This window comes from Pseudomonas sp. URIL14HWK12:I5 (assembly GCF_900176445.1).
GTDB lineage: Bacteria > Pseudomonadota > Gammaproteobacteria > Pseudomonadales > Pseudomonadaceae > Aquipseudomonas > Aquipseudomonas monteilii.
The window spans coordinates 1-56,555 of record NZ_FWXQ01000015.1; the positions used below are offsets into that span (position 1 = coordinate 1).

At 63.7% G+C, this 56,555-nt stretch carries 56 protein-coding genes (1 of these 56 running past the window's edge); 20 read left to right on the plus strand and 36 right to left on the minus strand.

Translation table 11 applies throughout. The features are described from left to right. From B9A31_RS26005 to B9A31_RS26025, 5 genes are all read right to left on the minus strand, one after another. On the minus strand, positions 1–816 hold an 816-nt coding region (locus B9A31_RS26005), incomplete at its 3' end, for a type VI secretion system Vgr family protein (RefSeq protein WP_143512102.1). A 12-nt stretch (positions 817–828) separates the two neighbouring features. Continuing rightward, positions 829–1,710: a type IVB secretion system protein IcmH/DotU gene (gene icmH, locus B9A31_RS26010; protein ID WP_027614764.1), complete on the minus strand. Its 882-nt coding sequence runs from the start codon at positions 1,708–1,710 to the stop codon at positions 829–831. A gap of 114 nt (positions 1,711–1,824) precedes the next feature. Beyond that, on the minus strand, positions 1,825–2,802 hold the full coding sequence (locus B9A31_RS26015; RefSeq protein ID WP_019097135.1) for a 5-oxoprolinase subunit C family protein: 978 nt from the start codon (positions 2,800–2,802) through the stop codon (positions 1,825–1,827). Then, entirely contained in the window at positions 2,799–3,686 is an 888-nt protein-coding gene (locus tag B9A31_RS26020; protein ID WP_019097134.1) for a 5-oxoprolinase subunit B family protein, read from the minus strand. The genes B9A31_RS26015 and B9A31_RS26020 overlap by 4 nt, the downstream gene beginning before the upstream one ends. An 89-nt stretch (positions 3,687–3,775) precedes the next feature. After that, on the minus strand, positions 3,776–4,534 hold the full coding sequence (locus B9A31_RS26025; protein WP_025754845.1) for a 5-oxoprolinase subunit PxpA: 759 nt from the start codon (positions 4,532–4,534) through the stop codon (positions 3,776–3,778). Between the two features lie 120 nt (positions 4,535–4,654). Between B9A31_RS26025 and B9A31_RS26030 the strand changes: the two genes are divergently transcribed. The 4 genes from B9A31_RS26030 (at position 4,655) to B9A31_RS26045 (ending at position 9,163) form a co-directional block, all read left to right on the plus strand. Beyond that, a complete protein-coding gene (locus B9A31_RS26030) occupies positions 4,655–5,572 on the plus strand; it encodes a LysR family transcriptional regulator (RefSeq protein ID WP_016714094.1) in 918 nt (305 codons plus the stop codon). A 100-nt stretch (positions 5,573–5,672) separates the two neighbouring features. Next, positions 5,673–7,739: a maltose alpha-D-glucosyltransferase gene (treS, locus tag B9A31_RS26035; protein WP_084297529.1), complete on the plus strand. Its 2,067-nt coding sequence runs from the start codon at positions 5,673–5,675 to the stop codon at positions 7,737–7,739. An 83-nt stretch (positions 7,740–7,822) separates the two neighbouring features. Continuing rightward, positions 7,823–8,452 (plus strand): riboflavin synthase, encoded by a 630-nt coding sequence (locus tag B9A31_RS26040; protein ID WP_019097130.1) that lies wholly within the window; start codon positions 7,823–7,825, stop codon positions 8,450–8,452. Positions 8,453–8,461: 9 nt separating this feature from the next. Next, positions 8,462–9,163 (plus strand): YoaK family protein, encoded by a 702-nt coding sequence (locus tag B9A31_RS26045; RefSeq protein WP_016714097.1) that lies wholly within the window; start codon positions 8,462–8,464, stop codon positions 9,161–9,163. Here B9A31_RS26045 and proP read toward each other — a convergent pair whose 3' ends face one another. The 6 genes from proP to glaH form a co-directional block, all read right to left on the minus strand. After that, positions 9,164–10,666 (minus strand): glycine betaine/L-proline transporter ProP, encoded by a 1,503-nt coding sequence (gene proP / locus B9A31_RS26050; protein WP_019097039.1) that lies wholly within the window; start codon positions 10,664–10,666, stop codon positions 9,164–9,166. 186 nt (positions 10,667–10,852) lie between these two features. Beyond that, complete coding sequence (gene hemB / locus B9A31_RS26055) at positions 10,853–11,827, minus strand: porphobilinogen synthase (protein WP_013972900.1); 975 nt, start codon at positions 11,825–11,827, stop codon at positions 10,853–10,855. Between the two features lie 174 nt (positions 11,828–12,001). Beyond that, positions 12,002–12,895 carry a PA4780 family RIO1-like protein kinase gene (locus B9A31_RS26060; RefSeq protein ID WP_025754847.1) on the minus strand — a complete coding sequence of 298 codons (894 nt, stop codon included), beginning with the start codon at positions 12,893–12,895 and terminating at the stop codon, positions 12,002–12,004. Positions 12,896–12,982: 87 nt separating this feature from the next. Next, on the minus strand, positions 12,983–14,374 hold the full coding sequence (gabP, locus tag B9A31_RS26065) for a GABA permease (protein ID WP_019097041.1): 1,392 nt from the start codon (positions 14,372–14,374) through the stop codon (positions 12,983–12,985). Positions 14,375–14,526: 152 nt separating this feature from the next. Continuing rightward, positions 14,527–15,777, minus strand: coding sequence for an L-2-hydroxyglutarate oxidase (gene lhgO / locus B9A31_RS26070; RefSeq protein ID WP_016714101.1), 1,251 nt, complete (start codon positions 15,775–15,777; stop codon positions 14,527–14,529). A gap of 114 nt (positions 15,778–15,891) precedes the next feature. Beyond that, positions 15,892–16,869: a glutarate dioxygenase GlaH gene (glaH, locus tag B9A31_RS26075; RefSeq protein WP_016714102.1), complete on the minus strand. Its 978-nt coding sequence runs from the start codon at positions 16,867–16,869 to the stop codon at positions 15,892–15,894. 194 nt (positions 16,870–17,063) lie between these two features. On the opposite strand from glaH, the gene csiR reads away from it, so the two are divergent. The 3 genes from csiR (at position 17,064) to B9A31_RS26090 (ending at position 19,883) form a co-directional block, all read left to right on the plus strand. Then, positions 17,064–17,759 carry a DNA-binding transcriptional regulator CsiR gene (gene csiR / locus B9A31_RS26080; RefSeq protein WP_012272506.1) on the plus strand — a complete coding sequence of 232 codons (696 nt, stop codon included), beginning with the start codon at positions 17,064–17,066 and terminating at the stop codon, positions 17,757–17,759. 74 nt (positions 17,760–17,833) lie between these two features. Beyond that, a complete protein-coding gene (locus B9A31_RS26085) occupies positions 17,834–18,514 on the plus strand; it encodes a response regulator transcription factor (protein WP_016714103.1) in 681 nt (226 codons plus the stop codon). Further along, the gene (locus B9A31_RS26090; RefSeq protein WP_019097042.1) at positions 18,492–19,883 is read left to right on the plus strand and encodes a sensor histidine kinase; all 1,392 of its coding nucleotides are present in this window, start codon (positions 18,492–18,494) and stop codon (positions 19,881–19,883) included. Before B9A31_RS26085 ends, B9A31_RS26090 begins: the two co-directional genes overlap by 23 nt. A 34-nt stretch (positions 19,884–19,917) precedes the next feature. On the opposite strand, the gene cysS is transcribed toward B9A31_RS26090, so the two are convergent. Both cysS and B9A31_RS26100 read right to left on the minus strand, forming a co-directional pair. Beyond that, on the minus strand, positions 19,918–21,300 hold the full coding sequence (gene cysS / locus B9A31_RS26095) for a cysteine--tRNA ligase (RefSeq protein ID WP_027609890.1): 1,383 nt from the start codon (positions 21,298–21,300) through the stop codon (positions 19,918–19,920). A gap of 9 nt (positions 21,301–21,309) precedes the next feature. Next, a complete protein-coding gene (locus B9A31_RS26100; RefSeq protein WP_084297530.1) occupies positions 21,310–23,013 on the minus strand; it encodes a glutamine--tRNA ligase/YqeY domain fusion protein in 1,704 nt (567 codons plus the stop codon). A 248-nt stretch (positions 23,014–23,261) separates the two neighbouring features. Between B9A31_RS26100 and B9A31_RS26105 the strand changes: the two genes are divergently transcribed. Both B9A31_RS26105 and B9A31_RS26110 read left to right on the plus strand, forming a co-directional pair. Next, on the plus strand, positions 23,262–23,762 hold the full coding sequence (locus tag B9A31_RS26105) for a peptidylprolyl isomerase (RefSeq protein WP_016714107.1): 501 nt from the start codon (positions 23,262–23,264) through the stop codon (positions 23,760–23,762). Next, positions 23,759–24,481, plus strand: coding sequence for a UDP-2,3-diacylglucosamine diphosphatase (locus tag B9A31_RS26110; protein ID WP_016714108.1), 723 nt, complete (start codon positions 23,759–23,761; stop codon positions 24,479–24,481). The genes B9A31_RS26105 and B9A31_RS26110 overlap by 4 nt, the downstream gene beginning before the upstream one ends. A gap of 104 nt (positions 24,482–24,585) precedes the next feature. Here the strand turns inward: B9A31_RS26110 and B9A31_RS26115 are convergent, their stop codons facing one another. Continuing rightward, positions 24,586–26,892: a bifunctional acylase PvdQ gene (locus tag B9A31_RS26115; RefSeq protein WP_084297531.1), complete on the minus strand. Its 2,307-nt coding sequence runs from the start codon at positions 26,890–26,892 to the stop codon at positions 24,586–24,588. 196 nt (positions 26,893–27,088) lie between these two features. Between B9A31_RS26115 and B9A31_RS26120 the strand changes: the two genes are divergently transcribed. Next, complete coding sequence (locus tag B9A31_RS26120) at positions 27,089–27,463, plus strand: fe2+ zn2+ uptake regulation protein (RefSeq protein ID WP_016714110.1); 375 nt, start codon at positions 27,089–27,091, stop codon at positions 27,461–27,463. Positions 27,464–27,499: 36 nt separating this feature from the next. Here the strand turns inward: B9A31_RS26120 and B9A31_RS26125 are convergent, their stop codons facing one another. Continuing rightward, on the minus strand, positions 27,500–27,688 hold the full coding sequence (locus B9A31_RS26125; protein ID WP_003248064.1) for a hypothetical protein: 189 nt from the start codon (positions 27,686–27,688) through the stop codon (positions 27,500–27,502). Positions 27,689–27,839: 151 nt separating this feature from the next. On the opposite strand from B9A31_RS26125, the gene B9A31_RS26130 reads away from it, so the two are divergent. The 4 genes from B9A31_RS26130 to B9A31_RS26145 all read left to right on the plus strand — a co-directional run bounded on the left by B9A31_RS26130 (position 27,840) and on the right by B9A31_RS26145 (position 30,264). Beyond that, positions 27,840–28,298 (plus strand): hypothetical protein, encoded by a 459-nt coding sequence (locus tag B9A31_RS26130; protein ID WP_027615820.1) that lies wholly within the window; start codon positions 27,840–27,842, stop codon positions 28,296–28,298. 251 nt (positions 28,299–28,549) lie between these two features. After that, positions 28,550–28,930: a Mor transcription activator family protein gene (locus B9A31_RS26135; protein WP_019097046.1), complete on the plus strand. Its 381-nt coding sequence runs from the start codon at positions 28,550–28,552 to the stop codon at positions 28,928–28,930. A gap of 61 nt (positions 28,931–28,991) precedes the next feature. Next, complete coding sequence (locus tag B9A31_RS26140; protein WP_019097047.1) at positions 28,992–29,636, plus strand: DUF2589 domain-containing protein; 645 nt, start codon at positions 28,992–28,994, stop codon at positions 29,634–29,636. 73 nt (positions 29,637–29,709) lie between these two features. Then, complete coding sequence (locus B9A31_RS26145) at positions 29,710–30,264, plus strand: DUF2589 domain-containing protein (protein ID WP_025754854.1); 555 nt, start codon at positions 29,710–29,712, stop codon at positions 30,262–30,264. An 18-nt stretch (positions 30,265–30,282) separates the two neighbouring features. Here the strand turns inward: B9A31_RS26145 and B9A31_RS26150 are convergent, their stop codons facing one another. The 3 genes from B9A31_RS26150 to B9A31_RS26160 are packed head-to-tail and all read right to left on the minus strand — an operon-like array spanning position 30,283 to position 36,399. Further along, the gene (locus tag B9A31_RS26150; RefSeq protein WP_084297532.1) at positions 30,283–33,957 is read right to left on the minus strand and encodes a translocation/assembly module TamB domain-containing protein; all 3,675 of its coding nucleotides are present in this window, start codon (positions 33,955–33,957) and stop codon (positions 30,283–30,285) included. Then, entirely contained in the window at positions 33,954–35,696 is a 1,743-nt protein-coding gene (locus tag B9A31_RS26155; RefSeq protein ID WP_025754856.1) for an autotransporter assembly complex protein TamA, read from the minus strand. Before B9A31_RS26155 ends, B9A31_RS26150 begins: the two co-directional genes overlap by 4 nt. 52 nt (positions 35,697–35,748) lie before the next feature. After that, positions 35,749–36,399 (minus strand): GNAT family N-acetyltransferase, encoded by a 651-nt coding sequence (locus tag B9A31_RS26160; protein ID WP_019097051.1) that lies wholly within the window; start codon positions 36,397–36,399, stop codon positions 35,749–35,751. A 162-nt stretch (positions 36,400–36,561) separates the two neighbouring features. On the opposite strand from B9A31_RS26160, the gene xthA reads away from it, so the two are divergent. Further along, the gene (xthA, locus tag B9A31_RS26165) at positions 36,562–37,374 is read left to right on the plus strand and encodes an exodeoxyribonuclease III (RefSeq protein WP_019097052.1); all 813 of its coding nucleotides are present in this window, start codon (positions 36,562–36,564) and stop codon (positions 37,372–37,374) included. A gap of 109 nt (positions 37,375–37,483) precedes the next feature. On the opposite strand, the gene B9A31_RS26170 is transcribed toward xthA, so the two are convergent. Beyond that, the gene (locus B9A31_RS26170) at positions 37,484–38,236 is read right to left on the minus strand and encodes an anti-sigma factor family protein (RefSeq protein ID WP_025754857.1); all 753 of its coding nucleotides are present in this window, start codon (positions 38,234–38,236) and stop codon (positions 37,484–37,486) included. Further along, positions 38,233–38,754, minus strand: coding sequence for a sigma-70 family RNA polymerase sigma factor (locus B9A31_RS26175; protein ID WP_084297533.1), 522 nt, complete (start codon positions 38,752–38,754; stop codon positions 38,233–38,235). Before B9A31_RS26175 ends, B9A31_RS26170 begins: the two co-directional genes overlap by 4 nt. 124 nt (positions 38,755–38,878) lie before the next feature. On the opposite strand from B9A31_RS26175, the gene B9A31_RS26180 reads away from it, so the two are divergent. From B9A31_RS26180 to B9A31_RS26200, 5 genes are all read left to right on the plus strand, one after another. Beyond that, positions 38,879–39,931, plus strand: a complete 1,053-nt coding sequence (locus B9A31_RS26180) for a catalase family peroxidase (RefSeq protein ID WP_084297534.1) — start codon at positions 38,879–38,881, stop codon at positions 39,929–39,931. Continuing rightward, entirely contained in the window at positions 39,928–40,461 is a 534-nt protein-coding gene (locus B9A31_RS26185) for a cytochrome b (RefSeq protein ID WP_019097055.1), read from the plus strand. Before B9A31_RS26180 ends, B9A31_RS26185 begins: the two co-directional genes overlap by 4 nt. Positions 40,462–40,543: 82 nt before the next feature. Continuing rightward, positions 40,544–41,749 (plus strand): MFS transporter, encoded by a 1,206-nt coding sequence (locus B9A31_RS26190; protein ID WP_084297535.1) that lies wholly within the window; start codon positions 40,544–40,546, stop codon positions 41,747–41,749. A gap of 81 nt (positions 41,750–41,830) precedes the next feature. Next, positions 41,831–42,376 (plus strand): cupin domain-containing protein, encoded by a 546-nt coding sequence (locus B9A31_RS26195; RefSeq protein ID WP_003248033.1) that lies wholly within the window; start codon positions 41,831–41,833, stop codon positions 42,374–42,376. 2 nt (positions 42,377–42,378) lie between these two features. Continuing rightward, positions 42,379–42,663 (plus strand): DUF7693 family protein, encoded by a 285-nt coding sequence (locus tag B9A31_RS26200; protein ID WP_088537556.1) that lies wholly within the window; start codon positions 42,379–42,381, stop codon positions 42,661–42,663. Between the two features lie 11 nt (positions 42,664–42,674). Here the strand turns inward: B9A31_RS26200 and B9A31_RS26205 are convergent, their stop codons facing one another. The 16 genes from B9A31_RS26205 to B9A31_RS26280 form a co-directional block, all read right to left on the minus strand. Beyond that, the gene (locus B9A31_RS26205) at positions 42,675–43,967 is read right to left on the minus strand and encodes a flavin-dependent monooxygenase QhpG (RefSeq protein WP_025754862.1); all 1,293 of its coding nucleotides are present in this window, start codon (positions 43,965–43,967) and stop codon (positions 42,675–42,677) included. Beyond that, a complete protein-coding gene (locus B9A31_RS26210; RefSeq protein ID WP_084297536.1) occupies positions 43,960–44,637 on the minus strand; it encodes a subtilisin-like serine protease QhpE in 678 nt (225 codons plus the stop codon). Before B9A31_RS26210 ends, B9A31_RS26205 begins: the two co-directional genes overlap by 8 nt. Continuing rightward, on the minus strand, positions 44,627–46,360 hold the full coding sequence (locus B9A31_RS26215) for an ABC transporter ATP-binding protein (RefSeq protein ID WP_019097060.1): 1,734 nt from the start codon (positions 46,358–46,360) through the stop codon (positions 44,627–44,629). The genes B9A31_RS26210 and B9A31_RS26215 overlap by 11 nt, the downstream gene beginning before the upstream one ends. A 3-nt stretch (positions 46,361–46,363) precedes the next feature. After that, positions 46,364–48,274, minus strand: coding sequence for a sigma-54-dependent Fis family transcriptional regulator (locus B9A31_RS26220; protein WP_084297537.1), 1,911 nt, complete (start codon positions 48,272–48,274; stop codon positions 46,364–46,366). A gap of 232 nt (positions 48,275–48,506) precedes the next feature. Continuing rightward, positions 48,507–49,358 (minus strand): CsgG/HfaB family protein, encoded by an 852-nt coding sequence (locus tag B9A31_RS26225; protein WP_025754865.1) that lies wholly within the window; start codon positions 49,356–49,358, stop codon positions 48,507–48,509. Positions 49,359–49,392: 34 nt separating this feature from the next. Continuing rightward, positions 49,393–49,806 carry a curli assembly protein CsgF gene (locus tag B9A31_RS26230; protein ID WP_016487339.1) on the minus strand — a complete coding sequence of 138 codons (414 nt, stop codon included), beginning with the start codon at positions 49,804–49,806 and terminating at the stop codon, positions 49,393–49,395. Further along, complete coding sequence (gene csgE, locus B9A31_RS26235; protein WP_019097062.1) at positions 49,803–50,198, minus strand: curli production assembly/transport protein CsgE; 396 nt, start codon at positions 50,196–50,198, stop codon at positions 49,803–49,805. Before csgE ends, B9A31_RS26230 begins: the two co-directional genes overlap by 4 nt. After that, positions 50,195–50,722: a type II secretion system protein gene (locus B9A31_RS26240; RefSeq protein ID WP_019097063.1), complete on the minus strand. Its 528-nt coding sequence runs from the start codon at positions 50,720–50,722 to the stop codon at positions 50,195–50,197. Before B9A31_RS26240 ends, csgE begins: the two co-directional genes overlap by 4 nt. Further along, the gene (locus B9A31_RS26245) at positions 50,697–51,071 is read right to left on the minus strand and encodes a type II secretion system protein (protein ID WP_019097064.1); all 375 of its coding nucleotides are present in this window, start codon (positions 51,069–51,071) and stop codon (positions 50,697–50,699) included. Before B9A31_RS26245 ends, B9A31_RS26240 begins: the two co-directional genes overlap by 26 nt. Positions 51,072–51,076: 5 nt before the next feature. Continuing rightward, entirely contained in the window at positions 51,077–51,556 is a 480-nt protein-coding gene (locus tag B9A31_RS26250) for a type II secretion system protein (RefSeq protein WP_016713966.1), read from the minus strand. Next, a complete protein-coding gene (locus B9A31_RS26255) occupies positions 51,553–53,418 on the minus strand; it encodes a secretin N-terminal domain-containing protein (RefSeq protein WP_084297538.1) in 1,866 nt (621 codons plus the stop codon). The genes B9A31_RS26250 and B9A31_RS26255 overlap by 4 nt, the downstream gene beginning before the upstream one ends. Next, positions 53,415–53,924, minus strand: coding sequence for a hypothetical protein (locus tag B9A31_RS26260; protein ID WP_084297539.1), 510 nt, complete (start codon positions 53,922–53,924; stop codon positions 53,415–53,417). The genes B9A31_RS26255 and B9A31_RS26260 overlap by 4 nt, the downstream gene beginning before the upstream one ends. Then, positions 53,924–54,484 carry a type 4a pilus biogenesis protein PilO gene (gene pilO / locus B9A31_RS26265; protein WP_019097067.1) on the minus strand — a complete coding sequence of 187 codons (561 nt, stop codon included), beginning with the start codon at positions 54,482–54,484 and terminating at the stop codon, positions 53,924–53,926. The genes B9A31_RS26260 and pilO overlap by 1 nt, the downstream gene beginning before the upstream one ends. Then, positions 54,471–55,013, minus strand: coding sequence for a pilus protein (locus B9A31_RS26270; RefSeq protein ID WP_019097068.1), 543 nt, complete (start codon positions 55,011–55,013; stop codon positions 54,471–54,473). Before B9A31_RS26270 ends, pilO begins: the two co-directional genes overlap by 14 nt. Before the next feature lies 1 nt (position 55,014). Beyond that, entirely contained in the window at positions 55,015–55,794 is a 780-nt protein-coding gene (locus B9A31_RS26275) for a hypothetical protein (protein WP_019097069.1), read from the minus strand. After that, positions 55,778–56,555: the end of a GspE/PulE family protein gene (locus tag B9A31_RS26280; RefSeq protein WP_027609880.1), read on the minus strand. The gene runs 896 nt beyond the window's last position; 778 of the gene's 1,674 nt are visible here — the last part of the coding sequence; its start codon lies off the right edge, out of view; its stop codon occupies positions 55,778–55,780. The genes B9A31_RS26275 and B9A31_RS26280 overlap by 17 nt, the downstream gene beginning before the upstream one ends.

Below are 56,555 nucleotides of genomic sequence, written 5' to 3' on the forward strand. Positions count from 1 at the left end.
GGACTGGTGTGTCAGGTCGTTGCCCTGGGCACGCTGCTCCAGGCGGTACGCCGGGTGGATGAAGGTGTAGTCGCGCTGCACCTGGCGGGCGGTTCGCACTTGTTCGCTGTAGCGCAGGCGGCGCAGGCAAGGCCCGGCCTGATTGCCGCCGCTGGTGGCGTGGTAAAGCACCTGGTTGGGGTCGATGTCGTCCGGCTCGAAGAAACCTTCGTCATCATCGTCGGCCTGAATGGCGCCTCGGCTGATCTGCCCCAGCGCCAGCAACCGGTCGGTGATGATCAGCGTGTGGCCTTTTACCGTGTGTTCGAAGCGGTAGACGAAGCCCTCTTCAGCGGCCAGGCGGGCAATGAAGTCGAGGTCGGTTTCACCGGCTTGCACGCAGAACTCGCGCACCTCGTGTTTGTCGATGCTCTTCAGCGTGTAGCCGGTGATGCCCTGGCGCTCGAGCATGATCTGCAGAATCTGTGGCACGGTTTTCTGCTGGAAGATGCGCCAGTTCGAACGCAGCCCCGCGCGGGCCAGCACGGGCTCGACCAGAGCGCGGTAACGGGTGCGGTGGAACCCCGTTTCGCCCTGGCTGAAGGTGCTGACCAGCCCGTGCACGTAGCGCAACGGGCGCTCACCACGCCAGATCGTGAACAGCACCGGCTTGTCGAGCAGCTGGCCGAAGTCGACATCGTCTTCGAAGCTGATCAGTTCCAGGTGCAACTGGAACGGCGTGCTGATGGCCTCGTCCAGCTCGAACGACACCACCTCGAACTCGCTGCGGCCAACCAGCGGCTGGAAGGTAAAATGCAAATCGGTTTGGCTAGGCATGTGGCGTCCCCGCTACTGCTGCAAGATGGCGTCGAGCGATTGCAGGACTTCGGCGGTGATCAGGTCGAGGCGGTAGCTGTAGTAGCTGTAGGCGCAGACCATGGCGATGGCCGAGAGCACCAGTGGGCTCCACCAGGGCCACTCCCAACGCCGCCCGCGGTAGGGGCGATGGACGACGTTGGTGTAGGGGTCGCATACGTCTTCGGGGATGGGGCCGCGCAGTTCGCGGATGACCTTGTGCATGCGCGAGATCAGGGCCTTGATGATGTCGTCGCACCTGGGGTCGAGGGCGTGCTTGCCGCGCAGGCCCAGGCAAATGCTGAAGTACAGGAACTCCAGTACATCCTGGAATTCCTTGGGCGACTGCATGACGCGCTCGAGCAGCACGAAGATTTTTTCACCGCCCTGGGATTCGTCATGGAAGATGCTGAGCAGCGGTTCGTGGCTCCAGCACGAATTGTTGCCCCACGGGCGGCTCATGACGGCCTCGTCCAGGAACAGGCACAGGGCGTAGGAGTAGGCTTCCTGCTGGGCAACGGGGTAGCCGTGCTGCCGGATTTCTTCGCGGATGTTACTGACCTGGTTTTGCACGGCCTTGTGCACGTAGGCGATGTTGGGCAGGTCATCCAGCGTACGCAGGCGAATGACCAGGCCGAACAGCGGGGTTGCCGCATCGAGCATCAGGTTTTTGAAGCCGCCACGTAGCTGGAACTGCGGGTCGGCGGGGTAACCTTCGTAATCCGGGTGATCGGCTCGCCTTCCCTCGTCGGCCGGGTAAGGCGAACCGCTTTCCTGCGGGCCATCGAGCATCCCGTGCAGGGTGTTTTCGGTTACATCACGGGCATCGGCAGCGCCCCCAGGTTGTACCGGAGGAATATCGAGTGGGCCGGGCATGAAGTGGTCCTTGTCTTCCAGCAGGCTGAAGACAGGCACACTATCGGGGAATCAATTCTTCAAGGAGTCTGGGGCTTCCTAAACGGTTGTAGGATCCTTCTCTGCGTCTAGTTTCTAAACATTTCCGAAGAGCCTGGCCAGGCAAGCCAGCTTCTTCTTGTACGAACGCCGCGCCTCCAGCGCCTGGTCCAAGGTCACCGCCAAGAACCGTGCCTGCTGGTTGGGCTGCATCTGGCCGATCAGGTCCAGGTCGGCGCTGATCACTGTTCCGATCATGGCGTAGCCGCCACCCGACACGGCATCGCGGTGCAGGATGATCGGTTCCAACCCTGCCGGCACCTGGATCGAGCCGATCGGGTAGCAGCTGTCGACGATGTTCGACGGATCCGACCCCGCACCGAACGGTTGTTCCCGTGGCTGAAAGCTCAAGGCACTGCCGCCTTTGTAGCGATAGCCGATACGGTCCGCTTCGGAGCCGACGGTCCAGGCTTCAGTGAAGAAGCTCTGCGCTGCTGCTTCGGTAAGGCGGTGAAAGTACAGCCCCGGCACCACACGCAACACCACTTCGCCGCCCAAGGCCTGGCGCAGGGCCATGGGCAGGCTTGCACCCGCGCGGGTCTTGCCGCTGGGCATGCCGACCGGCAGCAGGTCGCCCGCCATCAGTTTGCGCCCCTGGAAGCCGCCCAACGCTCCCAACGCGTAGGTGGAACGGCTACCCAGTACCTCGGGCACATCGATGCCACCGGCCACCGCCAGGTAAGCCCGCGCGCCTGCGGTGGGAAAGCCGAAACGCAACACTTGCCCGGCACGTACGGCAAACGCCGTGTCCGGGCGCTGCTCGCGGCCATCAAGCAACGCTGGCATCTGCGCACCGCATACGGCCACCAGTGCGTCCTGCTGGAACGCCAGTTCCGGCCCCACCAGCGCGCACTCCAGGCCTGCGGCGCCGGCCGGGTTGCCCACCAGGTGGTTGGCCGCACTCAGGGCGTACTGGTCGAGGGCGCCTGACGGCGGGATACCCAAGTGGTAGTAGCCTTCGCGCCCCAAGTCCTGCACAGACGTCGCCAAGCCCGGTTTGAGGACCTTGATCATGCCAATACCTCCTGCAGCGATTTGGGGTAGCCGACCGGGTCGGCGAGGAAGGCGTCCAGGGAAAACGCCACAGGGCGAATGCGCAGGTCGAAGCGGCCTTCTTCAACATCCGCCACGGCCTGGTCATAGGCACGGCGGTCGATGGGTTTGAATTGCACGATGTCACCCGGACGGAAGAACACCATGTGCGCTTTCAGGTAGTTCAAGGTCTGCTGCGGGTCGTAGATCGGTGCCGGGGTAACGCCGAACATCTGGTAGCCCCCTGCTCCGCGCACCGAGTAGATGCAGCCGAAACAGCCGCCATGGCCCAGGGTGAGCTTGGGTGTGTCGGTACGCGGGCGCAGGTACTTGGGCACCTGCAACTGCCGGTCGCGCTCGACCATCTGGAACATGAAAGGCAAGCCGGCAACGAAGCCGACCATCGACACGAACCACGGCGCGCCGCTGTGCGCGGCGATGAATGCCTCGACATCGGCCAGGCCGTTGATACGTGCCGCGTACTCCAGGTCGGTGCTGGCCGGGTCTTGATGACGGTCACGAAAGCGCATCAGGGTTTCGTGGGTCCAGGGGTCGTTGTACAGCACCGGGATCTCGATGATTCGCGTCTGCAACGAACGCTCGGCCACGGCCTGCGCTTCGGCACCGCGCACGGCTTCAAGCAGTGCATCGGGGGCGATACGGTCCGGGTCGAAGCGGATCTGGAACGAGGCGTTGGCCAGGCACACGTCCAGCACGCCCTCCAGGGCCAGGCGCTCTACGGCGCGGGTGACGGCCATGCCCTTGAAGAAGGCTTCCAGCGACATGCTGTCGCTGACTTCGGCAAACAGGTGCTCGTCGGCGCCGAAACTGTAGCGGATCGGGGTTGTAGCAAGCGATTCGGCCATGACTGTTCCTTTTTTGGAATCTTTATAGAAAGGCAGGCGAAAACAACCTATACGGGCTCCGGCTTGTGCCTGCCGGATGCCTCATGGGCTCAACGTGGCGCACGCACCACGATACCGGCTGCGTCCAGCGCCTTGCGCGTGGCTTCTACCAGGTCGAGCGCGCCGGGGGTATCGCTGTGCAGGCAGATGGAGTCGAACGCGATGGCCAGGTCCTGGCCTTCTACCGTACGTACCACGCCTTGCTGGCAAGCACGCAGTACCCGCTCTGCAACCGCCGTGGGGTCGTAGCCACGCACATTGCGGGTAAAGACGATAGAGCCGCTCAGGTCGTACTCGCGGTCGGCGTAGAACTCGCGGACCACCGGTTGGCCAAGGTCCTGGGCAATACGGCAGATCACCGAGTCCGGCATGCAGTACAGCAACAGCTCCGGCTCGATCACCCGCAGGTTTTCCACCAACAGGCGGGCGGCTTCTTCGTCACGCGCCAGGTGCATGTACAGCGCACCGTGCGGCTTGATGTGCTGCAGGCGCACACCTTGTGCACGGGCAATTTCTCGCAGTGCACCCAGTTGGTAAAGCATGTCGTCGACCAGCTCCTGGGCCGGGGCATTGATATGCCGGCGGCCAAAGCCCACCAGGTCTCGGAAACCCGGGTGGGCGCCCACTGCAACGCCCAACGCCTTGGCCCGCTCTACGGTGCGGCGCATGGTGCCAGGGTCGCCGGCATGGAAACCCGTGGCGACGTTCGCCGTGCTGATATGGCCCATCAGCTCGTTGTCGACGCCATCGCCAATGGTCCACGGGCCAAACCCCTCACCCATGTCCGAGTTGAAATCCACCACCTGCATGACTGTTTCTCCTGGCGCTTGTGACTGCATGCAAGCCACGTTAGATTCTCCACACCCCCTTGGGAAGATCTATAAACAGATAGGGTGTCTTCTGAAAATCAGATACCACAGGAGCCAACCGTGTCACTGACCCTGCGCCAGGTCCGCTATTTTGTCGCAACCGCCGAAATCGGCCAGATTTCCCAGGCAGCGATCCACCTGAATATCTCCCAGTCGGCGGTAACCACGGCCATCAAGGAACTGGAAGCCATGCTTGGCGTGCTGCTGTTCCAGCGCTCGGCTCAGGGCATGAACCTGACCGAGGCTGGCCGGCACTTTCTGAACCGCGCCTATGTGATTCTGCGCAGTGTCGATGACGCGTTGAACAGCCCGCTGCCGAACGTGCGTGCAAGCGGCCTGCTGCGCCTGGCGGCAAGCTACACCGTGATTGGCTACTTCCTGCCTCACCACCTGCAGCGCCTTGAACACTGGCACCCGGACGTTACCCTGGAGCTGTACGAGCAAGAGCGCAGTGCCATCGAGCAAGGCTTGCTGGAGGGGCGTTTCGACATGGCGGTAGTGCTCACCGCCAACCTCACCCACCCCGATATCGTCTCCGAGACGCTGTTCAACTCCGAGCGCCGGCTATGGCTGCCCGGCCACCATCCGCTGTGCGAGCGCTCGTCGGTAAGCCTGGCCGACGTGGCCTGTGAGCCGTTCATTCTGCTGACCGTGGACGAAGCCGAGCAAAGCGCCATGCGCTACTGGGAACACGCCGGGCAGCGCCCAAGCGTGCGTGTGCGGACCAGTTCGGTGGAAGCTGTGCGCAGCATGGTTGCCAATGGCAGTGGCGTGGCGATCCTGTCAGACCTGGTACACCGGCCCTGGTCGCTGGAGGGCAAACGCATCGAGACAGTGACCATCAGCGACCCGGTTACACCGATGAGCGTGGGGTTGGCCTGGCACCGGGAGCGGGCGTTCAGCCCGGCGATGCAGGCCGTGCGTAACTACTTTCATGATGCATTTCTGGCGCCGCAGCAGTTGTCGGCGCGGCGTTGATCGTCAGCTGCAGCGGCACCTGAAACAGCTCCCAGCCGAACGATCAGGCAACGATGCCGTCATAACCTGAGCCGGTGCCGACACGCAAAGAGGACGCGAAATGACCCAGCCCGACCCGTCATACGTCAAATGGCTCGAAGACCGCGCCATGCTCAAGGCCTCCCAAGCGCGCGCCAGCCTGTATTCAGGCCAGTCCCGGTTATGGCAGCAGCCGTACGCCGAAGCCCAGCCCCGCCGCGCCACCGAAATCGCCTCGGTGTGGCTGACGGTATACCCCGACGCCATCATCGCCCCGCCAGGCTGCTCGGTGCTCGGCGCCCTGGCCCACGAAGCGTTGTGGAAGCGCTTGTCGGATATCGGCATCCAGGGCCTGCACACCGGTCCGATCAAGTTGTCCGGCGGTATTCGCGGTCGCGAACTCACCCCCAGCGTGGACGGCAACTTCGACCGCATCAGCTTCGACATCGACCCTCTGTACGGCAGTGAGCAGGAACTGATCCAGATGAGCCGCATGGCCGCGGCGCACAACGCAGTGACCATCGACGACCTGATCCCCTCACACACCGGCAAGGGTGCTGACTTCCGCTTGGCAGAACTGGCACATGGGCCGTACCCGGGGCTGTACCACATGGTCGAAATACGCGAGGAAGACTGGCCGCTGTTGCCGCAAGTGCCCGCCGGCCGTGACGCGGTCAACCTGCTGCCGGCCCAGTGCGATGAGCTCAAGGCCCGCCATTACATCGTCGGCCAGCTGCAACGTGTCATCTTCTTCGAGCCAGGTGTGAAGGAAACCGACTGGAGCGCTACACCACCGGTTACCGGCGTGGACGGCAAGACGCGGCGCTGGGTATACCTGCACTATTTCAAGGAAGGCCAGCCGTCTCTGAACTGGCTGGACCCGACCTTCGCCGCCCAGCAAATGATCATTGGCGATGCCCTGCACGCCCTGGACTGCCTGGGCGCCCGTGGCCTGCGCCTGGACGCCAACGGCTTTCTCGGCGTGGAAACACGGGCCAGCGACACCGCCTGGTCGGAAAGCCACCCCCTGTCGATTGTCGGCAATCAGCTGATCGGCGGTATGATCCGCAAAGCCGGCGGTTTCAGCTTCCAGGAGCTTAACCTCACCCTGGACGACATCGCACAGATGTCCAAGGGCGGCGCCGACCTGTCCTACGATTTCATTACCCGGCCGGCCTACCAGCATGCACTGCTGACCGGCGACACTGCATTCCTGCGCCTGATGCTCAAGGAAATGCACGCCTTCGGCATCGACCCGGCTTCGCTGATCCATGCCCTGCAAAACCATGACGAGCTGACCGTGGAACTGGTGCATTTCTGGACCCTGCACGCCCATGACATGTACCTGTACAAGGGCCAGACGCTGCCCGGCAGCATCCTGCGCGAACACATCCGTGAAGAGATTTACGAACGACTATCGGGCGAGCACGCGCCGTACAACCTGCGCTTCGTCACCAACGGCATCGCCTGCACCACGGCCAGCCTGATCGCCGCAGCACTGGGCCTGCGCGACCTGGAGCAGATCGGCACGGCAGAAATCGAACAGATCCAGAAGGTGCACCTGCTACTGGTCATGTACAACGCCATGCAGCCGGGGGTGGTCGCGTTGTCTGGCTGGGACCTGGTCGGTGCCCTGCCCTTGCCTGCCGACGCGGTGGCCGAGCGCATGCTCGATGGCGACACCCGCTGGATTCACCGGGGCGGTTACGACCTGGCCGGGCTGGACACGCAGGCCGAGCAATCGGTGCGCGGCATGCCCCGTGCACGCGCCCTGTACGGAAGCCTGGACAGCCAGCTGGAAAACAGCGACTCGTTTGCCTGCAAGGTGAAGAAACTGCTGGCCGTACGCCAGGCCTATGGCATCGCCAACAGCCGCCAGGTGCTGGTGCCTGAAGTCAGCAGCCCGGGGTTGCTGGTGATGGTGCACGAACTGCCGGCCGGGCGGGGTATCCAGATCAGCGCGTTGAACTTCTGCCAGGACGTGATTACGGAAGAACTGCAACTGACCGGGTTCACGCCGGGGCCGGTGGTGGACATGATCAACGAGACGGTTGAAGGCGACCTGACCGAGGATGGGCGCCTGATGGTGAACCTGGACCCGTACGAGGCACTGTGCCTGCGGATCGTCAACAGCAGCGGGCATTTGTAAACCCGCGCAGAGGCCGACCTTGATTTTGCAGCACCAGAGGCATAGCGTTCGGGTGATTTCTTTTTGTGCCCAGGAGCAACTCCATGTACACCGGCATCGTCCAGGCCGTCCGCCCTCTGCTTGATGTGACCACCTACCCGGGCCACAACCAGTTCACCATCGACCTCACCCCGGAACTGCTCGACGAACTGAAGATCGGCGCCAGCGTCAGTGTCGAGGGCACTTGCCTGTCGGTCACCGAAATTCACGGTACGCAGGTCAGGTTCGACGCCATGAACGCCACCCTGGAACGTACCAACCTACGCAATTTCAAGGCCGGCCAAGGCGTCAACATCGAACGCTCGGCAAAAATGAACGCCGAAGTCGGCGGCCACCTGATGGCCGGCCACATCGCCACCACTGCGGAAATCGTCGAGCTGTCCATCAAGGAAACCGGTGCATTCATCACGTTTCGCATGCCGCCGGAATGGGGCAAGTATGTGTTCCCGCGTGGCTTCATCGGGGTCAACGGCTGCAGCCTGACCGTTGCCGATGTCGACGACAATGTCATCACCATCAACCTGATCCCGGAAACCCTGCGCCAGACCACCTTCGCCCGCTACAAGGCCGGCGAGCTGCTCAATATCGAGGTCGATCACCAGACCATGGTGCTGGTCGACGTGGTGGAGCGCACCATCAAAGGCACCCTGGCCCGCGAAAAACTGCTGCCCTGAGGTCTGCGCATGCTGCCCAATACCCTTCCCGCGCGCACGGCCAGGCGGCTGCGGCTGCAAACCCTGCGTGGTCGTGTCGGCCTCGGCCTGGTCGCCGCCCTGTCGGTGCTGGCTGGCATGACCGATGCCATTGGCCTGCTGGCGCTGGGTGACTTCGTGTCGTTCATGAGCGGCAACACCACGCGCCTGGCGGTGGCCATCAGTGAAGCCGACCTGGCCCTGGTGCTGCGCCTGAGTGGCGCGGTATTGGGCTTTGTCGCCGGCAACGCGCTGGGCGTACTGCTGGCGCGCGGCTTTCACCGCCGGGCCTGGCCCGTGTTGCTGGTGGTCGCCGCACTGCTGGCGTTCGCGGCCGTGTGGCCGTTGGCAGCCACCTTCCCGGCATTACTGGCCGCCACACTGGCGATGGGCATGATCAATGCCGTGGTCGAACAGGTGAACGGCCTGCCCATCGGCCTGACCTACGTTACTGGCGCCCTGTCCCGTTTCGGCCGTGGCCTGGGGCGCTGGCTGCTGGGCGAGCGGCGTAACGGCTGGCGGGTGCAACTGGTGCCTTGGGCCGGCATGCTGTCGGGGGCCGCGCTCGGCGCTTGGTTGCAACAACACCTGGGCCTGCAGGCACTGGCCGGCAGCTGCGCGCTGGCGTGTGTGCTGGCCCTGGTATCGCGGTTCATCCCGCGCGCCTGGCAGCGCGGCTACATGCCACGCTGATCAGTCGATGCGCGGGTGCTGCTGAGCCAGCACCTTGCGTTTCGCTTCCAGCTCGGCGATCTGCGCGTCGATGTCTTCGATTTTCTGCTCGATGTTGTCGTGGTGCTCCTGCAGCAATTCACGCGCTTCCTCGATGTCCGATGCCGCCGGTGCCGCACCGCGCAGCGGCTTGTTGGCGGTTTCCTTCATGGTCAGGCCAGTGACAAGGCCCACGGCGGCAATCGCCATCAGGTAATAAGCCGGCATGTACAGGTTGCCGGTGCTCTCTACCAGCCAGGCAGTGAGCGTCGGGGTAAGGCCGGCGATCAGTACCGATATGTTGAAGGCACTGGCCAGAGCGCTGTAGCGGATGTGCGTGGGGAACATCGCCGGCAGCGTCGAGGCCATTACGCCGATGAAGAAGTTGAGCATGACGGCGATGATCAGCAACCCGGCGAAAATCACCGCCAGCTCACCGCTGTTGATCAGCATGAACGCCGGAATGGCCAAAGCGAACAGGCCGACGCTGCCGACGATGATGAATGGCCGGCGGCCAAACTTGTCGCTGAGCAGGCCGATCATCGGTTGCACGAACAGCATGCCGACCATGATCGCGATGATGATCAGCACGCCGTGGTCTTCGCTGTAATGCAGGTTGTGCGACAGGTAGCTGGGCATGTAGGTGAGCAGCATGTAGTAGGTGACGTTGGTGGCAATCACCACACCAATGCACGTCACCAGGCTGCGCCAATGCTGGGTGGCCACTTCCTTGAACGACACCTTGGGCCCGGAGGCCAGCCCTTCGCGGTCGCCCTGCTCCAGCTTGTCGACATGCTGCTGGAACGCGGGTGTTTCTTCCAGCGCATGGCGCAGGTACAGGCCGATGATTCCCAACGGCAGGGCCAGGAAGAACGGCAGGCGCCAGCCCCACTCCAGAAACTTTTCCTCGCCGAGAACGGTAGAAATCAGCACCACCACGCCTGCACCTAGCACAAAACCGGCAATGGAGCCGAAGTCCAGCCAGCTACCGAGAAAGCCCCGCTTGCGGTCGGGAGCGTATTCGGCGACGAAAATCGACGCCCCCGTGTACTCGCCGCCCACCGAGAACCCTTGGGCCATCTTGGCCAGCAGCAACAGAATCGGCGCCCAGATGCCGATGCTGGCATAGGACGGTATCAGGCCGATAGCGAAGGTGCTGAGCGACATGATCACGATGGTCGCGGCGAGGATTTTCTGCCGGCCGAAGCGGTCGCCCAAGGCGCCGAAAAAAAGCCCGCCCAGTGGCCGGATCAGGAACGGCACCGAGAAGGTGGCCAGCGCCGCGATCATCTGCACGCCGGGGTCGGCGTTGGGGAAAAACACCTTGCCCAATGCGTAGGCGACGAAGCCATAAACGCCGAAGTCGAACCACTCCATGGCATTGCCCAGTGCCGCCGCAGTGATCGCCTTTTTCATCTTGGCGTCGTCGACGATGGTGATGTCCTTGAGGCCGATTGGCTGGACGCTTTTCTTGCGAGGTTTCATGCCCGTATCCCTGTCGATGAATGCTCTAAGGGTTCAGATACAACGGGACACTAAATAATTCAGCGCTTACCGATTTTTTGTGAATCGGCTTGCTGGCCTCTTCGCGGCTGAAGCCGCTCCCACAGGGGTATTACACAGCTTCAGGGCACAGGTGAACAGAGGCGCCGCAAAGCGGCGCCCTATCAATCAGATACCTTCGCGGGCCAGGTCCATGGCGAAGTAGGTCAGGATCAGGTCGGCACCGGCACGCTTGATGGCGCCAATGCTTTCACGCACCACCCGGCCTTCATCGATGGCACCGGCCAGGCCGCCGAACTTGATCATCGCGTACTCGCCGCTCACCTGATACGCCGCCAGCGGCAGGCGCGACGCGGCGCGGATGTCGGCGATCACGTCCAGGTAGGCGCCAGCCGGCTTGACCATCAGCACGTCTGCCCCTTCCTGCTCATCCAGCAGCGACTCGCGCACCGCTTCGCGGCGGTTCATCGGGTTCATCTGGTAGCTCTTGCGGTCGCCCTTCAGCGCGGTACCACCGGCTTCACGGAACGGGCCATACAGCGACGAGGCGAACTTGGTCGAATAGGCCATGATCGCCGTGTCATGGAAACCGGCGCCATCCAGCGCGCTGCGGATAGCCTGTACCTGGCCGTCCATTGCCGCCGACGGGGCGATGAAGTCGGCACCGGCAGCGGCAGCGATGACCGCCTGCTTGCCCAGATTGGCCAGGGTGGCGTCGTTGTCCACACCGTGGTCGTGCAGCACGCCGCAGTGGCCGTGACTGGTGTATTCGCAGAAGCAGGTGTCGGACATCACCACCATTTCCGGCACGGTGTCTTTGCAGATGCGCGACATGCGCGCAACCAGGCCGTTTTCGTTCCAGGTGTCGCTGCCAACAGCGTCCAGGTTGTGCGATACGCCAAAGGTCATCACCGACTTGATGCCGGCACGGGCGTAGCGCTCGATTTCCTGGGCCAGCAGCTTTTCGGGGATGCGATTGACACCGGGCATGCTGGTGATCGGCACGAAGTCATCGATGCCCTCTTCGACGAAGATCGGCAGGATCAGGTCTTCCAGGCGGAATTCGGTTTCCTGGAAGATCGTGCGCAGGGACTCGTTCTGGCGCAGGCGGCGGGGACGAACGGACGGGAATTGGTTGGACATGACAGCTCCAGGGCATTTTGAACGGCGTATACCTTATGCCTGTGGCGCGCCAGTGAAAAGGACAAATGACGAGATATTGTCTTGCGTCAAAAGCAATGGCTGTTTTGCGCCCTGGTTATCCTGTACCGGCCTCTTCGCGGGCACGCCCGCGAAGAGGCCGGTACAGGCAACCTATTACTGAAGCCAGGGCGGCGTCGGCTCTTCTGCCTTGGCCGGCCCATGCTCGGCCTCAGCGCGCGCGGCACGGCGGCGGGCGTCATCCATGCGGGCTGAATCGATCTCGCGCATGACCCCCGTCACGTCAGCTTCATGTTCGTCATCCTCGAACACCCCAGACAAAGGGCTGTCGGGAAGCAAGTCACCGGCCTCGTACAGCGCCCACATTTCCTGCGCATACCGGGTGCTTTTCAGCTCCGGCGCAAAACGCCCGAAATAGTGGGCCATGTTGTCAACATCGCGCTGCAGCATGTTGAAGGCATGGTTGTTGGCCGCCGCATCCACCGCCTGCGGCAAGTCGATAATCACCGGCCCGTCCGGGCCCAGCAACACGTTGAACTCCGACAGGTCGCCATGCACCAGCCCGGCACACAGCATCAACACGATCTGACGAATGACAAAGGCATGGAACGTGCGGGCATCCTCGGCTTCAAGGTGCACGTCGTTCAACCTTGGTGCGGCGTCGCCATCGGCATCGGTTACCAACTCCATCAACAGCACGCCGTCCTGGAAGTCGTAGGGCTTGGGCACCCTCACGCCCGCGCTGGCAAGGCGGAACAACGCCGCCACTTCGGCGTTCTGCCAAGCGTCTTCGGCTTCCTTGCGGCCGTACTTGCTGCCCTTGGCCATGGCCCGGGCCTGACGGCTGTTGCGCACTTTGCGGCCTTCCTGGTACTCGGCGGCCTGGCGGAAGCTGCGCTTGTTGGCTTCTTTATAGACTTTGGCGCAACGTACCTGGCTGCCACAGCGCACCACGTACACGGCGGCCTCCTTGCCACTCATCAACGGCCGCAGTACTTCGTCGACCAGGCCGTCTTCGATCAGGGGTTCGATTCTTTTGGGTGTCTTCATCAGGCTGTGTTCGGGGTCCTGGCTGCAATGGCGGACATCCTCTCACAGCCTGATGCGACTTGCTCGTCTGTCTTCAGACCAGACGTGTCAGGCGCCCTGCCCTACGCTGTTCACCGGCACTGCGCGTGCCCGGCGCCGCGTGACCAGCAGGCCGGAACACACCACAAGCACCGCCAGCACCATGGTCGACACCACTTCAAGGCGGTGATCCGGCCGGAACAGCATCAGCACCAGTACGCCGCTGATGAACAGGATCACGCCCCAGGTCAGCCACGGGAACAGCCACATGCGGTAACCCAACGTCTTGCCCTGTGCAGTCAAGCGTTGGCGCAGGCGCAGCTGGGAAACGGCGATCACCAGGTACACCAGCAGGGCAATGGCGCCAGAGCTTGCCATGAGGAAGCCGAACACCTTGGCCGGCACCAGGTAATTGGCAATCACCGCCAGGAACGCAGCGCCGGTAGACAGCAGCACCGCTACCACCGGTGTGCCGCTGCGGCTGGTCACCTGGGCGCAAGCCGGTGCATCACCGCGACGGCTCAGCGAATAGACCATGCGTGAGGCGGTGTACAACGACGAGTTAAGGCAGCTGGTCACCGATGTCAGTACCACGAAGTCGATGATGGCCTTGGCATTTGGCACACCCAGGGTATCCAGCACCGTAACGTATGAGCCTTCGGTGGCCAGGCGCGGGTCGGTCCACGGTACCAGTGCAATCACGATGAAGATCGACAGGATGTAGAACAGCGTGATCCGCCAGATCACCGAATTGGTGGCCTTGGAAATGTGCTTGCCCGCCTCGTCAGACTCGGCTGCCGCAATCGTCACCACCTCGGCGCCGAGGAACGAGAACATGGTGATCAGCATGGCGCTGAGCACTGCGCCGAAGCCATTTGGCATGAAGCCGCCGGTGTCCCACAGGCGCGAGACGCCGCTGACGCCGGAACCCGGCAACAAACCGAAAATGGCGCATACGCCAAGCGCAATGAAGCTGACGATAGCCACCACCTTGACCAGTGCAAGCCAGAACTCGAATTCGCCGTAGTTCTTCACGCTGAACAGGTTGGTAGCGGTCAGCAGCAACGTGATGACCAGCGACAATACCCAGATCTCCATTTGCGGGACCCAGGAATTGATGATGGTGGCGGCGATGTTGGCTTCGATCGGGATGATCAGCACCCAGAACCACCAATACAGCCAACCGATGGTGTAGCCGGCCCATTTGCCGATGGCGAGGTCGGCATAGGTGGAAAACGACCCGGTATCCGGCGAGGCAACCGCCATTTCGGCCAGCATGCGCATCACCAGCACGACCAGGCCACCGGCCAGAATATAGGCCAGGATGGTGGCCGGCCCGGCTTCAGCAATGGCACGGCCAGAGCCGACAAACAGGCCTGCGCCGATCACGCCGGCAATGGACAGCATGGTGACATGCCGTGATTTCAATCCATGACTCAAATTGTTCTTGTGGGTTTGCATGGCGCTACCTTGTTGTTTTTGTCATGCCCGCGAAGGGGCCGTCGGCTGGCACGATCACCGACGCAGGCGCGAAAAAGCCCGCCCTGCCCCAAATGGTGAGTAGGGCAGTTCGGGTTGAGTAAGAGGAGACCGCAAAACGTATTACGGGTGTGTCAGCTGGCAGCCCGCTGGCTGGCTGCACGATCAGCCTTGGGGAAGTGCCCCCCTTGCAGGCTGACCTGCTCGCACACCTTTTCGACAATGTAGGCGCCGATCGGAATGGCCGAGGTGGCGGCCGGCGACGGCGCATTGCACACGTTGACGCTGCGCGCGGTGTTGACGAACAGGAAGTCGTCGATCAGCTTGCCGTCGCGCGACACCGCCTGGGCGCGTACGCCGGCCGGGTACGGCGTGAGGTCGGCTTTGGTGATGCTCGGGCAGTACTTCTGCACCTGCTTGAGGTAGCCGCCCTTGAACAGCGAGTTTTTCATCTCGATCAGGCCCGGGCGGAAGTTCTTCGCCAGTACCTTGAGAATGCCGGGGGTCGTCAGGGTCTGGAACAGGTCACCAGGGCTGACGTCCGTCTTGCGGTAGCCCTCGCGCTTCATCGCCAGTACGGCGTTGGGGCCGACGGTGACGGTGCCATCGATCATGCGGGTCAGGTGCACGCCCAGGAACGGCATCGAAGGATCAGGAATCGGGTAGATCAGGTGGTTGACGATCTGGTTATGCTGCTTGGGCAGCAAGTAGTACTCGCCACGGAACGGGCAAATCACAAACTCGGTGCGCAGGCCCAGCATGCTCACCACGCGGTCGGCCATCAGGCCCGAGCACGTTACCAGGAAACGGCTGCGGAACTCGTCGCGCTGCGTGCGTACGATCACTTCGCTGGCCTGCTCCTGCAAGCCGACCACCTCGGCGCCATAGCGGATTTCACCACCGGCACGCTGAAACTCAGCCCCCATGGCAGCTGTCACTTGCGCGTAATTGACGATGCCACTGGACGGCACGAAGATGCCACCCATGCCGACGATATTGGGCTCGCGCTCGCGCAGTTCGTCCGCCGACAGCCAATAGCGCTCCAGGCCATTGGCCGCAGTGCGCTCCCACAGCGCCTTCATGCGCTGCATTTCCAGGTCGTTGGTGGCCACCAGCAATTTGCCACACTCATCGAAGCGGATGCCGTGCTGGGTGCAGAAGGCCTTGGTGGCCTTGTTGCCTTCCAGGCAGAAACGCGCCTTGAGGCTGCCGGGGGTGTAATACACGCCGGCATGAATCACACCGCTGTTGTGGCCGGTCTGATGGCGGGCCGGGCCGGACTCCTTCTCCAGCAGGAGAATCTTCGCGTCCGGGTAGACCTTGATCAGGTGCATGGCCGTGGACATACCCACAATGCCACCGCCAATAATGATGAAATCGTACACAGCCTTACCTCACACGCAGGCATTGCCTGGCTGGCTCACCAAGGCCCGCGCGGGCCTTGGTGGCATCGTTTTTTTGCAAAAGCGCATGGGCGGGCGCCCGCCCGGCACCCTTGATTATTGCCCGCGCTGGTACAGCGGTTTTGGGAAGGCGACGTAACCACGCTGACGCATCAGTTCACGGCGCAGGCCCTCGTGCGGGGTGAAGCGATCGCGGCCATGCAGCCAGAACAGGTTGTTGATCAGCAGGAAGCTCCCTACACCTACCGGTACCGACACCTTCTTCTCGCTGCCTTCCAGCGAGTCGGACAAGGCGTTCAGCCAGATACCTTCCTCGTAGTTTTCCGGCTGCACGAACTGATCAATGTAGCGCATGGTCGGGCGGCCTTCGCCATCGGTGTCGAACACCGAGTGGAACACATCCTCGGCAACCTTTTTGCTGGGTGGCGCGGTCCAGCGCATTTCGCGGCGTGCCATGGGGTGGCGGAAGAATTCCTCGCACTGCTCCCAGTCGTCCAGGTGCAGCAGCAGCGAGTTGCCACCTTCCATGTTCTTTTCGTCGATCTTCAGCATCAGCACGTAGTCGGTGATCTGGTTCACGAAGGTGCCGTCGTTGTGCAGCTCCATGACCCGGTGCGGCTGGCGCAGGTAGCTGTCGGAGTTGTCGCTGTTGACCACCACGAAGCGCGCATAGAACTGCCCACTCATGGCGTCGTAGTTGGAACGGCCGATCAGGTGTGCACAGGCGGTGGTGAACTTGACCATGTCCTCGGCCTGGCTCACGTCATCCAGGCCGATCGGGGTGATCAGCATGCCGCCGGTCGTGCGGTCGAGGATGGTGTTGAGCAGCACCGGACGCAAAGTGCCCTGACACAGCTCATCAAGAATTTCACCTACCCGGAAGCGCAGGAACGACTTGTACTCCAGCGCCTGCACTGGCCATTGGGCGACGGCCTGGACGAACGCTTCGACGGTTTCGCGGGCAAAGGTCAGTTCCAGCAGGCGCGGCGACTGTTTCGAGGGGGCGATGGTGTAACCACGCGGTTCGAGCGGCAGCGGCATCACAAGTTCGTCGATCTGCGTAAAGGCGTTCATGGCAGTGTCCTGGCAAAAAGGTGGTTGGCGCTATCCAGTGATGACCTGGATCAGTGCGGGCGAGCTAAAAATATCGCCACTCAATCAAAATGTCTACATTTTTATTTTTCATAGCTATTAGTCGTTATTGTCCATTGTTTTTCGTCCGCAGACGGTTTCGGTATGATCGCCAAAACGTTTTGAGGAACAGGATCTTGGAAGCGCTCGCCCCCCGACAAAACTCAGCATTCAGCGGGTATGAGAGGCTCAAGAAGGACATCATCCGTGGTGTATTCAAGCCCGGTGAAAAACTGTTGATGAGCGCCCTGAAGGAACGCTACGACCTGGGCGTGGGCCCGCTGCGCGAAGCGCTTTCGCAACTGGTGGCCGAACACCTGGTCAACGCCATCAGCCAGAAAGGCTACCGGGTGGCGCCCATGTCGCTGGACGAGATGAACGACATCTACGATGCCCGCGCCAACCTGGAGGCGATGATCATTGCCTTGGCCATCGAGCGCGGTGATGACGCCTGGGAGGCGTCAGTGCTGGCCCATTCGCATACACTGGCCAAGGTCGTGGAAGTAAAAACCCGCGAACAGCGCCTGGATGTGTGGGACGAACGGCACAAGGCGTTTCACACCGCCATTGCCTCGGGCTGCGGTTCCAAGCACCTGCTGCAGGCGCGCACCTACCTGTTCGACCAGGCCGAGCGTTATCGCCACCTGTGGCTGACGCAGACGGTGTTTTCCGAACAGGCGCTGGAGCTCAAGCGCCAGGAGCATGCAGCACTGGTGGAGGTGATTCTCGCCCGCGACGCCAAGCGCGCCAGCGCCATGATGCGCTCGCACCTGATGACTCCGGTGCCGATCATTGCGCAGATCATGCATGCCGAGGGTATCGGCGCACGCTAGATGAATTTTTCTTAAATCGCCGGTTGTCTATTCTTTGGCACAATCAAATCTCTACTAGATGCCCAGGAACCAGCATGCCTCGCGTACTGACCATCGAAGACGACGCCGTCACCGGCCAGGAAATCGTCGCCGAACTTACCAGCCACGGCCTGGACGTGGATTGGGCCGACAATGGCCGTGAAGGCCTGGCCAAAGCCATCGCCGGCGGCTACGACCTGATCACCCTCGACCGCATGCTGCCCGAGGTCGACGGCCTGACCATCGTTACCACCCTGCGCAGCCTCAAGATCGCCACGCCGATCCTGATGATCAGCGCCCTCTCCGACGTCGATGAGCGGGTGCGCGGCCTGCGTGCCGGCGGTGACGACTACCTGACCAAGCCGTTTGCCTCCGACGAGATGGCAGCGCGGGTCGAGGTATTGCTGCGCCGCAACAGCGTGCCCATGACCCAGACCCGCCTGCAGGTCGCCGACCTGCAGCTGGACCTGATCAGCCACGAGGCGCGCCGCGGAGACAACACCCTTAACCTGCTGCCCACCGAGTACAAGCTGCTGGAGTACCTGATGCGCCACAGCGGCCAGGTGATCACGCGGATGATGATTTTCGAGGAAGTCTGGGGCTACCACTTCGACCCAGGCACCAACCTGATCGACGTGCACATCGGCCGCCTGCGCAAGAAAATCGACTCCCCCGGCCAGTCGCCGCTGATCCGTACGGTGCGGGGCTCCGGCTATGCCATTGCTGAACCCGTCTAAAGGCTGGAGTTCTTCGACCAGCCGCCTGCTGGCGCTGTACAGCTTTTTGTTCGTGGCCTGGAGCAGCATCCTCATGGGGGTGCTGTATTTCGAGGTATCCAGCTACCTGAACAAACTTACCCGCCACTCCATGCTGCAACGCCAACACCTGTTCGCGCACATGAGCGGCAAGCAGCTGGATGACGCCCTGATCGCCAGCCAGGCCTTCGAAGAGCGCAGCTTCGACGCCTACGGCCTGTTTGACGCCCAGCTCAACCCGATGGGCGGCAGTGTGCGTACCCTGCCCCCCGAGCTCAGGCTGGACGGCAAGATCCATGAGTTGAAACGCTGCCTGGATGCCGACGACCCACACCTGCCCCGCGACAGCTGCGATGCAGTGGCGATCAAAGTGCAAGATGGCCGCTGGCTGGTACTGTTCCGCGATAACGGCTCACTCTTCGTGGTGACCCGGATCATTCTCGATGCCCTGCTCTGGGGTATCTCCTTGACGCTGATTCCAGGCTTTGCAGGCTGGTATTTGTTGCGCCGTCGGCCGCTAAAGCGTATCCGCGCGATCCAGGCCCAGGCCGAGCTTATCGTCGCGGGTGACCTGACTCACCGCCTGCCCTTGTCGGCCAGGCGCGACGAACTGGACATGCTGGCCGCCATCGTCAACGCCATGCTCGACCGTATCGAGCGGTTGATGCATGAGGTGAAGGGTGTGTGCGACAACATTGCCCATGACCTGCGCACCCCTCTGACTCGCCTGCGCGCCCAGCTGTACCGCATTCGCCAGCAGAGCGATGTGGACTCTGCGCAAGCCGAGGCGCTGGACCAGGCCATTGGCGAAACCGACACCCTGATGGCACGTTTTCGCGGGTTGTTACGCATCAGCGAACTGGAAGACCGCCAGCGCCGGGCCGGGTTCGTTCAGCTGGACCCGCATGACTTGCTGGTCGAACTGCACGACTTTTACCTGCCGTTGGCCGAAGATGGTGGTATCCATCTGGAATTGCACCAGCCCGCGCAGCTGCCGGCTCTGCACGGTGACCGCGAACTGCTGTTCGAGGCACTGGCCAACCTGGTGGGCAATGCTATCAAGTTCACGCCCGAAAGTGGGCAAGTGCGGATTTGCGCGACACAGGACGATAACGGCGTGCACCTGGCCATCGAGGACAGCGGGCCGGGTATTCCCGAGCAAGAGCGTACTGCGGTGTTGAAGCGGTTCTATCGCAGCGATGAAGGCCATCGCCATGCCGGGTTCGGACTGGGGTTGTCGATCGTTGCGGCGATCCTCGACCTGCATGGGTTCGGGCTGGAGATTGGGGAAAGTGAGCTGGGTGGGGCGAAATTGGTATTGCACTGCCCGCTTGCGGGGCTTGGCAAGTGAAAGCCGGGGCCGCTTTGCGGCCCCAGTACGCCGATCAGTCAGCCAGACGCCAGGTAGTGGTGCCCTTGCTGTCCTCCAGCACCACACCCATCGCGGTAAGCTGGTCGCGAATACGGTCCGATTCGGCCCAGTTCTTGTCCGTACGCGCTTGTAGCCGCGCCTGAATCAGGCTTTCAACCTCGGCCGCATCGACCTTGCCTTCGGCCCCCGCTCGCAGGAAGTCATCGGCTTCCAGCTGCAGCACACCCAGCACATCACCCAGCTCGCGCAGGCGACCCGCCAGGCCGGCAGCGGCCTGCGGGTCGCTGTCGCGCAGGCGGTTGATCTCACGCACCAGGTCGAACAGCACGGCGCACGCTTCAGGGGTACCGAAGTCGTCGTTCATCGCCACGCTGAAGCGCTCGACGAACGCTTCGCCACCCTTGGCTGCCACGCGTGGCAAGCCGCGAAGGGCGTGATAGAAGCGCTCCAACGCGCCCTTGGCGTCACGCAGGCTGTCTTCGGAGTAGTTGATCGCGCTGCGGTAGTGGCTGGCCACCAGCAGGTAACGCACCACTTCCGGGTGGTACTTTTCCAGCACGTCACGGATGGTGAAGAAGTTGTTCAACGACTTGGACATCTTCTCGCCATTGATACGGATCATGCCGCAGTGCATCCAGGCGTTGGCGTACTGCTTGCCAGTGGCCGCTTCGCTCTGGGCAATCTCGTTCTCGTGGTGCGGGAACTCCAGGTCGCTGCCACCGCCGTGAATGTCGAAGCTCTCGCCCAGGCAGCACGTGGACATCACCGAGCACTCGATGTGCCAGCCCGGACGGCCCGGGCCCCATGGCGACTCCCAGCTCGGCTCGCCCGGCTTCACGCCCTTCCACAGCACGAAGTCCAGCGGGTCTTGCTTGGCTTCGTCGACCTCGATGCGCGCGCCGATGCGCAGGTCTTCGATTTTCTTGCGCGACAGCTTGCCGTAACCGACGAACTTGCCGACGCGGTAGTACACGTCGCCATTGCCCGGGGCGTAGGCGTAACCCTTGTCGATCAGGGTCTGGATCATCGCGTGCATGCCGGCGATGTGGTCGGTGGCACGCGGTTCCTGGTCTGGCGGCAGGATGTTCAGGCGACGCTCGTCTTCGTGCATCGCATCGATCATGCGGGCGGTCAAGGCGTCGAAGGTTTCGCCGTTCTCGTTGGCCCGGTTGATGATCTTGTCATCGATGTCGGTGATGTTGCGCACGTAGGTCAGGTCGTAACCGCTCTTGCGCAGCCAGCGGGTGACCAGGTCGAAGGCCACCATGCTGCGGCCATGGCCCAGGTGGCAGTAGTCGTACACGGTCATGCCGCACACGTACATGCGCACCTTGTTGCCATCCAGCGGCTTGAAGGTTTCCTTCGCTTTGCTCAGGGTGTTGTAGATGGTAAGCACGGCGTTTCCTCAGCTGCCCCAGGAGTCACGCAGGGTGACAGTGCGGTTGAACACCGGGCGGCCCGGCTGGCTGTCTTTCAGGTCGGCGCAGAAGTAGCCTTCGCGCTCGAACTGGAAGCGGTCCTCGGGCTGGGCCTTGGCCAGCGCAGGCTCGGCACGGCAGCCGCTGAGCACTTGCAGCGAATCCGGGTTGATGTTGTCCAGGAAGCTGCCGCCCTCCTCGGTCTTTTCCGGGTTCGGCGAGCGGAACAGACGGTCGTAGAGGCGCACTTCGCACTCGACGCTGCCTTCGGCCGGCACCCAGTGGATCACGCCCTTGACCTTGCGGCCTTCAGGGTTCTTGCCCAGGGTGTCGGGGTCGTACGAGCAGCGCAGCTCGACGATGTTGCCGTCGGCGTCCTTGATGGCCTCGTCGGCGCGGATCACGTAGCTGCCACGCAGGCGCACTTCGCCGGCCGGCTCCAGGCGCTTGTAGCCCTTCGGCGGCTCTTCCATGAAGTCGTCGCGATCGATGTACAGCTCACGGGAGAACGGCAGTACGCGCATGCCCATGTCTTCTTTCGGGTGGCGCGGCAGTTCAAGCTGCTCGACCTGGCCTTCCGGGTAGTTGGTGATGACCACTTTCAGTGGGCGCAGCACGCACATGGCGCGCGGCGCGGTGCGGTCGAGGTCGTCACGGATGCTGAATTCGAGCATCGACATGTCGACCACGCCGTCGGAACGGTTGGTGCCGATCATTTCGCAGAAGTTGCGGATCGAAGCCGGGGTGTAGCCACGGCGACGGAAGCCGGACAGGGTCGACATGCGCGGGTCGTCCCAGGCGTCGACGTGCTTCTCGTCAACCAGCTGCTTCAGCTTGCGCTTGGACGTGATGGTGTAGTTCAGGTTCAGGCGGCTGAATTCGTACTGACGCGGGTGCGCCGGCACCGGCAGGTTGTCGAGGAACCAGTCGTACAGCGGACGATGCCCTTCGAACTCCAGGGTGCAGATCGAGTGGGTAATGCCCTCGATGGCATCCGACTGGCCGTGGGTAAAGTCGTAGTTGGGGTAGATGCACCACTTGTCACCGGTCTGGTGGTGGTGGGCATGGCGAATGCGGTACAGGATCGGGTCGCGCAGGTTCATGTTTGGCGAGGCCATGTCGATCTTGGCCCGCAACACGCGCTCACCGTCCTTGAACTCGCCAGCCTTCATGCGGGCGAACAGGTCGAGGTTGTCTTCCACGCTGCGCTCGCGGAACGGGCTGTTCTTGCCCGGCTCCTTGAGGTTGCCACGGTACTCCTTGGCTTGCTCGGGGGTAAGGTCGCAAACGTAAGCCTTGCCCTGCTTGATCAGCTCGACTGCCCAGTCGTGCAACTGGTCGAAGTAGTCGGAGGCGTAGCGCACGTCGCCCGCCCAATCGAAGCCCAGCCACTTCACATCACTCTGGATGGCGTCGATGTACTCCTGGTCTTCCTTGGCCGGGTTGGTGTCGTCGAAGCGCAAGTGGCAGACACCGCCGAATTCCTTGGCCAGGCCGAAGTTGACACAAATCGACTTGGCGTGGCCGATGTGCAGGTAGCCGTTAGGCTCCGGCGGGAAACGGGTGACGATGCTGCTGTGCTTGCCCGAGTCCAGGTCGGCCTGGATGATCGGCCGCAGGAAGTTCGCAGGGACAGCGGGGGCGCCTTTGGCAGCGGCGTTGGGCGCGTTGTCGGCAGTGGGCTTGCTCATAGGATCCTTGAATGCACGTGTCCGGCCTGGGTAGGCCGATTGAATCAAAGGGCCTATCATAGCCGAAGCAGTCAAGCTGCTGACAGTCGGGCCCGGACAAACTGGCGTGATTTATCACGGCTTTTTGCCGCAGCCTGGCAAAATGGCCAGTGCGCGCCATGTGTCGCGATCACCTGATCCTGCGTCAGGTAATAACCCGCGCCCTGCGCACCCTAATTTCTGATTGCCTTGAAAAAGCGAGTTTCAGCATGTCCAAAGTCAAACTGAGCACCAACCACGGCGACATCGTCCTGCAACTGGACGCCGAGAAAGCGCCGCAGACCACCGAAAACTTCGTTCAGTACGTCAAGGACGGCCACTACAATGGCACCGTGTTCCACCGCGTGATCAAGGGCTTCATGATCCAGGGTGGCGGCTTCGACACCAACATGAGCCAGAAAAAAACCCGCGCCACCATCCAGAACGAAGCCGACAACGGCCTGAAGAACAAGAAGTACAGCATCGCCATGGCCCGTACCATGGAGCCGCACTCCGCCTCGGCGCAGTTCTTCATCAACTCGTCCGACAACGACTTCCTCAACCACAGCGGCAAGAACGTGCAGGGCTGGGGCTACGCCGTGTTCGGCGAAGTGATCGAAGGCCGTGAAATCGTCGACGCCATCGAAAAGGTCGCCACCGGCTCCAAAGCTGGCCACCAGGACGTTCCGAAAGACGACGTGATCATCGAGAAAGCCGAGATCATTGAGTGATCCTGCTGATCTCCGATCTGCATTTGCAAGAAGAACGCCCGGATATTTCCCGGGCGTTTCTTGATCTGCTCGATGGCCGCGCCCGCCACGCCAAGGCGCTGTACATCCTGGGTGATTTTTTCGAAGCGTGGATTGGCGACGATGCCATGACGCCCTTCCAGCAGTCGATCTGCCAGGCCATGCGCCGGCTGAGCGACAGCGGCACGGCCATCTACCTGATGCACGGCAATCGTGACTTCCTGATTGGCCAGGCCTTTTGCGACGCTGCTGGCTGCACGCTGTTGAGTGACCCCAGCGTGATCGAACTGGGCGGCGAACAGGTGCTGCTGATGCATGGCGACACCCTGTGCACCCGCGACCTGGGCTACATGAAGATGCGCCGGTTACTGCGCAATCCGTTGAGTTTGTGGATCTTGCGTCACCTGCCGCTGTCGGCCCGCTACAAGCTGGCGCGCAAGCTGCGCAGCGAAAGCCGCACGCAAACGCGGATGAAGTCTACCGAGATTGTCGACGTCACGCCGGAGGAAGTGCCCAAGGTGATGGCGGAACATGGCGTGCGCACGCTGGTGCATGGCCATACCCACCGGCCGGCGATACACAAGCTGGTGGTCGATGGGGAGCCGGCACGGCGTATCGTGCTGGGGGACTGGGACCGCCGGGGCTGGGCCTTGCAGGTGGACGAGCAAGGGTTTCAGCTGGCGCCTTTCGAGTTTTCCTGAGATTGCAGGGTTGCCCGGGCCGGCCCTTTCGCGGGTAAACCCGCTCCTACAACGGACGCGTAAATCCTGTAGGAGCGGGTTTACCCGCGAAGAGGCGGCATGCCTTACTGCAGAACCACGTCCCCATTGTCCCTTTCACTGATCACCACTTCCCGATATTCCGGATCAGCCGTGATCTGCGCCTCGGTAAACGGAATCACCGCCAGCTGCTTGGCCGCAAACGCCTTGGTCTGGTCGCTGGCATGCGCTGAAGCCGCTTCGCTCGACTGCGAAAATGCCAATATTCCACGGGCCTCTGGCCCTTTGTCGGTAAAGCTGACCAGTTGCAGGTAGCTGGTACCACTCACCACCAGCCGCTTGCCCTGCCCGTGCGGCACACTGTACATCGCGTTGTACACGCCCAGCGCCTGCGGGCCACCCGGCACCGGCGTGCCATCGAGCGCCTGCTGTAATTGCCCCCAGCGCGCCTCACCCGCCACGCCGCTTTCATTCACCTCCTTGAGCGAAGCCAGCGCAGCCTCGTGCACCAGCCTGCTCACGGCCGCTTGCTCTACTGCCAAGCCTCGCGGGGTGTGCTGCGGATCGGCCGGGTTGAAGGCCACCCGCCAGCTTTCCGGGTGTTCGGCCAAGGCATTGAACAGGTTCTGGAAGTGCACCAGGCCAATGCCGCTGTCCAGGTCAGCCTTCCCATTCCAGGCCGCCAGGCTGCTGCAGACGGCTTGCACATCCACGGCTGCGCCCTTGCACCACTGCAGCAGGTCTGGCAGCACCAGGCTGGCCAGGTAAACCTCGTCGTCGGTCACCATGCGCTGCAGGTCATTCACGCCCAGCTTTGCCGTGCCCTGCAGGCGTTGCAGGGCAAAGCGCCCGCGCATGCCCAACGGCTGGTCATTGCGGCTGACCAACGGTGAATAACCGGTCAACGGCTGGGCCGGGTTGGCCATCCAGGCCGGGTCGTTGGAGTTCTGCACGAAGTCCTCGCGCTCAAGGCTCGGCAGCAGTCGCGCCGGGAAAATACCCGGTTGCGCGGCCTGCGCATCGACCTTCCACTGGCATGCGCTGCGCGAACCATCCAGCACCACCAGGCGTCCCTGCCCTTTCGGGTTACTGCAGGCGTCCAGCAGTGGCTGATCCACGTATGGCACCACCGACTGGTTCAGGTACAACGCACGGCCGCCTTGGTCCACCGCCAGGGTATTGACCCATGGGATGCCCTGCAGTTGCTCGACCGAGCCTTTCAACGCGGCCAGGCTGTCGGCACGGTTGATCTGGTACCACTGCTGCAGCACCCGGGTGTTGTCCAGATTGGCATCACGCAAGCTGTAGGCCGCCTGTGCATCCCAATCCAGGCGCCCAGGCCACTGCACCACCGGGCCGAATTGCGAGCTGTAGACCTGCCGCTCTACCTGGCTCAGGCTGCCATCCTCGGCCTTGACCGCAACGCTGATGGTTTGTCTCGCCAGTGGCAGCGATTTGCCATCCAGCAGGTACCGGGTCGGGTCCTTGGGATCGAGCTGCAAACGGTACAAGGTGAAGTGATTCGACGTATCGACGGTGTGCGTCCAGGCCAGGTGCCGGTTGAACCCGATGTTGACTACCGGCAGGCCAGGCAATGCGGCCCCCATGACATCAAGCTGGCCGGGGATGGTCAGTTGCATCTGGTAAAAGCGCATGCCGCCCATCCAAGGGAAGTGCGGGTTGGCCAACAGCAAGCCACGGCCATTGGCCGAACGCTGCGCGCCTACAGCCACCGCGTTGCTGCCGCGCTCCGTGGCAAAGCGCTCTTGCCTCGCCAGTGCGGCGCCGAAGCCAGCCGGTGCCTGCTGGCTGGTCTGTGCTGGAGGTTGCGCCCCCGCCAGCGCCTCGACGAACTGCCCGACACCGCCTTCGGCCAGCAGCCGGCGGGTCAACTTGACCAGGTCCTCGCTACTGATGGGCCTCACCCACTCGCCATTGCCGCACTCGGCAGGCAAGCCTTGCCTGCGGCGCTCAGCCAACGCCCGGTTGTAGCCGGTGGCATAGCCCTCCAGCAGTGCTTTCACCGGCGCGGGCTGCGCCTGCAAGTACGCGCGGACCGCCGCCGAGCTGTTGAGCCAGGTGAAGAACAGGTCACTGGCCAGGTTGTCACGCTCTTCCAGGGTCTTGCCTTCGGCACCGAAATGGCGTGACCGCTCGCCGCTTACGGTCAGTACCTCGTTGGCCAGCAGGCACAAGTTGTCCTGCGCGTAGGCGTAGCCGACACCATAGCCCAGACCACGCTCATCCTTGGCCACGATATGCGGCACCCCGTAACTGGTACGTCGGATCTGCGCACTGGTATCAAGGTCGGGCTGCGCCTGAACGGTAACGCTGAAGGCCACCAGCGCGGCGGCCAGGCCAGCGCAAGTCATGGGGCGGGAAAGTGGAAACACGGGCACTCCTCGGGTTCGGGGGTCATCCCGATCAGACGAATGGCCAGATGAAAATTTTACGTATTACAAGGCGATGGAACGTCTTGATGAGAAAGCGGCATTTTTTTCACGAGTGGGTTGCAGTTTTTGCGTTCTCATTCGTCCTAGTAAGTGAGGCAACCACATTTCGGGTTCGTCCACGAAAAGGAGCATTCACATGTACAACCCGCAACCCTCGATCCAGGCTGGGCGCGTCCCAGGCAAAGCGCCCAAGGGACAGGGCATTTTTGCTGAGGAACGCACCGGCAACGAACAGATCCGCGAACTGCTGCGCACCTTTGGCCTGCGTACCAGCCTGATTCGCCTCAAGGTGATCGACGCCTTGCACGCCGCCGACCGCAATGGCCGCAGCATTGGCGTGCGCGGTGTGCACGCCCAACTGGAACAGTTGGATATCCCGCTGTCGTTCCTCAGCGTGCGCGAAGTACTCAAGCGCCTGTGCGCCGAAGGCGTCATTCAGCTGGGCAGCGACAAGTGCTATAGCCTGAACCCTCAGGCCCGCGCCGTGCTGGAGCAAACACCGCTGCGCTGAGCGTATGGCCGGCCAGACCTGGCCGGCCCGCACAGGTCAGGGCTTTACCTTGCGCCGCAGGATGCCATTGATCACCACGACCACCACCGCAATGGCAATGGCCAGCATCTGGAAGGTCTGCTCACTGATCGTGCCCTGCTTCTGCAGGTGGGACAGGCCCAGCATCAGGCCCAGTACAACCAGGATGATCAAAAGGGAATATTTCAGGCGCTGCACGTGTGTCATCGAAGGTTCCTTGCAACATCAGGGGCAAAAGGCTCGCAACGAGCCGCGGCAATGATACAACGGCCACCGCCCCCGGCGCTGCATTTCCTGCTGGGTGGGGCGGGGTCAGCCTGAAAGCATGAGGCTCCCAAGCACCCAGGCCGGAGTCACCATGTACAAACCACTGCTGTTCACTTCGCTGTTTCTGACCCCCTTTTCCCTTCATGCGCTGGACACCCGGCAAACACCCGCCGAGCACCTGCTCGAACTGGGGCGCGAGCTGGCTGCCCATGCCGGCAGCAGCCAATGGCAACAACTGTGGCAACGCGTGCGCCAGGCCGGGTACCTGCAGGCCAATGCGGCGCCGGTCCATTTCAGCGTGCCTGCGGCCCGGCTACCCGACCTGGCCCGGCAAACCCTGGCCCAGGCCGATCAGGTCCAGGCTCAGCGCCAGACCCAGGCCCTGTACCGCCGCCACTTTGCGGGCCAGGTCATCGGCCAGCGCAACGGCCAGCCCCTGCATGCGCTGTGCCTGCTGGTTGACTGGCGCACATTGCCCCAGGGCATGCGCGCCACCCCTCAAGCCTACCTGGGTAGCGCCAGCTTGCTGAGCAGCTATCCGTGCGAGTGAAGGTTACCGGCCCCATCCCACAACCATTGCCATGATCAGATGAGAAATCACCAGTCCCCGCCAAATGTCGATGCCATTTCCTACAGCACCGGATATCGCTGCCTGCAAAACCTGTTCACCGAAGCTACAACTCCAAACCCATATGCCGCCTAGCGACGCGCCTTGGCAGTCGCACAGAATTTGCTCACACCTTCGACATACCGCCGCGGGTGATCGGGTCGCACATCCCACCCATCCCGAAGGAGCGCCATATGCAAACGCCAGACTTGAGCCAGATCGATATCAGCCAACTGCCCCACTCGCTACAGGCCCTGATCGACTGCATCGGCATCGAAAACGCCTACCAGCTGACCTGCGCCTTTGGCGGCAGGCCCAAGTACATCCCCAAGCACCGCGAGCGTACCAAGCTTGCCGACGTGCTGCCGGCCGATGCGCTCGATGCGCTGATCAAGCGCTTTGCCGGGGTCGCCCTGGAGATCCCCAAGGCTGACCACTTCCTGCGCCAACTGCGCAACCAGCAAATCCAGAAGGAGAGCGCCAACGGCTTGTCCCGCAGCCTGTTGGCCAACAAGTACGGCCTGAGCCTGCGCCAGATCGGCAACATTCGGCGCCAGGAGCCTTGCGCTCGCTGATGCCACTGCACCGTGGCCGCCATTGGCGGCTTCCTTACCCCACTAGAAAGAGCATCCCGATATGTCGATAGACAACAGCCTTATTGGCTCGGTCATCAACGCCCTGCCGATGGACCGCATGATCGCCGGCCCTCTGCAGGCCATGGTCCAGGCGCAGGTAACCGCCAGCAAATCGTACGCCGACTTCCTGATGCAGGTGTGCGTCCAGGATGGCAAGGCGGTCGCCATCCAGTTCGACTACGACGAAACCATCGTCGATGAACAGGGCGAATACAAAGGTGTGGTCAGCAAGACCATGAAAGTGCCGCTGCTGGCTGCCATTACGCACCCGAACATTTCGATTGAAGAGGGCAACGTAGAGTTCGAACTGGTGATCAACCAGATGTCGGAGGATACATCCAGCAAGGACATGAACGCAGAAGCGACCGGCTCACTGGGCTGGGGGCCGTTCAAGCTGAACGTGAAAGGCAGCGTCAGCCACAAGTCCACGCAAACCCGCAAGACGGATACACGCGCCCGCTATGCCTTCAACACCACCCTGAAGCGCCAGGAGCCGCCCGAAGCGATGATGAGGGTGATCGAGTTCCTGACTGACGCGGCGACAAAGCCAACCGTTGTCAGAACCGCCGCACTGGAAAGCCCGGACGAGATTTCCCAGGCAGATACCCTGAAAGGGCCAAAACCGGAAGGCCCACCGGTGCCGTGAGACGTTTGAGTGCCCCATCCACCCCTCCTGCCCGCATCGGGAGGGGCACCACCTGGCTTGAGGAGTCGAATCGTTGCAAAAGCCCCCCGCCCCCATGACCTCCATCGACCTGCGCGAAATCACCCGTGGCCTGCAAGAAGCCGCCAGCGCCACCAACAGCTTGATTGCACAGCAATACATCAACCTGTTCGACCAGTTTTTCGAGTGCGACACCGAGGCGTTGGGCGCTCCCATGAAGGCCAAGATGGTCGAAGTGGCAATGGACGGCCAGCACATCATGCGCGTTCCCCTGTTTGCGTTGGTGTCGCCCAAAGGCCTGGCCCTGGAGCGTATGCAGGTCGACTTGTCGGTGCGGGTCAAAGGTACTGAAGCGCAGCAGGCCCTGCTGACGGCAGGCGAGAACAAGGCCGCCAGCTTCAAGGTCACCATCGGCGGCCAGGGCCGTCAGGGTGACAGCCGTGACCCTGACGAAGTGCAGATACGCATGCAGTTCCAGGCCAGCGAACCACCCGAAGCCCTGAACCGGCTGATCGAGGAATACACCAGCCTGATTGTCCCGGTACGTGCTCCCGCTGCCCCACCCTCGTCCGACACCAATGAGTTCATCGAGGCAGCCACCGTCCGCTGACGACCGCCCCGTCCCCCTTCAGAAGTCGCGTTTGTAGAAGATGTCCAAAGAGCTGGCCAACCCGCTGGCGGCTTCCAGGTACACCTTTTTGCTCAGTTTGTAGCGCAACGCAATGGTGTTTGCAGGCTCGAACACGCCCACGCCGTAACGCAGGCTCAACTTCTCGGTCAGATTGCCGCTGGCAACCACGCTGGTTGTGTTGCCAGAACCCTCGGTATCCAGCTGGAAATCGTCAATCCCAAGGCTCGAAGCCAGGCTGCCGGTAATGCCGGCGCTACCGGCCAGGCCCAAGCCCAAGGCCGCTTCGGCGAGCATGTTGTTGTCTTCGCCGGACGTGCCCAACGGTCGGCCCAACACCAGGTATGAAAGCGCTTGCTCCTGGCTCATGGCCGGTTCCGAGAACACTTTGGTGGTCGGCTGCTCGGCACTGCCGCTCAGGCGGATACCGGCAATGACATCGTCAACCTTGCGGATGGCTTCGATATCCAGATACGGCTGGTCAATCGGGCCGGCGAACAACAGCCGCGCCCGGCGGATGGTCAAGCGCTGGCCGTAGGCACGGTAGCGTCCATCTGCCAGGCTCAGCTCACCACGGGTATCGAGGTTATCGCCGATGTGTACATGGCCAAGCAGGTTGGCGGTGAGGCCAAAGCCGCTGAACGACAGCTTGTCGCGGCCCACTTCGACGTCAATGTCCATGGCCATCGCCAAGGGCGGTTTGCCCTCTTCTGTCTGGTGGCCGACGATGACTGTGTCATCCGACACTTTGACGGTAGACGGGGGTAACTCGCGAACAGTGATCTTGCCCTTGGGCACCTGTACCTTGCCGGTAACCGCCAGCTTGTCGTCGATCAGGCGCAGGGTCAGGTCCGGGGCAACTTCCAGCGTGGCATAAGGCTCGACCGTGACCGGCAGTTGCTGGCCTTGCAAGCGCACGTCCATGCCCAGTGCCTGGCCCCAGGTGAGGTTGCCGCTCAACTGGCCACGCCCTGCCTCGCCACTGCGCCAGTTGCCGTCAAGCTGCACGCGCTCGCCGGCAATCAGCGCCTGCAATGACAGGTCCTGAAGGCTGGCCGGAAGTTCGGCGCCGCTGACTTCGCCACCACTGAGCATCAGGTTGCCGTTGACCTGCGGCGCCAGCAACGTACCGGAAAGCCGGCCACTGCCATTGAGCTGCCCGGCCAGCCGCTCGACCATCGGCACGAACGGCCGGGCTACCGACAGGTCCAGCCCGGCCAGGCGGAAATCACCCGACAACGGCTTGTTCTTGCCCAGCGGGTCGAGCCGGGCCGTGACGTTCAACTCACCCAGGCGCTCGCCGCGAAACGCCAGGCGCGTATCGATACGCCGTGGTGCCAGTGTGCTGTCCAGGCGCAGGGCCTGATAAGGGAAGTCGATCCAGCGATCTTTATCCTTCACACGCAGAGTGCCGCCACTGGCATCGACCACGACCGTACCCTTGGGGCCACTGGCCGGGATGTCCAGGTTGACATCAGCATTGAGCAGGCCTTGCCAGGCGAAGTCCTTCGGCAGCCATTGGGCCAGGCTGTCCAGCGGGAACTGCTTGAGGTGGTAGCGCAGACGCGGCTCGGGGGCCAGGCGCTGGTCATCACCACACAGGCTGGCCTGGCCGGAGCGCCAGCAATGGGCACCGAAATCCAGCTGCCCACTGGCCAGGCGCTGAAGCCGTGCCGGCGCCTGCAACTGCCAGTCCTGGCCACCGGCCTGAATACGCCCACTGGCCAGGCGCCCTCGCCAGTCACCCTTGCTCAACTGGCCATCCAGCCCAAGGTCGAGCTTGAGTTGCGGGCCGTCCAGCGCCAGGGTCAAGGCTTGCTGGCGAATGTCACCTTTGCCGTTGGCCTGCAGCGTGCCCAAGGCGGTGTCGCCCAGCTGGATGCCTGTGGCCTTGAGTTCGATTACACCGCGCTGGGCGTTGTCCAGCCGGGCCTCCAGGCCCAGCTGCTGCAGGCGGTTTTCGGCCTGGGCCAACCGTTGGCCCTGCAGAGTCAGCGTACCTTGCGGGGCCTGCAAGGTGCCGGCGACATCAAGCCGGCCCTTGACCTGGCCTTGCAGCCTTGGCCACAACTGGCCCAGGCGCGGCAAATCGAGGTCGATTCGCCCGGCCAGGCGCTGCTGCAGGCTGCCACTGCCGTTGATACGGTTGTCACCCAGCTGGATAGCCAGTACACCGAGCGTCCAGCTCTGCCCTGCCCCCTGCGCCTCGGCCTTGAGCACTGCCGGCTGGCCACGCAGACGGCCTTTCAGGTCAAGTTGCGCGTCAAGGGTGAGCGCCTCGCCTTTCAGCTCGCCTTTGCTGCGTAGGGGCCCTGCCAGCGTGCCCGGCAGTTCGGCCAGCCAGTAGGCAGGGTCGAGCGCCGAAAGCTGCAAGTCGACATCCCAGGCCAGTGTGTCGGCAAAACGCACGGCGACACGCCCGGCAGCCTTGCCCTGCCCGGCGGTCAGCGCCAGCTGCGGCAACTTCACCTGGCTCAGGTCGCCTTCGAACGGGCTGGCCACGCTGAATGCACCCGCAGGGCCGTCAAGGTCGCCCTTGAAGCTACCCTTATAGTTGCCATCGCGATAATGCACTTGGGTATTGAAGGCCTTGAGCGTAACCTGGGGCGGCGTCTCCAATGGATACAGGCGCAACCACGGGAAGTCCTGCCAGTCCAGTTGCGCATCGGCGCTCAAACCTTGCTGCCAGTCGGCCGTGGCTTGCAGCTTGAGCCGTTGGGTGTCGCTGGCGGTCAGATCCAGGGCATCGACCCTGGCACCTTTACTGTCGACCAGGCCGGACAAGGCCAAGGCGATCGGCGACTGTTCAGCCGGCAGGCTGGCCGTACCCGACAGCAGATACCCCTTGAGCAAGTCGCCTTTTGCATCGAGCTTGAGCTGGTTCAACTGCAAAGTGTCAGGCAACGCGCCCGCTGGTTTGAATGCCTCGGAACGGATCTGCAAGGTCGCTGGCAGGTGCTCGGCCAACGCCTGCAACTGCCCGTTCAACGTGGCGTCGAGGTAACCGCTGCTGGTGCCTGCCAGCTTCAGGGTCTTCTGCAAATCACCCGTGGCGGTCAGCGCCAGCTGCCAGGGTTTGCCCTCTACGGCCGGTAATTGCAGTTGAGCCTGCAGTTGCAGCGGCCAGTCACCCTCGGGCTGCAGGTCACCCTGCACGGTCAGTTTCAGGTCATCGCGCTGCAGGTGCAGGCTGTCGATGCGCATGCCGGTGCTGGTCCAGTGCGCCGCCAGTTGCAAGTCGCCCAGCAGGTCACTGCCGTCCAGCCGCAGTTGGCCGACCTTGACCTCACCCAGTTCGATGGCCAACGGCAAGCGCAGCGCAGGCAGCTGCAGCGGGCCGCTGTTGGCCGGCTCGGCACTGGGTGCAAAGGCCATGTCGATACGCTGCGCCTGCAACTGGTCAATGCACAAGGTGGAACGCATCAGGCACGCAGGCGACCAGGCCAACAGCGGTGCCTGTACCTCTACTGTGCTGCCACCATCGGCCCAGCGCAGCCTGCTGGCCTGCCAACTGCCCGCCAGGCGCCCCTGAAAATCGTTCACTTCAAGCCCGGGCACCTTGCCCAGCACCCAGCGGCTGCCAGCCTCGGTGCCCACCAGCAGACCCAGTGCCAGGCCCAGGCTCGCGACGACCCCGAACAGGCCCAGCAGAATGTATTTGGTCACACGTTTCAAAGCTCAGGCCCCATGGAAAAGTGCAGGCGAATACCCCCTTCATCATCCAGCGCCTTGGCCAGGTCCAGGCGCAGCGGCCCGACCGGCGACACCCAGCGCACACCAAAGCCCACCCCGGTCTTGAGGCTGGGCAACTCCAGGTTGTTGAACGAGTTGCCTTGGTCAACGAACGTTGCAAGCCGCCACTTCTCGGTCAGCGAATATTGGTACTCGACACTGCCGGCCACCAGGTAGCGCCCGCCAATACGGTCACCGTCGCTGTTCTTGGGCGACAGGGTCTGGTAGTCGTAGCCACGCACGCTCTGGTCACCACCGGCGAAGAAGCGCAACGATGGCGGGATGTTGTTCTTGAAGCCATTGGTCGCACTGCCGCCGAACTGTACGCGACCGAGCAAGCGGTGGTTGTGGCCGAGCGTGGTCAGGCCCTTGAGCAGCACGTTGCCGTGCAACAGGTTGGTATCGGAAACCAGCCCTTCCTTGGCCGCCTGTACATCGAACTGCAGGCGGTAGCCGTTATGCGGGTCGATACGGTTGTCACTGCGCAGGAAGGAATAGCTGACGCCCGGCATCAGCAAGTTGCTCAGCCCGGAGTCGTCACCCAGCCGATACTCCTCGCGCTGGTACTTGAGCGATATCACCCGCTGCCAGCCACTGGGCAGCTTGCTGTGCCACTCGGGGCCGACCGTCAACAGTTTGCTGAGGGTGTCGGTACCGGCAATTTCCTCGTTCTGGTAGCCACCGGCGAAGCGCAGCTTGTCGGTCAGGGGCGGGTCGAGGGGAATGTCGTACCACAGGCCGACGTTCTGCCGCGGCGCCGACAGCTCGGTTTCCCAGCCGTAGCTGTGGCCCTGTGGGTTAACCCAGTGGCGAGTCCAGTTGGCCTTGCCGCGTGGCCCGACGTCGGTCGAGAAGCCCAAACCCAGGCCCATGGTGCGGGGTTTGCGGGTTTCCAGGCGCACATCCACAGGGACTTCTTCGCCCACCGCGGCGGTGGGTGCTGCATCCACGCGCACACCTTCAAAATAGCCGCTCGACTGCAAGTCATTGTTCAGTTCGGCGATCAGCTCAGAATCGTAGGGAGTCCCCGGTTTGAACGACACCATGCGGTGCAGCAGGTCGTCGTCCAGTGGCGTGTCGCCACCGAAGGTGACGGCCCCCAGGCGATAACGCGGGCCACTTTGGTAGACCAGTTCGATATCGGCCACGCCGGCCTGCGGGTCGACCGCCAGGCGCTGGCGGGTAAAGCGGCCGCTGAAGAAGCCGTAGCGTGATGCCTGGTTCTGGATCAGGCGCTTGGCATCCTCGTAGTGGCCATGGTTGAGTTGTTCCCCGGCACGCAACGCCTTGCTGTCGGGAACGCGGAAGGCCTTCATTTCGCTGGCCGGGCCGTCGATGCGCACGGTTACGTTACGCAGGCGAATCGGCTCGCCGGGGCTAATGCGGATGATCAGTTGTGGGGAATGGTCAGCGTCACTGGCGGGCTTGACCTCGGTATCGATCTGCGCCTGATAGTAGCCAAGTGCCTGCGCCGCTTTGCGCGCCTGCTCCTCTGCCCCGCGACTGAAGCGTAAAAGCGCTTCTTCATCGCGGTCACCCAAAGTGCCTATATAGCCTTCGACATTGGCCTTGAGCGCCTTGTTGGCCGGTTTTACCTTCACCAGCAACTCGCTCTGGCCCCATGCTGCGAAACTGGCGGCCCAGAAAACCAGGCCCCAGGTCAATCTTCCTGAATACGTCATGCGGCGAATGCTACCAGAGCCAGGCGCTCAAGTGAGCCGCCTGGCAGCCTGTTCAGGCAAAAGCGGAATTTGAAGAGACCGGATTCGGATGGAAGAACACCCTTTCCCGGATGGGGCCTACAGCCACCTCGCCAATTTCCTCATAACCCTGACGCTGGTAAAACGCCAGGTAATGCTCGTTGCCGGTGTCCAGCACCACACCCTGGGTGCCAGGGTCGTCCGCGCACCAGTCGTGCACAGCTTGTAATAATTGCTCACCGTAGTGCTTGCCCTGGAACTGCGGGTGTACGCCCAACAACGGCAGTACATGCACCTGGTCAGTGGGCAGGCAGGTAGCCAGCGCGGCCTGATAGTCCATGTAGCGCCGGGTGCAGCGCGGGCCCGTACCCAGGATCATGCGCAGGCGCCAGGCCCAGCTGTCGGCCACGCCCAGCCGGCGCAGCGGCGGCACGATCAGTGCCAGGGCGATCAGGCGGTCCTCCACCAGCAGGCCGATGGCAGGCAGTTGCAGGTAGAAATGCTGGCGCACCCATTCGCGCACCATCACCCGAAGACGCCGCTCATACCCTGGGCGCTGGGCCTCGAAAATATAGGCAAAGGTGGGTTCATGGCGGTAGGCGTTGTACAGCAGCGAACGCGCCTCGCGGCTGTAACCATCATCGAGCAGGCAGACACGGGCCGGGGCGGCGTTGGTATCGGGCATTGCGGGCAGACCTCCTGGAATGGGCATACTGTGCCTTGGAGGTGCCCCTGCGCGCTTCGTTCACCCCCACCAGCACGTTAGCAGCAGGTTCGCCTGGCCGCCACGCTGGTGATGACGGGCGATGTCGGCTAGCATCGCGCCTTTTACCGGGATTATCTTTCCATGAAGATCGTCTGTTTCAACATCAACGGCCTGCGGGCCCGCCCGCACCAGCTGGCGGCGCTGATCGAAAAGCACCAGCCGGACGTGATCGGCCTGCAGGAAACCAAGGTCAGCGACGATCAGTTCCCGCTGGCCGACGTGCAGGCACTGGGTTACCACGTGCACTACCATGGCCAGAAAGGCCACTACGGCGTGGCCCTGCTGTCGCGCCAGGCACCGCTTAGCGTGCACAAAGGCTTTTCAACCGATGAAGAAGACGCCCAGCGCCGCTTTATCTGGGGCACCTTCACCGATGCCGATGGCAACCCGATCACCATCATGAATGGCTATTTCCCCCAGGGCGAAAGCCGCGACCACCCCACCAAGTTCCCGGCCAAGCAGCGCTTCTACAGCGACCTGCAGGCACTGCTGGAGGGCCAGTTCCGCAACGACCAGCCGCTACTGGTGATGGGCGACATGAACATTTCGCCGCAGGACTGCGATATCGGCATCGGCCCGGACAACGCCAAGCGCTGGCTGAAGACCGGCAAGTGCAGCTTCCTGCCGGAAGAGCGTGAGTGGATGGAGCGGTTGAAAGGCTGGGGGCTGGTCGACAGCTTCCGTCACCTTTACCCGGATGTCACCGACCGCTTCAGCTGGTTCGACTACCGCAGCCGTGGTTTCGAGGACGATCCCAAGCGTGGGCTGCGCATCGACCTGATCATGGCCTCGCAGCAGCTGGTGCCACGAATCAAGGCAGCGGGCGTGGACTATGAACTGCGCGGGATGGAAAAGCCGTCGGACCATGCGCCGATCTGGCTGGAGCTGGGCTGATCGTCGGGACTATTGTGAGCTTGCCTTGAGGTTCGCGGTGCTTGCGATATCGAGCGCCGCGCGGGCGGCGCTCGATCTCACAAACACTACAAGACCCAGTTCTCACCACTCACAACCCCAGCCGCAACACCTCCCCCACCCCCGCCCCGCGCACATCGTCCGCCGCGCTGACCAGGGCAAAGTTGTAAGCCCCATGCGACCAATACCTCGCCTCCAGCTGCCCATCGACCCGCTGCCCGTCCGGCATGCGCCGATAAAGCTCGCCCGGTGAACGCAGGAACAGGCTGATGCGCTGGCCTTTGCCATCTTCAAACACCAGCAGTGCCGCCGGCCCTTGCTCGTTGCTGAGCAAGCGAGCGCCTACCGGTTTGAAGCCATAGCCCGCCAGATCCGGCAATTGACCCACGCGGCTGAAGTGCCGACCCAGCCAGTCGCGCAACTGCCCCGGGTCGCTGGCCTGGATATCCAGCGCCTGGCTGCCGGCAAACAAGCGGTGTGCCTGGACGGCATCGGCCATGGGCAGGTCGACCCGCGCCAGGGTGGCATCGCGCACTTGCCAGCCGCCCAGCCCTCCCACACCCAATGCCAGCATCACCACCGCCGCCGTCGCCCAACGCCGATGACGACGCTGGCGCAATTGCCGCCGCAACTGCCCAACGTCCAGTTGCGCGGCCCCGGGCATTTCGCCAAACCCGGCCAACGCGGTACGCAACCGACGGGCATCGGCACGCCAGCCCTCCACCCGCTCAGCAGCCTGTGGGTTGGCCGCCAGCCAGGCGTGCACCTCGGCCCGGCGCACAGGCCCAAGGCGCTCATCGACGTAAGCGTGCAATTCGTCTTCGCTGGGGATCAGGCGCGTCATTTCAGTCTCCGCAAGGCCGGGGGCTGCGGGTTGCCCTCGGTCAGTTCGCGCAAGGCATTGCGCGCGCGCGACAGGCGCGACATCACAGTGCCGATGGGGATGCCCAAGGCCTGGGCGGCCTCCTTGTAACTCAAACCTTCGATGCTGACCAGCAACAACAGGGCGCGCTGCTCTGCCGACAGCCGGGCAAACGCCTGCAGGTCGGCCTGGGCCAGGACGATGGCTTCGAGGTTGTCGCCAACCGGCTCGTCGTCACGCTCGGCGCGGCCGAACCAGGACAACCAGCGCGCATGCAGGCGCTCGCGGCGCTTACCGTCGAGAAACTGCCGATAAAGAATGGTGAACAGCCAGGCGCGCAGCGCATCAGCATCGCGTTGCTGGTCACGCCGGCTCAAGGCCCGCTCGACCGTGGCCTGCACCAGGTCGTCGGCGCTGCCCGGCTCGCGGGTCAGCCACACGGCAAAGCGGCGCAGGCGGGCCAGCAGCTCGCGCCACTGGTGGTCGTCCAGATTGTGCATGGCAAAGTCCCGGCCTTTGAAGTTGTCAGTGTAAAAGGCAGACGCCTGGCAGCAAATTCTATTCCCGCCGATGGAATAAGTTTTTCCCTGAGCCGTCGTACCGGCACATTCCCCCAACCGGACGATGACCATGAACTCACCCTTGCACGGCCCGGCCAAAGCGTTGCGCCTGGCTGCCATCGGCGCCGTGATGCTGGCCACAGGCGCCGGCTTTGCCTATGCCGCCGGCTGGCTCGGCGAAAGCCGGCTGACGCCGCAGCGCATCATCGACACCTTCGAAGCCCAGGCCGGGCATTACCCAGGCTACCGCAAGAACCACGCAAAAGGCCTGTGCGTCAGCGGCTACTTCCAGGCCAGCGGGCAAGCCGCCAAGCTGTCCACGGCGCGAGCATTCAGTCAGTCCCGGGTGCCGGTGATCGGCCGTTTCGCCATCGGCGGCGCCAATCCGTTTGCCCCGGACACCGGCATTCCGGTACGTAGCCTGGCGATTCAGCTGAGCACCGACGACGGCCAGGTCTGGCGCACCGGCATGAATAACCCGCCAGTGCTGGCGGTCAGCACCCCACAAGCGTTCTACGAGCAAGTGCTGGCAAGCGCACCAGACCCGACCACCCACAAGCCGGACCCCGCCAGGCTACAGGCGTTCTTCGCTGCCCACCCGGAAAGCGCGGCGTTTCGCCGATGGGCGGCCAGCTACAAGCCCAGCGACAGCTTCGCCAACACGCAATACCACAGCATCAATGCCTTCCGCCTGATCGACTCGGCCGGGGTGGCCCACCCGGTGCGCTGGCAGCTCGAGCCACAAGCCGCGTTTGCCGCGTTGCCTGCCCAAGTAGATGACAAGCAGTTCCTGCAACACGACCTGCAGCAGCGCTTGGCGCAAGCCCCGCTGCGCTGGACGCTGCGCCTGGTGCTGGCCGACCCGGGCGATGCAGTGGACGATCCTGCCCGCCCCTGGCCCACCGAGCGGCGCAGCGTAGACGCCGGCACCCTGGTGCTGGAGCACGTCGATGCCCCGGAACAAGGGGCCTGCCGTGATCTCAACTTCGACCCGCTGATTTTGCCGCACGGCATCGAGGCGTCAGGCGACCCGATTCTCGCCGCCCGCTCCGCCGCCTATTCGGAATCGTTCAATCGCCGCAGCCGTGAATCGCTCAGCACCGGAGCCCAGCCATGAGACCCAAAGCCTTCCACCCGTTCGCCCGTTTGCTGCACTGGTTGATGGCCGTGCTGATCCTGGCCATGTTGTTCATCGGCGTAAGCATGGTCGCCGACCTGTCACCGCACCACCCCGTACTGATCAGCCTGCACAAGGCCACCGGCCTGGCCCTGCTGGTACTGGTCGTGCTGCGCATCGCTGTACGCCTGGCCGTGCCTCACCCGCCGCTGCCGCAGGCGCTGCCGACACTGCAGCGCCGGGCCGCCGGGGCCTCGCACCTGTTGCTCTATGCCCTGATGCTGGCCATGCCGTTGCTGGGCTGGGCCATGCTGTCGGCCGGCGACTACCCTCGCCCGTTGGGCTTGCCCGCCATCGCCCCGCACAACCTGCAGTTGTATGCCGTGCTGCGCCAGGCCCATGGCTGGGCTGGCTACCTGCTGTTCGCCACGGTGCTGGTGCATGTGGCGGCGGCTTTGATGCACGCATGGGTGCGCCGCGACGGCGTGTTGCGTAGCATGTGGCCTGGCCCCCTGCGTCGCAGCGACTGACCGGCAGCAGCCCAGGGGTTCGACAAACGATAACCGTTCTTAATAAGATCGGCTTCACTTGCCGCACTACCCTGGACTACCCATGAACGTCGCAAAGGATTCTGCAACCTTTCTACCTGCCAGCACGCTGGACTTGCGTCCACTGCTGCTGGCCAACATGGCCTGTACCATGTCGATGATGGCCTTCGTCGCCCTGATCGGCCCGATCGCCCGCCAACTCGGCATGGCCACCTGGCAGGCCGGCGCCGCCGTAACGGTGGCCGGCGTGGTCTGGGTGCTGCTGGCCCGGCCCTGGGGCCGGGCTTCAGACCGCCTGGGCCGCCGGCGCATTCTGTTGCTGGGCACTGCCGGGTTCACCCTGGCGTACTGGCTGTTGTGCCTGTTCGTCGAAGGCGCACTGCGCTTCATGCCGGGGGCAACCCTGGCCTTCTTCGGCCTGATGGTCGCGCGCGGCTGTATCGGCGCTTTCTATGCCGCCATCCCGGTAGGCTGCAACGCACTGATCGCCGACCATGTCGAGCCGCAGCGGCGCGCGCGCGCCATGGCCTCGCTAGGGGCGGCCAACGCCGTCGGCCTGGTGGTGGGGCCAGCGCTGGCTGCGCTACTGGCGCGGCATAGCCTTAGCCTGCCATTCCATATCATGTCACTGCTGCCGGCCAGCGCCTTCCTTGTGCTGCTGTTCGCCCTCAAGCCGCAGGCCCTGCCCCACAGCCACGCCCCCAGCCCGGTGCGGTTAGGCGACCCGCGCCTGCGCCGGCCCTTGCTGGTGGCGTTCAGCGCCATGCTCAGTGTCACCGTGTCGCAGATCGTCGTCGGTTTCTTCGCCCTCGACCGCCTGCACCTGGTCCCGGCAGAAGCGGCCCAGGCCGCCGGCATCGCGCTGACTACCGTAGGCGTGGCGCTGATGCTGTCGCAGATACTGCTGCGCAAGCTGGAATGGCCGCCGCTGAAAATGATCCGGGTAGGCGCCACGGTTTCGGCCATAGGCTTTGCCTGCGGCTCGCTCGCGGCTACCGCACCTTGGCTATGGGCGTGCTACTTCGTCGCGGCAGCCGGCATGGGCTTTGTCTTCCCGTCGTTCTCAGCGCTGGCGGCCAATGCCATGCAGGCGTCTGAACAAGGTGCTACAGCCGGCTCCATTGGCGCGGCACAAGGCATGGGCGCCGTGATCGGGCCGCTGGCCGGTACCTTGGTGTATGCGCTCGATCCGCGCTTGCCATTCCTGGCCGTGGCCGTGCTGTTGTTGCTGGTCGGGTTGTGGCCGATGCCGCGTGAACAGCGGCTTTGACAAGCACAGCGCGCAAGCGAGCAGAGTGTGTTTTAATGCGCATCGCTCATTATTATTGACACCTCTGATTACAAGGCGGCTATGGACACGGGGACGCGACTCAAACTGGTGCGTGAACGCAACAACCTCTCCCAACGGGAACTGGCCCGTCGCAGCGGGCTGACCAATTCGACGATCTCGCAGATCGAGCAGAATCGCGTCAGCCCTTCGGTCAGCTCCCTGAAAAAACTGCTTGAAGGCATTCCCATGAGCCTGGCGGAGTTTTTCAGCTTTGACGAGCCGGTGCGTGAAGAGCGCTACGTGTTCCGGGGTGGCGAACAGCCCGACCTGGGCCGCAACGGCCTGCGCATGTTGCTGGTCGGTGCAAGTGTCGAAGGCCGACAGATGCGCATGCTGCGCGAACTGTATGCCCCCGGCGCCGACTCGGGCGAGCCGATCGTGCATGCCGAGGGCGAAGAATGTGGCCTGGTCACTCGTGGCACCGTGGAGCTGTGGGTCGATGGCCAGGTCAGCGTCCTCAACTCGGGCGATGGCTACTACATTCCCACTACCCTGCCGCACAGTTTCAAGAACATTGGCCCGGACGAGGCCGAGATCATCAGCGCAAACACCCCGGCGAATTTCTGACCTTGCCGCAACGGGCCTCGCTGAACACGCGCGACATTTATCAATGCCTGCGCAACGCAGCCTTGGGCGTGCACACACTTGAAGTGTGTGCACGCCACGCTGATAGCCTGGTCGATGTGAGCATTCAAGGTTGGCGATTGATGTTGGCCCTGGATGCCGAAGGCCTTGCACACTGCGTCCACTGCCATACCCCGGGCGGCCAGCAATCCGGGCTAGAAGATTGGCAGCGCTACGGCACCAACCTGGTCGACCTGCTCAGCCTCCGGGAGCTGACTTGCCTGCAATAGGGCCGGCGATCTCACGCAAAACCTTGCTCTCGCAGCCAGTGCCGCACCATCACTCGCTGTTCATCCAGAAGACCTGGCAACACTACCTCAAGTGCTTGCCCGCCATGTAGCCTCTGCACGATAGGCGCCAACTCCACCCCCTGCAAATGCCAAACCCCCAACGGCTGATCCGCCGTCACTACCACCTCAGCCTCATCCACCCACCCGTCACGCAATACAGGCCGCCGCTCGACCCGCACTGCGCTCCAATCTGCAGGCGCATGCAACGGCTGCGCATCCGGCCAACCTTGCCGCCGAGCCCAGAACGGCTGCCCTGCACGCCCCTGCTCCTGCCCATAGAAATCCCGCCCGATCCGGGCAAAGCGCAAGAACAGCTGCTCGACCCGCTGCTGGTGAAACTGCCGCGCCAATGCAGCCCGCTCGGGTTTGCGCAACAAGGTGTTGATCACGACCGGCGCCTGTAACGCCGAAGACAGTGACTGGAAAATCCCGTTCCCCGACAGCGGGTCAACGGCCATCGCCGCATCGCCGACCCGAATCCAGTCCTGCCCGACACATTCGCCGGCCAGAATTGCAGTGCTGCTGCGTGCATGCACCTGTGCCGGAACCCGCGCCCGGGCATCGAACAACTCGGCAACCAGCGCGCTGCAGGCTCGCCGCGCCACGCAGTAATCCCCCAAGGCAGCCTTGCCCGGCAGCCCGGCCGCGTCAAGGGTGACTTGCCAGTAACAGCGGCCATCCTCCAACCGCGCCATCCACGCCCAGCCATCCTCCAGGCTTTCCACCGCCGACGCAGGCGCCCCCGGGCTACCCTGCCACACATTGAGCAGGCTGACCGTTTCCGGTCCACGCAGCCGGTCCGGTGCCAGTGGTGCCTGACGGCCTCGGGCTTCGACGAGGAAGTCAGCCATCAGCACCTGCCCATCATCCAGGCGTACGTGATGACTGCCCTCGTGCACAACCTCGCGCACCCGCCCTTCGACCACACTCACGCCGGCACGCTGAAGGTCGTCGCGTAGCGCCCGGTCAAAACGCTGTCGATCCAGCAAGAACTCCTGGTTCATTTGCAGGTGCTGGCCATTCCAGTGCACCTGCCGGGTAGCCGGCATGGCCGCCCGGCTCAAGGCCCCGCCAAGGCCTGCATGGCGCAAGCCCTCCAGCACCCGCTGCGAAACCCCTTCAACTGCCGCGAAACGGCGCCACTCCGACACCACCGTCACTGAGTAGCCCAGCCGGCGCAGGCCGATGGCCGTGGCAGCACCCGCTGGGCCAGCACCCAGCACCACAATCCGCGGTTCAGGCATGGCCAACACCTCGTCGCTCGGGGCCGGTATACGCCGCATTGCTGCGCAGCCTGTCATAAACCTGCTGGCGATCCATGCCCGGTTCGTCACGCAACAACGCTGCAATCCTCCCGCTCAAGGCCGCGCAGCCCAGGCTCGCGCCCGCCCTGCCGCCCATGCCCACGTAACCGCCAAAGTCCGCCTGCCGGGTACCCAGCCACGACCACTCGCCCGGAGCGCAGCGGGCATCGCCGGTCACCCGAATCACCCCGCTGTAGCTGGCCGGATACACCGCCCCGCCTTGCGCCGGGCTGGATGCGCACAACAGCACACCCGCTGCCAACGCTTCGGCGCAAGCCTGGTGCAGCACAGGGCGGTCCTGCTGCAGGCCAAGGCTAAGGTTGACCAAGGTAGCCCCCGACTCCACCAGCCACAGCAGCGCGGCCGCCACCTGCAAGGCACTGGTACTGGCCTGGGCACTGAACACCTGGGCCACCAACAGCGGCACCGGCCCAGCCTCACGCTGCACACCGGCAAGCACCGCGCTGCCATGCCCCAACTGGTCGGGCAGCACCTCTCCTTCACGCAACTGGCCGTCTTCCAGCCAGAAACGGCGCGCAGCCAGCAAACCGTTGGCCTGCTCCGGGGAGCAGCCGCTGTCGATGATGCCAACACGCACGTCAGTGCCCATGTTTGATTGCCTCCTGCGCCAGCACTTGCAACTGGCCATCATGCAGTTGCAAGTGCAGGTCGGCATCGGCCAGTGTCGAAGCTCGGTGGCTGATCAGGATGCGCGTGCGGCCAGCGAAAAGCTGGTCGATGGCCGCGATCACTTCGCGCTCGGTGGCTTCGTCCACTGCTGACGTTGCTTCGTCCAGTACCAATATCGCCGGGGCCTGCAACACTGCGCGGGCGATGGCGATGCGTTGTTTCTGCCCGCCGGACAACTGCTGGCCACGTTCGCCCAGCAGGCCGTCCAAGCCCAGTGGCAGGCTTTCGACCAGGCTGTCCAGCCGCGCCAGGCGCACGACCCGTTCCAGCTCTGCACGGCTGGCTTCAGGTACGCCGTAGGCCAGGTTCTGCGCCAAGGTGCCACGGAACAGCACGATGTCCTGGCTGACCACCGCAATGCGCCGGCGCAGCGCGGCCAGGTCCAGGTCACGCAGGTCAGTCCCATCCAGCAGGATACGCCCGGCGTCCGGGTCGTAGAAGCGCTGCAACAGGTCGATCAGGGTCGACTTCCCCACCCCCGAGGCACCGCTGATGGCCACCTTCAGCCCGCCCGGCACACACACCTGCACGTTCTTCAATACCGCACCTTGGCGCCCTTCATGAGCAAAATTCAGGCCTTCAAGGCGCAGCTCACCGGGGCCATCGGGCATCGGTTTCGGGTTGCTCGCCGGGCGCACGGCCACAACCTCCTGCTTCAGTTCCATCACCCGCCCCAGGCTCACGGCCATGCGCTGGACCGCTACGTACAGGCCCAGCAGGCTCTGCACCGGCCCTACTGCCATGCCCATGTAGGTGGAAAAAGCGATCAGCGCGCCCAACTGCCAAGTACCCTGGATCACCCACCAGCCGCCGACCAGGAACGCACAAGCGCGGCACCAGGAGGTGAGCGTACCGGGGATGGCCTGGGTGAAGAACTCGGTCACCTGCACGTTCAGCAACTGGCGCATGTAGCCTTGCCCAAGCTGGTCCAGGCGCCCTGCCTCGCGGCCTTGCTGCCCGGACGCCTGAATGAACTTCATCGCCGGCAAGGTCTCGACCAGGAACGACGACACATCCGCCGAACGCTCACGCAGGTTGCGCACTTCGCGCTCCACCTTGCGCCGCATCCAGCGCAGCCACAGCACTTCGATCGGTACCAACAGCGCCAACAGCAACGACAGTTGCCACGACAGCATCAGCATCAGCGCCACCGCGCCCACCAGGCCGATTACCGCCGACACCGCCGAGAACAGTGAGTCCACGGCAAAGCGCTGGATCTCCGCCACGTCGCCGTCCAGCCGCGAAAGAATGTCGCCCATGCGCCGCCGCCCGTAGAACGTTGGCGACAATTGTTGCAGGTGGCGGTAAAGGTCATCGCGCAGGGCGAACAGAATGCGCCCCGACAGGCGCGTGTGCAGGTAGCGGTTGACCCCGGCCAGCACCGTGCCCAGCAGGCCTGCGCCGATCATGATCGCCGCCATGTGCCAGAGGGTCTGGTAATTCTTGGCCAGCAGCCCCTCGTCGATCAGCGTCTTGACCAGCCAGGGCTGCGCCAACGCCAGCAGCGAGGCGCCCAGCGACAGGCCCAGCAACAGGCCGATGGCGCGCCGGTGCGGGCGCACGAAACCATACAGCCAGGCCAATGCCTGGCGCATGAGTACAGGGTCGCTGGACTCCACCAGCCTTGCGAACAGGGGGCCCATGGTTCAGCCGCGCAACTGTTTGAGCTTGCGGTACAGCGTCGCCCGGCTGATCCCCAGCGCCTCGGCCGCAGCCGAAACGTTGCCTTGGTGGCGCGCCAGCGCGCTGCGGATCTGCTCCAGCTCGTTGTCCTTGAGGCTACCAGAGGGCGCGGTGCTGCTGGCCAGTTCGTCCAGCAGGCAATCGGTAAGGTGATCCAGGGTCAGTACCTGCTCGCCGTTCTCGCGCATGGCCAACGCCGTGCGCACCACCATCTCCAGCTGGCGGATGTTGCCCGGCCAGTCGAAGCCTTCCAGCAAGGCAGCCAATGCCGGGTCCAGCGTAACGCCACGGGCATCGGACTTGTCCAGCAACCCCTGAATGATCGCGGCCAGGTCATCCCGCTCGCGCAGGGCCGGTAAGCGCAGCGACACGCCGTTAACCCGGTAGTACAGGTCTTCGCGGAAGTGTTGCTCTTGTACCAGGCGCTTGAGATCACGGTGAGTGGCGCAGATCAGCGCCACATCGATGTCCTGTTCGTCGCCCGCCCCCAACGGCGCCACCCGGCGCTCCTGCAATACCCGTAACAGGCGCGCTTGCAAGGCCAGCGGCATGTCGCCGATTTCGTCCAGGAACAGCGTCCCGCCATGGGCCTGCATCAACCGCCCGACCATGCCGCCACGGCGGGAACCGGTGAAGGCGCCCTCGCGGTAGCCGAACAGTTCTGACTCGATCAAGCCTTCGGGGATGGCTGCGCAGTTGACGGCCACAAACGGTTTGTCGGCGCGCGGGCTGGCCTGGTGCAAGGCCCGGGCGACCACTTCCTTGCCGGTACCGGTCTCGCCCAGCAGCAGCACTGGCAGGCCATTGCCCAGCCCCTGTCGGGCCATGCGCAGGTTGCGCGCCAGGCGCGGGTCGCCACCCGCCAATGCGTCGAGTGCGGGCGACTGCTTGCCCAGCGTCGGTTTGCTTGCAGGCGCGCTGCCATTGACCCGGCCATGCCGTGGCAGCTGCAAGGCGCGGAAGTAGAACTCGCCCTTGGCCGTCTGCACACTGCTCACCCCGCCCTGCCACAGGCGTGCAATAAACGCAGGTGAACGCTCGCCCAGCAGGTCTGCGCTGCGCCGGCCGATCAGTTCATGGCGTGGCACCTGCAACAGCTGGCAGGCACTGTCGTTGGCTGCCAGTACTTCACCGTCCAGGCTCAGTGCCAGCAGGCCGTGCCAGGCGCTGTTGAGGTATTGCGGGCGACTGTGGAAGGCCAGCACCAGTTGCTCGGGGTGGCACAGACCGAACATGCGGCTTTCGATGTTGCCGGCGGCCAGCATCAGCGTTGTCAGGCTGTCCTGTGGCTGCGCCATTACCCCTTCGCGGGTGATGTCGAGCACACCGATCACCTCGCCACGCGGGTCGCGCAGGGGCACCGATGTGCAGGAGAACGGGCTCAGGCGGTCGAGGTAGTGCTCGCCGCAGTTGATCAGCGTTGGCCGGCCTTCAACCACGGCCGTGCCGATGGCATTGGTGCCACGCAGCGATTCGCTCCAGCAACTGCCCGGGTGCAGATCACGCAGGCCCTCGCGGCCGAGCACGTGGGTCTGGCCTTCGATGGCCAGCACATTGGCCTTGGCATCGCCAAGGATGACGATGCCAGACTTGCCCTGGCGTGCGACCAGGTAGTCCAGTTCGGGGGTAACAGCGTCGACCAGCAACCGGTTGCGCTCCAGCAGCATGCGCAGGTCATGGCCCTGCTCCAGGCCCAGGCCGACTTGCTCGCCTTGCAGGCAATCCAGGCCATGGCCCAGGCTGCGGCGCCAGGACGCGTCAATCTCGTCGCGCAGCATACCCAGCGGCAGCTCGCCCTCGCTGGCCAGCTTCAGGCGTGCCTGTCGGGATTCGTGCAGCGGGTCTTGGGCGTTTGTTATGAGTTGTCGCGCCATTTTCTACTCCGGCTGTACCCCGCGAAGGTGGCGGGGAACGGGCTTGGGAATTTTCCGCAGTGTGCGGGAGAAATCCCTGGCCGTCATCAGGCTGCGGTAGAAGGTGGCATATGGTGACGTTTACGTAAAGGGATGAAGCCGCGTGGGCTATTACGTTGCCTGCACCGGCCTCTTCGCGGGTAAACCCGCTCAGTAGGAGCGGGTTTACCCGCGAAGAGGCCTCCAAACCCGATCACGGCTGCTGATTCTGGCTCAGGTACTTGTCCACCGTCGCCTTACCCTCCCCCACATCCCCCGCCACCTGCCACAACCGCCGCTCGATCCCCTGTGCCAGCAAATGCCCCACCGCCGCCTCGATCGCCGACAGCACGCACAGCTGCGCCGGTTCGTTGGTGGTGTACCCCACCTCGGCCTCCAGCAGCTTCTTGAACTCGATGAACTTGAACACCCCGGCACTGCGGCCAACCGAGTAGATGGTCTTGCTGGTCATCACATTGGCCAGCACCTGCCCGGTGCGCACGTCCACCGCACGCAGGTTGACGGTTACCTGGTCCACCCGGTATTCGCGTGAGATGTCTATCCCCAGGTAGCGGGCGCCCTCGCCGCCGCTGCGCACGTTGGTGTCGTAGGCGATGATGCCGCCCTCCAGCATCAGGTTGGCGGCCTGCAGCGGTGGCAGCTCGCCCATGATGTTTTCCGGTACATCCGGTTTTTTCTGCGAAGCACGGATGATCTTGCGCTCGGTCAGCAGGTTCTGCAGCCCTTCACGCTCCAGCACCACGAACCAGCCGCTGGCGCTCAGGGCGTCCATCAGCATGCTGGCTGCGCCCTGGGTGACACTGGTGGAGAACGAGCTGGCCGGGGTGGGCTTGTACTGGCCGGTCTGGTCGCGGAAGCCGTACACCACGGCCATCAGCCGGCCTTTGGGCCGTGGCATGTTGATCAGGTCGTAGTAGGTCGAGGCGCGCGGCGTCAGGGTCGGGGTTTCCGAGTCCTGTTCAGCCGACATCGGTTCGCGCAGGCTGCAACCACTTTGCAGGCCCAGGGCGGTGAGGATCAGCAGCGTGCTCAGCAGACGTTTCATGGTGTTCTCTCCCCAACATAAAAGCCCTTCCCTCTCAGGGGTTCAGGCCGCTGACCTCAATGATCGAAATTTCTCCTGTGGCGCGATCGGTGACCTTGATACTCAAGGCCCCGGAATCGTCGATGACGTCGATGAGAAACGCATCGGTCGCCATGCTGCCGGTGCTGCCATTGCTGATGTTGTCCAGCAACTGCGACAACATCCGCGACTCCAGCTGGTTGCTGAAACGCTCCAGGGCCGTGGTGCCGGTAAAGGCCGAGGCACGGTCCTTGAGGTCGGGGTCGTCGTAGTCGTTCTGCGCCTGGGCGTTGTTCAGCAGCCAGGTGCCGTTGAGCGGGTTACCGCCAAAGGCCGGGTTGACTGGGGTGTACACCAGCTCGGTGGCCTGGGCAGCACAGGCGCTGGCCAGCAGGCAGGCGGCGATGCAGCGGGGTATGCGGTGGTTCATAGCTCGTCCCTCTCCAAGTCGGTGGTGTCCTGTAGCAGGCGTTGCAGCTTGCGTTGAATGATCTGCTGCTTGACCAGGTCGGCGGCTGCAACGGCCTCGTCTTTGAGCTCGGTGGTGTTCGGGGGCAGGAAGCGGCGGTACATGACCTCACGTTCGAACTCCACGGTGACCAGGCTGCCCCAGCGCGCATCCGGGCGTTCGCGTACCACCAGGTTGAAGTCCAGGCGGCTGGTGGCCCGCAGGCGGTCGGCGAAGTAGTAGTAAAAGTCGTGGCCGATGTGCGAGATGGTGTTGTCGACGATGAAGCCCTGCATCTCGTCCTCGCTCGAGGCCTTGGCCGAAGTGGCCAACACCAGCAGCATGCTCAGGCAGAGTGCGGCCAGGGTATTCATGGCGTGTCTCCCGGGCCGCTGTGGGTTTGCACACCATCGGCGCCTTCGCTGAAGGCCTGCTCGGCGACGAACTGCCAGTCGCTGTAGTGTTCCAGCCCTTCGAAACCGGTCCACTCGGCGCTGAAGCCACTGCGCTTGAACGGGGTGGCGTCCGAGCGGCTGTGCACTCCCGTGATGCGGCCGTCGATCGAGCGCAGCAGGCCCCACTCGTCGCTGTTGGTAATGGGGTCGGGGTACAGCCTGCGAATGTGCCGCTTGGCCTGCGGAAAGCGGTTGTCCTGCAGCAAGTCGACCAGGTCTTGCGGGTACTGGGCCAGGCCCGGCGAGGCGCGGTAGTAGCTGCGCAGGGCCTGGGCGTACTGGCTGCCCACCCACAGCAGTTGGCGTTCACGGTCGCGCTGGGCGGCGCTGGCCCAGAGCGTGCCGGTGGCGGCCAAGGCCACGCTGCTGACTGCAATCAGCAAGAGCACGCCCAGGTAGGTAAAGCCGCCGTTGGCCTTACCATTCAGCGAAGAGGCTGCCATCGCGCGCCCTCCCTGTGGCACCGCTCTTGATATCGCCCACGCCGCCAGCCACGCCTTCAGGCGGTGGCACCAGCTGCCAGGCGTCGCTGCGCTCGGTGATCGGGTCGACCGGGGTGTTGCGCAGGTAGCGCTGTTCTACCAACTGCTCCAGCGAATCCGGGTAATGGCCGGTGTCGCCGTAGTAGTGGTCCAGCGCCTCGCGCAGCACCGCCAGGCTCTGGCGCAGGGTGGCCTCGCGGGAGCTTTCCAGGCTGTTGAAGTAGCGCGGCATGGCGATGGTCAGCAGCGTGGCGATGATTGCCATCACCACCAGCAGCTCGATCAGGGTGAAGCCTTTGCTGCGTTTCATGGCTGTCACCATTGCCCGTAAGGGATGTTGTTGAGGCCTTTGCCGCGGGCCTTGGAGTACACATCGAACACATCTTCGCCTTCGCGGGGGTTGTCGGGGCTGCTGTCGTATGCGCGCAGCCCCCAAGCGCCTTCGTCCCTGTCCTTGGCCGCCACCAGCGGGTCGTGCGGGATGCGCCGCAGGAAGTAGAACTTCGCGCCCTTGGCACTGCGCACGTCACGCACGCCGTCAACCAGCACCTGCAGGTTTGGCGGGTAACCACTGGCGTCCAGGCGCTTCTCGATGTAGCCCGCGTCAAAAGCCCGCTTGTACGCGTCGATGGCATCGCGAATCTGGTACAGCGCTTCACGCAGTTGCTGCTCCTTGCCGCGGCGCACCACGGTTTCGGTCAGCGGCGCGGCCATGCTGGCCAGCAGCCCGAGCAGTGCCAGGGTCAGCACCACCTCGATCAGGCTGAAACCCTGCATGCGGCGCTGCGCTTTCATGGGCGTGGGCTCCCGTTGGCCGGGACGACCGCCATCTGGCTGTCCACCACTGGCGCGTCGGTGGTCGGCGCATTGCCGGGTACGTCCATGGGTGGCAGCGGTGCCATCTGGCGTACCTGCATGGCCGACTCGGTACCGGTGGAAAATTCCATGTCCGACGGGCTCTGGTAGGGCAGGTTGCGCACGATGCGGGGGGTAATGGCCAGCACCAGCTCGCTTTTGCTCATGTCGTCCTTGTTGCTGCCGAACAGCCGGCCCAGGCCCGGGATATCGCCGAGCCCCGGGATCTTGTTGCCGCTGGCGTTGTGGTCGTTGCGCACCAGGCCGGCCAGTACCTGGGTCTCGCCATCGTGCAGGCGCAGGCTGGTCTGGGCGTTACGGGTGTCGACCTGGACCGGGATGGTGCCTTGGCGGGTGGCCTCCAGCGGGGTAGCGTTGCTCACTTCCAGCGCCACCTTGATCGCCACCTCGTTGTTCAGGTGCACGGTGGGCTGTACTTCGAGCTTCAGGCCGACGTCCAGGTAGGTGACGCTTTCGGTGATCACCGGGCCCTGAGTGGACGGTACCGAGGTGGCGCTGATGATCGGTACGCGCTGGCCAATGTGGATACGTGCCTGCTCGCGGTTGCTGACGCGGATCACCGGGCTGGCCAGGGTGTTGATGTCCTTGTCCTGGGCGTTGATCTTGGCCTGCGGCGCCGGCGAAATGCTGATGCGGCTGGAATCGATGCCACGCAACTGGTCGAGCACGCTCACCGGCTTGCCATCGTTGCTCAACACGCCGAAGGTATTGGGCCATTGCAGGCCGAGGTCGAGGATGCGCGAGGTGGCCACTTCCATCACCTCCACTTCCAGCACCACCTCGGGGTTGGACTGGTCCTGCGACTGCAGCAGCTTCTCGGCCATGCGCACGGCGTCCGGGGTGTCGCGCATGGTCAGGGTGTTGAGGCGCTCGTCAACGAACACGTCGCGGGTCTTGAGCATGGTCTTGACCATGTTCAGCGCGGTGTTGGCATCGATACTGGTCAGGTAGAAGGTGCGCATGACCAGTTCCTGGTAGTCCTTGGTCTTTTGCGGCGAGTCGGGGTACACCATCACGGTGTTGTCGTTGACGATCTTCTGGCGCAGCTGGTTCTGCTCCAGCAGCAGCGCCACGGCATCCTCGATGCGCACCTCACGCACGAAGATGGTGGCCTTCATGTCCGGGCGCATGTCCTTGTCGAAGATGAAGTTGATGCCAGCGACCTGGGACAGCACTTCGAAGATGGTCTTCAGGTTGGCATCGCGAAATTCCAGGGTGACCGGCCGCTCCAGCTTGCTGCGCAGCTGCGGGTACGGCTGTGCGGTGCGCGCCTGGACGTTCTCGATGTCGCTGCGCAGGGTAATGCCCTTCTGGTTTTGCGGGTCCAGGCGCAGCACTTCACGCATGTAGCGCTCGGCGCCAAACAGGTCGCCCTGGCGCAACGCCGCCTGGCCCAAGGCCACGCGCTCGTCGAGGGTGCGGATCAGCTCCAGCTGGCGGATGCCTTCCTGGGCGCGGCGGTTGTTCGGTTCCAGGGTCAGCACCCGACCGTAGCCCATGCGGGCATTGGCAAAGTCATGGCGGATACGGTCGGCATCGGCCTGGGTGATCAGCGCCTCGACTGCGGCCTGCCGGCTATGGGCCAAGGCGATGTTCAGCTCGGTGTCGCGCGGGTCATCGCGCAAGGCCTCTTCCAGGCGGGCGATGCCGGCTTCGTACTGGCCCTCCTTCATCAACTGGTCGCTGTCCTTGCGTACCGCACTGGAACCGCAACCGGCTATGGCCACGCACAACGCCAAAAGCAGGAACGGAGCAGGCTTGCACAGCTTTGACGACTTCATGGTGCGCTCCCTACAGACAAAGTCTGCGACTGATGCAAAGGCAGGTAGACCAGGCTCAGCTCTTCGGCCGATACCCGATCGAGGCGGTAGGTGTCTTCGATCACGTCGCCCTGGCGCACGACGTAGAGTTTTTCGCCGCTCTGCAAAAAGATTTGCAGGTCGTCGTTGGTCCCCATGCGGCCGATGAACTGGAACGGCAGCTCAGGGGCGGTCGGGGCTGCCGCCACGACCGGCGCGGCGACCACAGGTTGTTCGGTGACGGTGGCCACGGCCTGGGGTTTGGTCCACTGCTGCTTGGGGAACAGGTCTCTGGAGGCCTGTTCCGGCCCTTTCGCGGCTAAAGCCGCGCCCACAGGTTCGGCGGTGCCCACAGTCCCTGTGGGAGCGGGTTTACCCGAGAAGGCCGCGACGCCGTCGTCCTGGCCAAACCAGTGTCCCGGTGCCCAGGCCAACGCCGCGCTCACCCCGAGGAAGCCGGCCCAGATGACTGCACGTAGTGTGTTCATCACGACCTCGACAGATAAAGGGTCATGCGCAGGCGGGCATTCAGCTCGCTATCGCCGATACGTTTGCGTTGCAGCTCGAGGTCTTCCAGCACCAGGGTCGGCAGTTGCTTGAGCAGGCCCTTGAGAAAACCACGAATCTGCGGGTAGCTACCACGCACCGGCAGCACGATCTGGTAGCGCGCCAGCTGGGTCTTGGGGTCGATGCCCAAGGCATACTCGCCACGGGCCAGGCTGATGTGCTCGGCACTGGCCAGGTGGTAGAGGCGCTCGATCAGCTCGCTGGCCTGGGGCTGGCCCGGCAGCTGCTGGCGCAGGCTGTCGAGCGCCTGCTGCTCGGGCTTGACGGCGATTTTCAGCTCGCCACGCTTGACCCGCTCCACCTGTACGCTGGCATCCGCCTCGGTTGCACGCAGCTCGCGCACGTTCTGCCACTGCGGCAGCACCCCGGCGCACCCCACGCCCAAGGCCAGCAGGCCTACCGCCACCGCCGCCAAGCCGACCGGGCCAACGCGACGCAGACGCTCCTGGAGGATCAGGCTGTTCAGCTCAAGGGCGCGCATGGCCGGTCTCCCAGGTGGCGGTGAGGGTGAAGCGCACCGGGTGCTCAGGCTGCGCGGCCAACACCTCGTGGTTGAGCAGCGACACATCGCTGAGCTCGTCGCTGGCTTCCAGGCGCTGGTGGTACTGCAGCATCGCCTCAAGGTTGCGTGCCTCGGCGGCAATGCGGACCTGGCCCTTGCGCGCGTCCGGGGTCAGGCCCAGTAGTGCGACATCGTCCTGCGGCATGGCTTCGAGCATGGCGAACAACTGCTGCCACGGGCGTTGCAATTGCTGCGACACACTGCGCATCTGCGCCAGGCGCTCGGCCTGCTCACGGCTGGCAGCCGTGCTTTGCGCAGCGGCAGTGGCCGGGCGGCGCCCCAGTTGCAGCTCCAGGCTGTGCACGCTGTCTTCCAGCTCGACCTGCTCGTTCTGCAAGGTGTACTGAAGCAGTACCAGGCCTGCGACCAGGGCACTGCCCAAGGCCAGCAGCGACCAGGCCAACGGGCCGCTGCGCCGGGGTTGGAATTCCAGTTCGAGGCGGCGCATGTCAGGCCACCGCCCGCCACATGGCGCACAACGGGTCGGCTTCGCTGGCCGGCTGGCACAGCTGCACCGCCGCCAGTTGCGGCACGTCGCCCCGGCCTGGGGCATGCAGGTACACCCGGGGCAGGTGCTCGCCATACAGCTCGCAGGTGCGCTCGATCAGCGCTTGCAGGGCTTGGTCACTGTCAGCGCAACCTTGCGCCAGCACTTGCTGCCAGGCGCCACCCGCAGCCAGCAGCAGCACGCTGCGGCGCGGCTCGGCCAGCACGAACAGGAAGTCACCCTGCGCCAGTTGTGACGAGCAGCGGTTGTAGGCGGCCATCAGGTACGGTTGCACCGAGCGCAGGCTCAGGCGACTTTCCCGGCCCAGCCCCTGCAACCGTTGCAGCAGGGCATCAGGCAGCGCCGTGGCGATGCGGGCGGCACCGGCAGGCTCGGGCGACAACACGATGCGCCAGTCGTCCAGCGGCTGCCCGTAGAGGTTTTCGAAGCAGGCCCGGGCATAGGCGTCCAGCTCGCGTGGATGGCCGATGGCGTCACTCCAGGGCACCAAGCAGAAGCGGCTGTAGCGGGCCGACAGCAGCACCCGCAGTTGAGCGCCACGTACAGCATGCTCGGCCAGCAGCGCGGCCAATGCGTCGACGGCAGCTTCCCAGGCCGGTTGGGCGCCGTCGCAGCTGAACTCGCGGCTGCCCAGCCACTGGTGTTGGTGTTTGTGCCAGCAACCCAAGCCGACACCCTCGGCGCCGAGCACGGCGCAGAAACGATCAGATGAATGTGACACGGTTGATCTCCTCGAGGGTGGTGCGGCCATCGCGGACCAGGTCCAGGGCCGAAGCGCGCAGCAGGCGCAGGCCGCGCTGGCAGGCGAGTGTCTTGATTTGCGACAGGGGGCGGCGCTCGACGATCATCTGGCGCAGGTCGTCGTCCAGGTGCAGCAGTTCGGCGATGGCGCTGCGGCCGCGGTAGCCACTGCCACGGCACTGGCCACAGCCCTGCACGCGGACGAACTTCCAGCCGGCCACGCCTTCGCGGTTCAGGCCCGAGCCATACAGGGTATCGTCATCGTGTTCGCAGGGCGTGGCGCAGTGCGGGCAGGCCAGGCGGATCAGGCGCTGGGCCAGCACGGCGTTCAGCGCGGAAACGAAGCTGTAGGGGTCGACCTGCATCTGGCTGAAGCGGCCAATCACATCGAACACGTTGTTGGCGTGGATGGTGGTGAAAACCAGGTGGCCGGTGAGTGCCGACTGCACAGCGATCTGGGCAGTGTCCGGGTCGCGGATTTCACCCACCAGTATCTTGTCCGGGTCGTGGCGCAGGATCGAGCGCAGGCCACGGGCGAAGGTCAGGCCCTTCTTTTCGTTCACCGGAATCTGCAACACGCCGGGCAACTGGTACTCGACCGGGTCTTCGATGGTGATGATCTTGTCCACACCGTGGTTGATCTCGCTGATCATGGCGTACAGGGTGGTGGTCTTGCCGCTGCCGGTGGGGCCGGTGACCAGGATCATGCCGTAGGGTTCGGCGGCCAGCCGGCGCAGGGCG

Bases quoted from the DNA above. Each gene is read 5' to 3' on its own strand.
- icmH (WP_027614764.1), bottom strand. From the start codon at position 1,710: ATGCCCGGCCCACTCGATATTCCTCCGGTACAACCTGGGGGCGCTGCC.
- B9A31_RS26015 (WP_019097135.1), bottom strand. From the start codon at position 2,802: ATGATCAAGGTCCTCAAACCGGGCTTGGCGACGTCTGTGCAGGACTTG.
- B9A31_RS26020 (WP_019097134.1), bottom strand. From the start codon at position 3,686: ATGGCCGAATCGCTTGCTACAACCCCGATCCGCTACAGTTTCGGCGCC.
- B9A31_RS26025 (WP_025754845.1), bottom strand. From the start codon at position 4,534: ATGCAGGTGGTGGATTTCAACTCGGACATGGGTGAGGGGTTTGGCCCG.
- treS (WP_084297529.1), top strand. From the start codon at position 5,673: ATGACCCAGCCCGACCCGTCATACGTCAAATGGCTCGAAGACCGCGCC.
- B9A31_RS26040 (WP_019097130.1), top strand. From the start codon at position 7,823: ATGTACACCGGCATCGTCCAGGCCGTCCGCCCTCTGCTTGATGTGACC.
- B9A31_RS26045 (WP_016714097.1), top strand. From the start codon at position 8,462: ATGCTGCCCAATACCCTTCCCGCGCGCACGGCCAGGCGGCTGCGGCTG.
- proP (WP_019097039.1), bottom strand. From the start codon at position 10,666: ATGAAACCTCGCAAGAAAAGCGTCCAGCCAATCGGCCTCAAGGACATC.
- hemB (WP_013972900.1), bottom strand. From the start codon at position 11,827: ATGTCCAACCAATTCCCGTCCGTTCGTCCCCGCCGCCTGCGCCAGAAC.
- B9A31_RS26060 (WP_025754847.1), bottom strand. From the start codon at position 12,895: ATGAAGACACCCAAAAGAATCGAACCCCTGATCGAAGACGGCCTGGTC.
- gabP (WP_019097041.1), bottom strand. From the start codon at position 14,374: ATGCAAACCCACAAGAACAATTTGAGTCATGGATTGAAATCACGGCAT.
- glaH (WP_016714102.1), bottom strand. From the start codon at position 16,869: ATGAACGCCTTTACGCAGATCGACGAACTTGTGATGCCGCTGCCGCTC.
- B9A31_RS26085 (WP_016714103.1), top strand. From the start codon at position 17,834: ATGCCTCGCGTACTGACCATCGAAGACGACGCCGTCACCGGCCAGGAA.
- B9A31_RS26090 (WP_019097042.1), top strand. From the start codon at position 18,492: ATGCCATTGCTGAACCCGTCTAAAGGCTGGAGTTCTTCGACCAGCCGC.
- B9A31_RS26100 (WP_084297530.1), bottom strand. From the start codon at position 23,013: ATGAGCAAGCCCACTGCCGACAACGCGCCCAACGCCGCTGCCAAAGGC.
- B9A31_RS26105 (WP_016714107.1), top strand. From the start codon at position 23,262: ATGTCCAAAGTCAAACTGAGCACCAACCACGGCGACATCGTCCTGCAA.
- B9A31_RS26120 (WP_016714110.1), top strand. From the start codon at position 27,089: ATGTACAACCCGCAACCCTCGATCCAGGCTGGGCGCGTCCCAGGCAAA.
- B9A31_RS26125 (WP_003248064.1), bottom strand. From the start codon at position 27,688: ATGACACACGTGCAGCGCCTGAAATATTCCCTTTTGATCATCCTGGTT.
- B9A31_RS26130 (WP_027615820.1), top strand. From the start codon at position 27,840: ATGTACAAACCACTGCTGTTCACTTCGCTGTTTCTGACCCCCTTTTCC.
- B9A31_RS26135 (WP_019097046.1), top strand. From the start codon at position 28,550: ATGCAAACGCCAGACTTGAGCCAGATCGATATCAGCCAACTGCCCCAC.
- B9A31_RS26140 (WP_019097047.1), top strand. From the start codon at position 28,992: ATGTCGATAGACAACAGCCTTATTGGCTCGGTCATCAACGCCCTGCCG.
- B9A31_RS26155 (WP_025754856.1), bottom strand. From the start codon at position 35,696: ATGACGTATTCAGGAAGATTGACCTGGGGCCTGGTTTTCTGGGCCGCC.
- B9A31_RS26160 (WP_019097051.1), bottom strand. From the start codon at position 36,399: ATGCCCGATACCAACGCCGCCCCGGCCCGTGTCTGCCTGCTCGATGAT.
- xthA (WP_019097052.1), top strand. From the start codon at position 36,562: ATGAAGATCGTCTGTTTCAACATCAACGGCCTGCGGGCCCGCCCGCAC.
- B9A31_RS26170 (WP_025754857.1), bottom strand. From the start codon at position 38,236: ATGACGCGCCTGATCCCCAGCGAAGACGAATTGCACGCTTACGTCGAT.
- B9A31_RS26175 (WP_084297533.1), bottom strand. From the start codon at position 38,754: ATGCACAATCTGGACGACCACCAGTGGCGCGAGCTGCTGGCCCGCCTG.
- B9A31_RS26180 (WP_084297534.1), top strand. From the start codon at position 38,879: ATGACCATGAACTCACCCTTGCACGGCCCGGCCAAAGCGTTGCGCCTG.
- B9A31_RS26185 (WP_019097055.1), top strand. From the start codon at position 39,928: ATGAGACCCAAAGCCTTCCACCCGTTCGCCCGTTTGCTGCACTGGTTG.
- B9A31_RS26190 (WP_084297535.1), top strand. From the start codon at position 40,544: ATGAACGTCGCAAAGGATTCTGCAACCTTTCTACCTGCCAGCACGCTG.
- B9A31_RS26195 (WP_003248033.1), top strand. From the start codon at position 41,831: ATGGACACGGGGACGCGACTCAAACTGGTGCGTGAACGCAACAACCTC.
- B9A31_RS26205 (WP_025754862.1), bottom strand. From the start codon at position 43,967: ATGCCTGAACCGCGGATTGTGGTGCTGGGTGCTGGCCCAGCGGGTGCT.
- B9A31_RS26210 (WP_084297536.1), bottom strand. From the start codon at position 44,637: ATGGGCACTGACGTGCGTGTTGGCATCATCGACAGCGGCTGCTCCCCG.
- B9A31_RS26215 (WP_019097060.1), bottom strand. From the start codon at position 46,360: ATGGGCCCCCTGTTCGCAAGGCTGGTGGAGTCCAGCGACCCTGTACTC.
- B9A31_RS26220 (WP_084297537.1), bottom strand. From the start codon at position 48,274: ATGGCGCGACAACTCATAACAAACGCCCAAGACCCGCTGCACGAATCC.
- B9A31_RS26225 (WP_025754865.1), bottom strand. From the start codon at position 49,358: ATGAAACGTCTGCTGAGCACGCTGCTGATCCTCACCGCCCTGGGCCTG.
- B9A31_RS26230 (WP_016487339.1), bottom strand. From the start codon at position 49,806: ATGAACCACCGCATACCCCGCTGCATCGCCGCCTGCCTGCTGGCCAGC.
- csgE (WP_019097062.1), bottom strand. From the start codon at position 50,198: ATGAATACCCTGGCCGCACTCTGCCTGAGCATGCTGCTGGTGTTGGCC.
- B9A31_RS26240 (WP_019097063.1), bottom strand. From the start codon at position 50,722: ATGGCAGCCTCTTCGCTGAATGGTAAGGCCAACGGCGGCTTTACCTAC.
- B9A31_RS26245 (WP_019097064.1), bottom strand. From the start codon at position 51,071: ATGAAACGCAGCAAAGGCTTCACCCTGATCGAGCTGCTGGTGGTGATG.
- B9A31_RS26250 (WP_016713966.1), bottom strand. From the start codon at position 51,556: ATGAAAGCGCAGCGCCGCATGCAGGGTTTCAGCCTGATCGAGGTGGTG.
- B9A31_RS26255 (WP_084297538.1), bottom strand. From the start codon at position 53,418: ATGAAGTCGTCAAAGCTGTGCAAGCCTGCTCCGTTCCTGCTTTTGGCG.
- B9A31_RS26260 (WP_084297539.1), bottom strand. From the start codon at position 53,924: ATGAACACACTACGTGCAGTCATCTGGGCCGGCTTCCTCGGGGTGAGC.
- pilO (WP_019097067.1), bottom strand. From the start codon at position 54,484: ATGCGCGCCCTTGAGCTGAACAGCCTGATCCTCCAGGAGCGTCTGCGT.
- B9A31_RS26270 (WP_019097068.1), bottom strand. From the start codon at position 55,013: ATGCGCCGCCTCGAACTGGAATTCCAACCCCGGCGCAGCGGCCCGTTG.